The sequence below is a fragment of the Agrobacterium sp. GW821-FHT02D03 genome, assembly GCF_059421725.1.
Map to the genome: position 1 here is coordinate 447,672 of NZ_JBWKVN010000002.1, position 57,671 is coordinate 505,342.

At 58.3% G+C, this 57,671-nt stretch carries 54 protein-coding genes, 2 tRNA genes and 1 pseudogene (2 of these 57 cut by a window edge); 41 read left to right on the forward strand and 16 right to left on the reverse strand.

All coding sequences use genetic code 11. The features are described from left to right. From AC07U5_RS15495 to AC07U5_RS15510, 4 genes are all read left to right on the forward strand, one after another. Positions 1-226, forward strand: partial view of a TIGR02300 family protein gene (locus tag AC07U5_RS15495; protein WP_062427762.1) — the 3' portion only. 161 nt of this gene lie to the left of the window's left edge; the window shows 226 of its 387 coding nt (coding positions 162-387); its start codon lies beyond the left edge, outside the window; it ends in the stop codon at positions 224-226. 152 nt (positions 227-378) lie between these two features. Then, positions 379-454, forward strand: a tRNA-Ala gene (locus AC07U5_RS15500). Positions 455-593: 139 nt separating this feature from the next. Next, entirely contained in the window at positions 594-722 is a 129-nt protein-coding gene (locus tag AC07U5_RS15505) for a hypothetical protein (protein WP_272865816.1), read from the forward strand. A gap of 250 nt (positions 723-972) precedes the next feature. After that, positions 973-2,754 (forward strand): DUF4365 domain-containing protein, encoded by a 1,782-nt coding sequence (locus AC07U5_RS15510; protein ID WP_494723538.1) that lies wholly within the window; start codon positions 973-975, stop codon positions 2,752-2,754. Between the two features lie 56 nt (positions 2,755-2,810). On the opposite strand, the gene AC07U5_RS15515 is transcribed toward AC07U5_RS15510, so the two are convergent. Beyond that, positions 2,811-3,317: a MarR family winged helix-turn-helix transcriptional regulator gene (locus AC07U5_RS15515; protein ID WP_494723539.1), complete on the reverse strand. Its 507-nt coding sequence runs from the start codon at positions 3,315-3,317 to the stop codon at positions 2,811-2,813. Positions 3,318-3,843: 526 nt separating this feature from the next. Between AC07U5_RS15515 and AC07U5_RS15520 the strand changes: the two genes are divergently transcribed. The 4 genes from AC07U5_RS15520 (at position 3,844) to AC07U5_RS15535 (ending at position 7,448) form a co-directional block, all read left to right on the forward strand. Continuing rightward, positions 3,844-4,629: a cyclase family protein gene (locus AC07U5_RS15520; RefSeq protein WP_494723540.1), complete on the forward strand. Its 786-nt coding sequence runs from the start codon at positions 3,844-3,846 to the stop codon at positions 4,627-4,629. Positions 4,630-4,723: 94 nt separating this feature from the next. Next, the gene (locus AC07U5_RS15525; RefSeq protein WP_494723541.1) at positions 4,724-6,313 is read left to right on the forward strand and encodes a phytoene desaturase family protein; all 1,590 of its coding nucleotides are present in this window, start codon (positions 4,724-4,726) and stop codon (positions 6,311-6,313) included. A 17-nt stretch (positions 6,314-6,330) separates the two neighbouring features. Further along, positions 6,331-6,837 (forward strand): MarR family winged helix-turn-helix transcriptional regulator, encoded by a 507-nt coding sequence (locus tag AC07U5_RS15530; RefSeq protein ID WP_062445126.1) that lies wholly within the window; start codon positions 6,331-6,333, stop codon positions 6,835-6,837. 122 nt (positions 6,838-6,959) lie between these two features. Then, positions 6,960-7,448 (forward strand): cupin, encoded by a 489-nt coding sequence (locus AC07U5_RS15535; protein ID WP_494723542.1) that lies wholly within the window; start codon positions 6,960-6,962, stop codon positions 7,446-7,448. A gap of 67 nt (positions 7,449-7,515) precedes the next feature. Here the strand turns inward: AC07U5_RS15535 and AC07U5_RS15540 are convergent, their stop codons facing one another. The 6 genes from AC07U5_RS15540 to AC07U5_RS15565 all read right to left on the reverse strand — a co-directional run bounded on the left by AC07U5_RS15540 (position 7,516) and on the right by AC07U5_RS15565 (position 17,204). Then, positions 7,516-8,949, reverse strand: coding sequence for an NAD(P)(+) transhydrogenase (Re/Si-specific) subunit beta (locus AC07U5_RS15540; protein ID WP_494723543.1), 1,434 nt, complete (start codon positions 8,947-8,949; stop codon positions 7,516-7,518). 19 nt (positions 8,950-8,968) lie between these two features. Continuing rightward, positions 8,969-10,540: a Re/Si-specific NAD(P)(+) transhydrogenase subunit alpha gene (locus AC07U5_RS15545; RefSeq protein ID WP_111850819.1), complete on the reverse strand. Its 1,572-nt coding sequence runs from the start codon at positions 10,538-10,540 to the stop codon at positions 8,969-8,971. A 142-nt stretch (positions 10,541-10,682) separates the two neighbouring features. Next, a complete protein-coding gene (locus tag AC07U5_RS15550; protein ID WP_111850818.1) occupies positions 10,683-11,996 on the reverse strand; it encodes an MFS transporter in 1,314 nt (437 codons plus the stop codon). Between the two features lie 127 nt (positions 11,997-12,123). Continuing rightward, positions 12,124-13,674, reverse strand: coding sequence for an indolepyruvate oxidoreductase subunit beta family protein (locus AC07U5_RS15555; protein WP_113225938.1), 1,551 nt, complete (start codon positions 13,672-13,674; stop codon positions 12,124-12,126). Positions 13,675-13,689: 15 nt separating this feature from the next. Further along, on the reverse strand, positions 13,690-15,843 hold the full coding sequence (locus AC07U5_RS15560; RefSeq protein ID WP_494723544.1) for a thiamine pyrophosphate-dependent enzyme: 2,154 nt from the start codon (positions 15,841-15,843) through the stop codon (positions 13,690-13,692). 368 nt (positions 15,844-16,211) lie between these two features. Then, complete coding sequence (locus AC07U5_RS15565; protein WP_494723545.1) at positions 16,212-17,204, reverse strand: AraC family transcriptional regulator; 993 nt, start codon at positions 17,202-17,204, stop codon at positions 16,212-16,214. Between the two features lie 165 nt (positions 17,205-17,369). Between AC07U5_RS15565 and AC07U5_RS15570 the strand changes: the two genes are divergently transcribed. The 3 genes from AC07U5_RS15570 to AC07U5_RS15580 all read left to right on the forward strand — a co-directional run bounded on the left by AC07U5_RS15570 (position 17,370) and on the right by AC07U5_RS15580 (position 20,002). Beyond that, positions 17,370-17,879, forward strand: a complete 510-nt coding sequence (locus tag AC07U5_RS15570; RefSeq protein WP_494723546.1) for a flavin reductase family protein — start codon at positions 17,370-17,372, stop codon at positions 17,877-17,879. 42 nt (positions 17,880-17,921) lie between these two features. Then, positions 17,922-18,707: an SDR family oxidoreductase gene (locus AC07U5_RS15575; RefSeq protein WP_494723547.1), complete on the forward strand. Its 786-nt coding sequence runs from the start codon at positions 17,922-17,924 to the stop codon at positions 18,705-18,707. 62 nt (positions 18,708-18,769) lie between these two features. After that, on the forward strand, positions 18,770-20,002 hold the full coding sequence (locus tag AC07U5_RS15580) for a styrene monooxygenase/indole monooxygenase family protein (RefSeq protein ID WP_494723548.1): 1,233 nt from the start codon (positions 18,770-18,772) through the stop codon (positions 20,000-20,002). Between the two features lie 39 nt (positions 20,003-20,041). Here AC07U5_RS15580 and AC07U5_RS15585 read toward each other — a convergent pair whose 3' ends face one another. After that, entirely contained in the window at positions 20,042-20,617 is a 576-nt protein-coding gene (locus AC07U5_RS15585) for a winged helix DNA-binding protein (RefSeq protein ID WP_494723549.1), read from the reverse strand. A 222-nt stretch (positions 20,618-20,839) separates the two neighbouring features. Between AC07U5_RS15585 and AC07U5_RS15590 the strand changes: the two genes are divergently transcribed. From AC07U5_RS15590 to AC07U5_RS15650, 13 genes are all read left to right on the forward strand, one after another. Further along, entirely contained in the window at positions 20,840-21,964 is a 1,125-nt protein-coding gene (locus AC07U5_RS15590; protein ID WP_494723550.1) for an LLM class flavin-dependent oxidoreductase, read from the forward strand. Positions 21,965-22,206: 242 nt separating this feature from the next. Further along, entirely contained in the window at positions 22,207-24,519 is a 2,313-nt protein-coding gene (locus tag AC07U5_RS15595) for a bifunctional salicylyl-CoA 5-hydroxylase/oxidoreductase (protein ID WP_494723551.1), read from the forward strand. A 7-nt stretch (positions 24,520-24,526) separates the two neighbouring features. Continuing rightward, positions 24,527-25,315: an SDR family NAD(P)-dependent oxidoreductase gene (locus tag AC07U5_RS15600; RefSeq protein ID WP_494723552.1), complete on the forward strand. Its 789-nt coding sequence runs from the start codon at positions 24,527-24,529 to the stop codon at positions 25,313-25,315. 18 nt (positions 25,316-25,333) lie between these two features. Then, positions 25,334-25,753 carry an acyl-CoA thioesterase gene (locus AC07U5_RS15605; RefSeq protein WP_062597582.1) on the forward strand — a complete coding sequence of 140 codons (420 nt, stop codon included), beginning with the start codon at positions 25,334-25,336 and terminating at the stop codon, positions 25,751-25,753. Continuing rightward, positions 25,746-26,141, forward strand: coding sequence for a RidA family protein (locus AC07U5_RS15610; protein WP_062427683.1), 396 nt, complete (start codon positions 25,746-25,748; stop codon positions 26,139-26,141). The genes AC07U5_RS15605 and AC07U5_RS15610 overlap by 8 nt, the downstream gene beginning before the upstream one ends. Positions 26,142-26,169: 28 nt before the next feature. Beyond that, positions 26,170-26,595: a cupin domain-containing protein gene (locus AC07U5_RS15615; RefSeq protein WP_494723553.1), complete on the forward strand. Its 426-nt coding sequence runs from the start codon at positions 26,170-26,172 to the stop codon at positions 26,593-26,595. Next, positions 26,595-27,443, forward strand: coding sequence for a fumarylacetoacetate hydrolase family protein (locus AC07U5_RS15620; RefSeq protein ID WP_494723554.1), 849 nt, complete (start codon positions 26,595-26,597; stop codon positions 27,441-27,443). The genes AC07U5_RS15615 and AC07U5_RS15620 overlap by 1 nt, the downstream gene beginning before the upstream one ends. Before the next feature lie 3 nt (positions 27,444-27,446). Beyond that, positions 27,447-28,229, forward strand: a complete 783-nt coding sequence (locus AC07U5_RS15625) for an SDR family NAD(P)-dependent oxidoreductase (RefSeq protein WP_494723555.1) — start codon at positions 27,447-27,449, stop codon at positions 28,227-28,229. Between the two features lie 214 nt (positions 28,230-28,443). After that, the gene (locus AC07U5_RS15630) at positions 28,444-29,085 is read left to right on the forward strand and encodes an HAD-IA family hydrolase (RefSeq protein WP_494723556.1); all 642 of its coding nucleotides are present in this window, start codon (positions 28,444-28,446) and stop codon (positions 29,083-29,085) included. Positions 29,086-29,104: 19 nt separating this feature from the next. Further along, positions 29,105-30,175 (forward strand): ABC transporter ATP-binding protein, encoded by a 1,071-nt coding sequence (locus tag AC07U5_RS15635; protein ID WP_494723557.1) that lies wholly within the window; start codon positions 29,105-29,107, stop codon positions 30,173-30,175. A gap of 41 nt (positions 30,176-30,216) precedes the next feature. Beyond that, positions 30,217-31,455: an extracellular solute-binding protein gene (locus AC07U5_RS15640; RefSeq protein ID WP_062427677.1), complete on the forward strand. Its 1,239-nt coding sequence runs from the start codon at positions 30,217-30,219 to the stop codon at positions 31,453-31,455. A gap of 159 nt (positions 31,456-31,614) precedes the next feature. Next, entirely contained in the window at positions 31,615-32,532 is a 918-nt protein-coding gene (locus tag AC07U5_RS15645; protein WP_494723558.1) for a carbohydrate ABC transporter permease, read from the forward strand. Beyond that, on the forward strand, positions 32,529-33,377 hold the full coding sequence (locus AC07U5_RS15650) for a carbohydrate ABC transporter permease (RefSeq protein WP_062445176.1): 849 nt from the start codon (positions 32,529-32,531) through the stop codon (positions 33,375-33,377). Before AC07U5_RS15645 ends, AC07U5_RS15650 begins: the two co-directional genes overlap by 4 nt. A gap of 6 nt (positions 33,378-33,383) precedes the next feature. Here AC07U5_RS15650 and AC07U5_RS15655 read toward each other — a convergent pair whose 3' ends face one another. Continuing rightward, positions 33,384-34,232, reverse strand: a complete 849-nt coding sequence (locus tag AC07U5_RS15655) for a MurR/RpiR family transcriptional regulator (RefSeq protein ID WP_062597573.1) — start codon at positions 34,230-34,232, stop codon at positions 33,384-33,386. 119 nt (positions 34,233-34,351) lie between these two features. Here AC07U5_RS15655 and murA point away from each other — a divergent pair, with 119 nt between their 5' ends. From murA to AC07U5_RS15700, 9 genes are all read left to right on the forward strand, one after another. Beyond that, positions 34,352-35,608, forward strand: coding sequence for a UDP-N-acetylglucosamine 1-carboxyvinyltransferase (murA, locus tag AC07U5_RS15660; protein ID WP_494723559.1), 1,257 nt, complete (start codon positions 34,352-34,354; stop codon positions 35,606-35,608). Next, on the forward strand, positions 35,605-36,489 hold the full coding sequence (locus AC07U5_RS15665; RefSeq protein ID WP_494723560.1) for a glucosamine kinase nucleotide-binding domain-containing protein: 885 nt from the start codon (positions 35,605-35,607) through the stop codon (positions 36,487-36,489). Before murA ends, AC07U5_RS15665 begins: the two co-directional genes overlap by 4 nt. A gap of 109 nt (positions 36,490-36,598) precedes the next feature. Continuing rightward, positions 36,599-37,522, forward strand: a complete 924-nt coding sequence (gene murQ / locus AC07U5_RS15670) for an N-acetylmuramic acid 6-phosphate etherase (protein ID WP_494723561.1) — start codon at positions 36,599-36,601, stop codon at positions 37,520-37,522. 69 nt (positions 37,523-37,591) lie between these two features. After that, positions 37,592-39,106: an ABC transporter substrate-binding protein gene (locus AC07U5_RS15675; RefSeq protein ID WP_494723562.1), complete on the forward strand. Its 1,515-nt coding sequence runs from the start codon at positions 37,592-37,594 to the stop codon at positions 39,104-39,106. 24 nt (positions 39,107-39,130) lie between these two features. Next, entirely contained in the window at positions 39,131-40,093 is a 963-nt protein-coding gene (locus tag AC07U5_RS15680) for an ABC transporter permease (RefSeq protein WP_062427670.1), read from the forward strand. After that, positions 40,090-40,932 carry an ABC transporter permease gene (locus AC07U5_RS15685; protein ID WP_062427669.1) on the forward strand — a complete coding sequence of 281 codons (843 nt, stop codon included), beginning with the start codon at positions 40,090-40,092 and terminating at the stop codon, positions 40,930-40,932. The genes AC07U5_RS15680 and AC07U5_RS15685 overlap by 4 nt, the downstream gene beginning before the upstream one ends. Continuing rightward, entirely contained in the window at positions 40,929-42,680 is a 1,752-nt protein-coding gene (locus AC07U5_RS15690; protein WP_494723563.1) for an ABC transporter ATP-binding protein, read from the forward strand. Before AC07U5_RS15685 ends, AC07U5_RS15690 begins: the two co-directional genes overlap by 4 nt. A 13-nt stretch (positions 42,681-42,693) precedes the next feature. After that, the gene (locus tag AC07U5_RS15695) at positions 42,694-43,710 is read left to right on the forward strand and encodes a serine hydrolase domain-containing protein (protein ID WP_494723564.1); all 1,017 of its coding nucleotides are present in this window, start codon (positions 42,694-42,696) and stop codon (positions 43,708-43,710) included. A gap of 11 nt (positions 43,711-43,721) precedes the next feature. Further along, a complete protein-coding gene (locus AC07U5_RS15700; RefSeq protein WP_494723565.1) occupies positions 43,722-44,837 on the forward strand; it encodes an anhydro-N-acetylmuramic acid kinase in 1,116 nt (371 codons plus the stop codon). A 20-nt stretch (positions 44,838-44,857) separates the two neighbouring features. On the opposite strand, the gene AC07U5_RS15705 is transcribed toward AC07U5_RS15700, so the two are convergent. The 3 genes from AC07U5_RS15705 to xseA form a co-directional block, all read right to left on the reverse strand. Then, positions 44,858-45,292, reverse strand: coding sequence for a GNAT family N-acetyltransferase (locus AC07U5_RS15705; protein ID WP_494723566.1), 435 nt, complete (start codon positions 45,290-45,292; stop codon positions 44,858-44,860). Beyond that, positions 45,292-45,924 (reverse strand): class I SAM-dependent methyltransferase, encoded by a 633-nt coding sequence (locus AC07U5_RS15710; protein ID WP_494723567.1) that lies wholly within the window; start codon positions 45,922-45,924, stop codon positions 45,292-45,294. The genes AC07U5_RS15705 and AC07U5_RS15710 overlap by 1 nt, the downstream gene beginning before the upstream one ends. A gap of 126 nt (positions 45,925-46,050) precedes the next feature. Next, positions 46,051-47,652 (reverse strand): exodeoxyribonuclease VII large subunit, encoded by a 1,602-nt coding sequence (gene xseA / locus AC07U5_RS15715; RefSeq protein ID WP_494723568.1) that lies wholly within the window; start codon positions 47,650-47,652, stop codon positions 46,051-46,053. 184 nt (positions 47,653-47,836) lie between these two features. On the opposite strand from xseA, the gene AC07U5_RS15720 reads away from it, so the two are divergent. The 6 genes from AC07U5_RS15720 to AC07U5_RS15745 all read left to right on the forward strand — a co-directional run bounded on the left by AC07U5_RS15720 (position 47,837) and on the right by AC07U5_RS15745 (position 51,718). Continuing rightward, on the forward strand, positions 47,837-48,052 hold the full coding sequence (locus tag AC07U5_RS15720; RefSeq protein WP_112956966.1) for a hypothetical protein: 216 nt from the start codon (positions 47,837-47,839) through the stop codon (positions 48,050-48,052). Positions 48,053-48,116: 64 nt separating this feature from the next. Continuing rightward, positions 48,117-48,482, forward strand: coding sequence for a hypothetical protein (locus AC07U5_RS15725; RefSeq protein ID WP_494723569.1), 366 nt, complete (start codon positions 48,117-48,119; stop codon positions 48,480-48,482). Between the two features lie 180 nt (positions 48,483-48,662). Continuing rightward, entirely contained in the window at positions 48,663-49,220 is a 558-nt protein-coding gene (locus AC07U5_RS15730; protein WP_494723570.1) for an isochorismatase family protein, read from the forward strand. Beyond that, the gene (locus AC07U5_RS15735) at positions 49,220-50,212 is read left to right on the forward strand and encodes a GlxA family transcriptional regulator (protein WP_494723571.1); all 993 of its coding nucleotides are present in this window, start codon (positions 49,220-49,222) and stop codon (positions 50,210-50,212) included. Before AC07U5_RS15730 ends, AC07U5_RS15735 begins: the two co-directional genes overlap by 1 nt. 103 nt (positions 50,213-50,315) lie before the next feature. Continuing rightward, entirely contained in the window at positions 50,316-51,266 is a 951-nt protein-coding gene (locus AC07U5_RS15740) for an aldo/keto reductase (protein WP_494723572.1), read from the forward strand. 8 nt (positions 51,267-51,274) lie between these two features. Beyond that, positions 51,275-51,718: a GNAT family N-acetyltransferase gene (locus AC07U5_RS15745; RefSeq protein WP_494723573.1), complete on the forward strand. Its 444-nt coding sequence runs from the start codon at positions 51,275-51,277 to the stop codon at positions 51,716-51,718. Positions 51,719-51,858: 140 nt separating this feature from the next. Here the strand turns inward: AC07U5_RS15745 and AC07U5_RS15750 are convergent, their stop codons facing one another. Then, positions 51,859-53,322, reverse strand: coding sequence for a PAS domain-containing HWE histidine kinase family protein (locus AC07U5_RS15750; RefSeq protein WP_494723574.1), 1,464 nt, complete (start codon positions 53,320-53,322; stop codon positions 51,859-51,861). A 500-nt stretch (positions 53,323-53,822) separates the two neighbouring features. On the opposite strand from AC07U5_RS15750, the gene AC07U5_RS15755 reads away from it, so the two are divergent. Beyond that, positions 53,823-53,912: transfer RNA gene (locus AC07U5_RS15755), tRNA-Ser, on the forward strand. A 44-nt stretch (positions 53,913-53,956) separates the two neighbouring features. On the opposite strand, the pseudogene AC07U5_RS15760 reads toward AC07U5_RS15755, so the two are convergent. Then, a pseudogene (locus tag AC07U5_RS15760) lies at positions 53,957-55,126 on the reverse strand (helix-turn-helix domain-containing protein). Between the two features lie 157 nt (positions 55,127-55,283). Between AC07U5_RS15760 and AC07U5_RS15765 the strand changes: the two are divergent. Beyond that, positions 55,284-55,859, forward strand: coding sequence for a DUF6538 domain-containing protein (locus AC07U5_RS15765; RefSeq protein WP_494723575.1), 576 nt, complete (start codon positions 55,284-55,286; stop codon positions 55,857-55,859). A 94-nt stretch (positions 55,860-55,953) separates the two neighbouring features. Here the strand turns inward: AC07U5_RS15765 and AC07U5_RS15770 are convergent. Beyond that, positions 55,954-57,056, reverse strand: a protein-coding gene (locus AC07U5_RS15770) for an IS3 family transposase (protein WP_113181014.1) whose coding sequence is annotated in 2 segments (ribosomal slippage) — positions 55,954-56,795 and positions 56,795-57,056 — 1,104 coding nt in all. Because the reading frame shifts where the segments join, the coding sequence is not laid out codon by codon here. Positions 57,057-57,243: 187 nt separating this feature from the next. Beyond that, a protein-coding gene (locus AC07U5_RS15775) for an aminotransferase class I/II-fold pyridoxal phosphate-dependent enzyme (protein WP_494723576.1) crosses the window boundary here: on the reverse strand, positions 57,244-57,671 show its final stretch. It continues 1,039 nt past the right edge of the window; only the last 428 of its 1,467 coding nucleotides appear in the window; the start codon falls outside the window, past its right edge; its stop codon occupies positions 57,244-57,246.

A 57,671-nucleotide genomic window follows, 5' to 3' on the forward strand; every position in this document is an offset into this window, starting at 1 on the left:
GGAAGAGGACGTACAGGAAGTCGATACCGAAAGCACGGACGTCGAACTCGTTTCGCTGGAAGACGCCGATGGCGACAATACCAACGACGAAGTTCCTGATGATATCGGCGATGACGATGTCGAACTGGACGATGACGACGACACCTTCCTCGAAGCCGATGAAGATGACGACGATGACGACGTCTCCGGCATCATCGGTGTCGGCGGCGACGACGAAGAGTCCTGATTTTCCAAAGTTTTTTCGCCCGGCCACAAAAAAATGTTGCCGGGCGAACTTTTCGGCTTGCCATCTTCATTCATGAGAAGTATCAAGCCGCCACCGAACGGAAACAACCGCTTCGGTTCCCGGAACCGGATCAAAGATACCGGAACCCTTATGGGGCTATAGCTCAGCTGGGAGAGCGCTTGCATGGCATGCAAGAGGTCAGCGGTTCGATCCCGCTTAGCTCCACCAAATTTTCCAGCGACTGATCAAAATCTCACCAATCGCAAGTTTCGGATTGATCGCTGCTTCCATCGGAAACGTGTGGTCGATTTTCCTTGCTATTCCGCTGCAAAGAGCGGCTATCTCTTCTTTTAAAGAGGAGAATCGAATGGCCAAGGGTCAAGTTAGAGGCAACAAGGAAATCCGCAAACCTAAGAAGGACAAGGCACCACCGCCTGCTGCTCCTACTCTGGGTGCGAAAACTGTCGAGGCCAGCAAGCAGAAGAAGCCCCAGTAGCGATGCACCTTACCCACGGGCTAAGGGTGTCTTCAAGCTTTTGCGACGTTCGTTGGTTAATGCTACCACCGAGTAGAGGTAAATGCTTCGATGTCCTGAATGTCCATAGCTTGCCAGCTATACAGGTTATTTTAAGGAGTAAATCTTTCTAGAGCGATCGATGCGTCGGACTCTCACTGGTCTTGAGTGATTGAAGGCCTGTTGAAACACGATCGTCTCATAATCCGGGCTCACCTGAGGAATATCACCGGTGCCGCAACGCTCTCGCACCCATGAATTAGAAGATGAATCGATCGATAAATTTAAGGCCAGGATCCCGAAAAGATGGGTGTGCCGAGAAAAAGACCGTGATTACGGCATAGATCTGGAAGTCGAGATATTCGACGAAGATCGAAATGCCACAGGGCTTCTATTCTATGTTCAACTTAAAGCAACTGACGACAAAAGTAAGGAGCGAAAAGTTGCAATCCAAGTGGATCGGCTGCGCTATCTAGCATCGTTTGATATCCCGTCGATAGTTGCGCGGTACTGCTCATACACAGAGAATATTTTTTGGATATGGAATTTCAGGGCCCTAGATCAAGCAAACCTCAATAGTAAAACAGTAAATATTATTTTTTCAGATGAGTGGTCGGAATCTACGGTCGTCGAAATAGAAAATGTACTACGCAAGTTTCGCCGTCTTAAAAACATCGACAGGAATGAAAAATTTCCAATTTCTTTGGACTACGAAGTTCCCTTTCATCAGAGGATAGTCGTGGAGACGGCATTAGTTCCTATCCTCTCGTCTATATCATTTCTTAAGACAACAACCTCTAAAACTACTGAATTAGAACTAACTATTTCGTTCAGTGGGCGAGAGATAAAAATTTCGCTCGATCCGATTGGTTTCTTGGTCATACCGATTCAGAAATATCAAATCCCTGAGGTTTCTGGACTGCTCATGTTAGGCTTAACCGCCGTCATGATGAGAATGGGTTTCGACGGGCGCGCTGCTGTGATTGCCAAGTTGTGCCTGTCGGCGGACGATCTTTCACACGCCCCTAAAGAACTGTCTCTCGTTGCGGCGACAGCGCTAAGTTCTTCTCCCGCTGAGGCAGTCGAACTCGCTATCAAGGCAGGGCTCCATAAGCAACAAGACGGTTTCTACGGAACGTTTGTAGCTCAGATAACAACGGCCGGCGGAAATAAGCGCTCATCTCTGCAAGCAATGGAGCGCTTCTACGAAGTCTCTGCTAGCTTTCAAGAAGGAGAATGCCGCGGCACCACGCTCTACTCACTCGCTAACAATGCCGTTAATCTTGACAAATACGCCAAGGCAGTTGCTGCTTTCAACTCCGCGAAAAAGTTTCGCCCGCAATATAACTCAAGTGCATACTTCTTTCGAGAACTGGGAGGAGCACTTTTTCTTGGAAGAAAGTTTCGATGCGCGGCCTCCGCCTATTCCTCATCTTTAGAACTGGAATATGAAGACGCTACAGCATTTTGCTACGCAGACTCGCTTCTATTCGCAAATGCGTTTAACGCCTCTGCAGAAGTCATGCAGACGCTTTGCACTAGTGACAGTTCACCGTTTGCAAGTGAAGCGCGCCTAAAAACTATGCTTGCGAATTGGTTGGCTAGTAGCGTAGGCATCCGATCGGCAGTGGATGTAGCAGCACTAAGCAAGTTTGCAAGGGATATGCACGATAACAACGACAATTTAAGTTGTTATAGAGCTTTACTAATGGCCGCGTTTGCTGAGAGAAACGCCGCGGACTTATGGTCTTATGCAATTCAATTCAGTATTTTTTCCCACTCGAAGGCTGAAACTCTAGACGTTATGATTTGCGCAGACTTGAGGTGTGGAATTGAGGCTTATTCTTTACTCAGGGATAGGGTATCTTCAATTGGATTTTCTGACGATGAACTAATTGAGATTGACGATATTGCAGCGGAAGCAAGAGCATATAATGCCTCTATGAGGCCTAAACCTTTCAAAGTGAGATTGATTGATGGCGACAAAATTATAGTCTTATCCGAACCTGGTTAAACCGTCGCCTAGGTCAGAAAACCACCGCGAGTAACCTGATACCGTGTGGATAAATTTCACTCCTCGTCCCCATCATCCCCCGAAAGATGATTGCGCGTTGACTGCTTCACTTGCCCGACATGTGTAATCAGTCCGGAAATCACGATAGGATCCACGTCAGCCATCATATCCTTCAGCCAGCCGTCATGCGCCTTTGCCATGGCGTCGAAGGTTGTGCGGCCCTTGTCGGTGAGGTGGGCGACGATGACGCGGCGGTCGTCGGGGAGGCGTTCTCGGATGACGAGGCCGTCTGATTCCAGCCGCTCCACCAGACCGGTGATATTGCCGTTGGTGACCATTGTGCGCTTGGAGAGTTCGCCGAGCCGCAGGCCGTCGTTTTCGCGGTAGAGCTGCGAGAGAAGATCGAACTGCGGCAGCGTGGCGCCGAATTCGCGGCGCAGGCGGCGGCGGATTTCCTGGGAAATGAGTTTTGTCGTAGACAGCAGGCGCAGCCACAGGCGCAGTTCCTGTTTCTTGCCATCCTGCGTATCGCTGATGATCGCTTCCAGATCGATAGCCGACATAACCCATCCCTTGTCCTGAAGTGTGCCGCGGTCTCTCATACAGAAACCAGGCCCTTCAAGTTTCTTGTTCTAACGCATGTCCTGACGGCAAAACCTTTGCCTGCTTTTTACGAGACATGCTCTTATCGGTAGTCTAGAACACCATTCGTGCTGCGGGGTCAACATTCTCAAAGCTTCAAGCAATGTTTCGGCAGCGGCGGACGGGCGATTGCGAGACCTGGGGTTCTCAAGCTGGCATGCCTCCGTGGTGCGGTCCGCGTCCGATATATGCATGTACAGATTTGGCAAAATCTTGAGAGCAGTGCGGTTCGGCTGGGAGTCATCTCAGGCGGTGGCTATGTCCTTCACCTCGCTGATTTTAGGGTGCCATCACGGCCCTTCAAACCTCTCCCGAAAAACAATTTAAGCTTAAACAAAATTCTTGCATATCCATATTTTTGGTCATAGGTTTTTCCCATTATCGCATCTGCTTCTTTCAGCAGCGCTGACGAAGCAGGAACAGACGGTTCAAAAAAGGGGAACTTGAATGACCGATGCTTCGATGATTGCAAGGCTTGCCAGCGGGTTGCTTTCCGGCAAGGTGAAGGTGGTGGATCTGACCGCGCCGCTTGGGCCGGACACGCCGGTTCTTTACCTGCCGCCGCAGTTCGGCAAGAACACCCCCAATGTCAAAGTCCACACCATTTCCGCCTATGATCAGGACGGCCCGTTCTGGGCGTGGAACTGGCTGGAGCTTGGGGAACATACCGGCACCCATTTCGATGCGCCGTGCCATTGGATTACCGGCAAGGACAATGCCGAAAACACGACCGACACCATTCCCCCGCAGAACTTCGTCGCGCCGGTCAATGTCATCGACCGCTCAAAGGAAGCGGCTGAAAACCCGGATTACCTGCTGACTGTCGAGAGCATTCAGGAATGGGAAGCCGAGCACGGCGCGATCGAACCCGGCACCTGGGTGTTGCTGCGCACCGACTGGTACAAGCGCAACAGCTCGACGGAGACCTTCCTCAATGCCGATGAGAACGGTCCGCATTCCCCCGGCCCAACAGCGGAAGCCATCGAATATCTTCTCTCCAAGGGCATCATCGGCTGGGGCCAGGAAACCATCGGCACGGATGCAGGCTCCGCAGGCGGCATGAACCCGCCCTTCCCTGCCCACAACCTCATGCACAAGGCAAACAAATACGGTCTTGCCAGCCTCTGCCATCTCGATCAGTTGCCGCCAAAGGGCGCGATCCTGATTGCGGCTCCGCTGAAGCTGGTCAAGGGAACGGGCTCGCCCGTGCGTGCGCTGGCGCTCGTTGCCTAAGCCAGCCTGTCACAGTCTTATCTATCGATCGGAGACGTGGTTCACGCCTCCGCATCACCATGAAGATGCTGCCTTCGCCCCTCTGGAGTTTCCCATGGCTGATCCTGATTACATCATCGTCGGAAGCGGCATCAATGCGCTGGTGGCTGCGGCTCTCTTGGGCAAGAAGGGCAAGCGCGTCCTGCTGCTTGAGAGAAACGAACGCATCGGCGGCTGCCTGCGCACCGAAGAGATAACCCTTCCAGGCTTTCGCCACGATGTCATGGCAACGACCATAGTTCTGTTTTTGACCTCACCTGCCTTTGCCGCTCTCGGCAAGGATCTGGAGGCGAGAGGGCTGGAATTCTGCCACACATCGACGCCAACCGGCGTTCTACGGCCGGATGGCACGCATGCCATTCTCTCCATGGATCGTGCCCGCAACATTGCCCATTTCGATGGCATCTCCGAGGGGGACGGCAAGGCCTTCGACCGGGAGATGGGTCGTTTCGCAGGCAATGCCGGCTTCGTCTTCGGCCTGCTTGGCGGCAATCTCTGGTCCACGGCGACAGCCAAGCTACTGGGTCGCGAGGTCTGGAAACGGGGTTTGAAGGGACTCACCGCATTCTTCGGGGAAGCCTTGGCGCCCGCGCGTGGCTATCTGGAAACAACCTATCGCTCCGAAGAACTGCGCGGGCTTTTTGCGCCCTGGGCGCTGCATTGCGGCCTCGGGCCGGAGAGCGCCTATTCTGCAGAAATGATCCGCGTCATCGGCTTTGCCATCGAGGCGGCGGGTTGCCCAATCGTCAAAGGTGGGGCCGACAATCTGCTCGCAGCTTTCGAGCGGCTGATCACCGATCAGGGCGGCAGCATCATGCGCAACGCCGATGTTGAGCGGGTCGACGTCGATGGGTCCGGCAAGGCCGTCGGCGTCACGCTCGCCGATGGAAAGCAATTGCGCGCAGCCCAAGGCGTCATCGCATCGGTCACGCCACACCAGCTTTACGAGCGCCTGCTCAGCGCCTCATCAGCCACCCTTCCCCAGCCCGTTCAGGAAGGACTTGCCAGCTATCGATACGGCAAGGGCAACATGCAGATCCATTATGCACTGAAGGCAGCCCCGCGTTGGCGCGCCGGGGAAGAGCTGAGCAAGGTGGCGCTACTACACCTGACCCCTGGTCTCGATGGCGTTTCCCGATCCGCCAATGAAGCCGAACGCGGTCTTCTTCCGGCAGAACCGACGGTCTGCGTCGGCCAGCCGACCGCCCTCGATCCCAGCCGCTCGCCGGATGGCGCCGCCATTCTCTGGCTGCAGGTGCCGGATACGCCGCGTCATATCAAGGGCGATGCGGCTAATGAGCTTGCCTGCCCGTCGGACGGACGCTGGACGGAAGCACTGCGGGAAGCCTTTGCCGATCGCATAGAGGCGATGCTGCGCGCACAGATCGAGAATTTCGACGAGATCGTTCTGAAGCGTCGAGCCTACGCGCCGACGGACCTGGAGGCGATGAACATGAACCTCGTCGGCGGCGATCCTTACGGCGGTTTCTGCGGGCTCGACCAATTCTTTCTCTGGCGTCCGTTCAAAAGCTCGGTTAACCACAAGACCCATGTTGCGGGGCTCTACCATATCGGGGCGTCCACGCATCCAGGCCCGGGTCTTGCAGGCGGCTCCGGTTTCCTGCTTGCCTCGTCTTTGCGCTGATAAAGGGATGAAAGCACATGGATAACGGCTTTTCCGTCGAATTCCTCGGAAATCCCGACGACCAGACCAAACGCATTCCCAGCCTCGGCGAGATCGGGCTCAACAATTTTGCGCCCTACATCATGAACCGCATCATGGCGCGGTGGAATGCAAACCTTGCCGAAGACATGAAGGCGCGCGACGTCACCACCGTGAAGATGCGCGCCCTTGCCGTTCTCAACGTCTCCTCGTCGCTCACCATCAACGAGCTTTCCGTCTTCGCCGTCACCGAGCAATCGACCATGAGCCGAACGCTGGATTCGCTTGAGGAACAGGGCCTCGTGCGCCGCGTGCCGCGCGCGGACGACATGCGGGTGCGCGATGTGACAATCACCGATGAGGGCCGCGCTGTATTCGAAGATGTCTGGCCGATCATGTACAATGACATGTGCCGGATGTTCAAAGACATCGACGACGAGGAATATCGCGCTTTCGTGACGACCTTGCACAAGATCCTGCGCAATATCCGTCGTCACGATATATGAAGCTTTCTCCGAAGAATTTTGGGTCGGGATTGATCACGCTTTCACCCTCTGGCTTTCTGGACTGAACCCTCAGCCGCGCCCGGTGTTTAATCGACACCGCAAACATGGTTGAGGATGAGCAGATGAAGATAGAACACTTTACCCTGACACCTGGCGACTGGGTTCCCAATCATCCCACTTTGCCAGTTCTGGTCTATAGCCAGATCCGGGCCGATATGGACTCATCGGCCTTCGAGGACATGTTCCACGACAATGGCTGGACCGGCATCTGGCGAAACGGTGTCTTCGCCTACCATCACTATCACAGCGGTGCGCACGAGGTCCTCGGCGTTGGACGCGGTGAGGCGAAGCTGCAGATCGGTGGACCGGATGGAAAGATACTGGATGTGAGGCAAGGCGACTGCCTGCTTCTGCCTGCGGGAACGGGGCATAAGCGCCTGGAAAGCTCGAACGATTTTCAGGTGGTCGGTGCTTACCCTCCGGGGCAGGAGGCAGACATTCAGCGCAACGCGCCGAGTGAGAAGATGCTGGCGCGGATAAAATCTCTTCCTATTCCCGAAACCGATCCGGTGCTGAAAACATCCGGCGGCTTGGTCGAACTCTGGCGTTAGGCGATAACAACGAGCACAGGTGGCGAGGCCTCTGTCTCGAATGACGAGGCCTCACCGTTTTTTTACATCATGAAAGCAAAGGCACCAGCGCGCTGACGCTCTGCTTGGCGTCGCCATAGAACATGCGGGTGTTCTCCTTGAAGAACAGCGGGTTCTCGATACCGGAATAGCCGGTTCCCTGGCCGCGCTTGGAGACGAAGACCTGTTTTGCCTTCCACACTTCGAGCACCGGCATGCCTGCGATCGGGGAGTTTGGATCCTCCTGCGCCGCCGGATTGACGATGTCGTTGGAGCCGATGACGATGACGACGTCGGTGTTCGGGAAATCGTCGTTGATCTCGTCCATTTCCAGGACGATATCGTAAGGCACCTTGGCTTCTGCCAGAAGCACGTTCATGTGGCCCGGCAGACGGCCTGCAACGGGATGAATGGCAAAACGCACGGTCTTGCCGGCTGCGCGCAGCTTGCGCGTCAGTTCCGACACCGCGGCCTGCGCCTGCGCCACCGCCATGCCGTAGCCCGGCACGATGACGACGCTGTCGGCTTCGTTGAGAGCTGCAGCAACGCCTTCGGCATCGATCGCCACCTGTTCGCCGCTGATTTCCATTGCCGGACCGCTTGTGCCGCCGAAGCCGCCGAGGATAACGGAAATGAAGGAGCGGTTCATCGCCTTGCACATGATGTAGGACAGGATCGCACCCGAAGAGCCCACCAGCGCGCCGGTGACGATCAGAAGATCGTTGCCAAGCGTAAAGCCGATCGCCGCCGCCGCCCAGCCGGAATAGCTGTTGAGCATCGAGACCACGACCGGCATATCGGCGCCGCCGATTCCCATGATCAAATGATAACCGATGAAGAAGGCCAGCAGTGTCATCAGCACCAGCGTCCATGCACCCGCGCCGTTGCAATACAGGATGAGCAGAAGAATGGAGAGCGCCGCAGCCCCCGCATTGAGGAGGTGCCCGCCCGGGAGCTTCTTTGCCTTGCCATCGACCTTGCCGGCCAGCTTGCCGAAGGCAACCACCGAGCCGGTGAAGGTGACGGCACCGATGAAGACGCCGAGGAACACCTCGACCTTCATGATCGCCAGTTCCACCGGTGTCTTGTGCGCCAGAAGTGCGGCAAACCCGGTCAGCGCCGAGCGCGACGCCTCATCGAGAGAAGCGACATGCGCTTCTTCGATATGGGCGTTGAAGCCGATGAAGACCGCTGCCAGACCGACGAAGGAATGGAGTGCGGCAACGAGCTGCGGCATTTCCGTCATCTGCACGCGGCTTGCCACGAAGTGACCGAGAACCGCCCCGCCTGCCAGCATCACCAGCACGATGAACCAGTTGCCGATATCCGGCCCGAAAACCGTAGCGATGATCGCGAGTGCCATGCCGGTGATGCCGTACCAGACGGCGCGTTTGGCGCTTTCCTGGCCGGAGAGACCGCCGAGCGAAAGGATGAAAAGAACCGCAGCGGCAACGTAGGCCGCCGAAACAATACCAAGTGTCATGATTATCCCCTCACCCGGCTCAAGACTTCTGGAACATGGCAAGCATGCGCCGTGTCACGAGGAAGCCACCCACGATATTGATCGTCGCAATCAGCACCGAGAGCGCCGCCAGAATGACGACGAGCCAGTTGCTCGAACCGACCTGCAGCAACGCCCCCAGGATGACGATGCCCGATACGGCATTCGTCACCGCCATCAACGGCGTATGAAGAGAATGGCTGACATTCCAGATGACCTGGAAGCCGATGAAGCATGCCAGAACGAAGACGATGAAGTGGCTCATGAAGCTTGCAGGCGCATAAACGCCGACGAGAAGAAGCAGTGCCGTGCCCACAGCCAGAAGAGCGACCTGATTTCTGGTCTGGGTCTTGAACAGCGTGATTTCCTGAGCCCGCTTTTCCGCAGGCGTCAGCTCCTTGGCTTTCTCCTTCGGCTTCTGCGCGGCAATGGCCTTGATCTTCGGCGGCGGCGGCGGATAGGTAATCTCACCCTCATAGGCAACCGTTGCACCACGGATGACATCGTCTTCCATGTTGTGCACGACCTGCCCATCCTTGCCCGGCGTCAAATCGGCCATCATGTGGCGGATATTGGTGGCATAGAGCGTGGAGGCCTGGGCCGCCATGCGGCTTGGAAAATCCGTATAGCCGATGACGATCACACCGTTGTCCGAAACGATGCGTTGATCGGGAACGGTCAGATCGCAGTTCCCGCCGCGTTCCGCAGCAAGATCAACGATGACGGAGCCGGGCTTCATTGCCGCGACCATATCGGCGAGCCAAAGCTTTGGCGCATCGCGACCCGGGATCAGCGCCGTGGTGATGACGATGTCGATCTGCGGCGCAAGCTCGCGGAATTTGGCCAGTTGCTTCTCGCGGAATTCAGGCGATGACGGAGCGGCATAACCGCCGGTCGCAGCACCATCCTGCTGCTCGGCGAAATCGAGATAGACGAATTCAGCGCCCATGGACTCGATCTGCTCCGCCACTTCCGGGCGGACGTCGAAGGCATAGGTAATCGCGCCAAGCGACGTGGCGGTGCCGATCGCAGCAAGACCCGCAACACCTGCGCCGATGATCAGAACTTTGGCTGGCGGCACCTTGCCCGCCGCCGTCACCTGACCGGTGAAAAAGCGGCCGAAATTGTTGCCCGCCTCGATGACAGCACGGTAGCCGGCGATGTTTGCCATGGAAGACAGGGCATCCATCTTCTGGGCGCGCGAAATGCGCGGCACCATGTCCATGGCGATGACGGCGGCACCCTTGTCCTTTGCCTGTTGCAGAAGCGTCTGGTTCTGTGCCGGGTAAAAGAAGGAAATCAACGTCTTGTCCGGCGAAAGCCGATCGATCTCGGAGGCTTCCGGCGGGCGAACCTTGGCGATGATATCGGAACCCGAGTAAAGCGCATCGGCGCTCTCCACCACTGTCACGCCCGCTGCTCGATAAGCCTCGTCGGAGAAACCGGCAGATTTGCCAGCTCCGGTTTCGATGAGGCATTCGTAGCCCAGTTTCTGCAAGGCCTGAGCGCTATCCGGCGTCATCGCGACGCGCGCTTCGCTCTCATATATTTCTCTCGGTGCACCTAGTCTCAAAAGTCCCTCCCTTAAACCCGAAACACTGCAATGACGTCGTCTCATATCGACCCGGGCATCGGCCCGAAAATCGACGTCGATTTTTGGACAGCCCAATGCACAGGCTCAAAATGGAGAGCGGCCTTTGTGCGTCCTAACGGACTTAAGACGCTCTCGTCGATGACGGTATTAACACAGTCGCGAGTGCCGCCAAGGCCGCTACAGCCGCAAATATGTAAAAGTTCCATTCAGGCGCAAGATTTGTGCTGGCGATGAAGCCACCTAGCAACGGGCCTGTCAGCGCGCCGATACGGGAGAAGCTCAGCGCAAAACCCGTGCCCGCCGAACGGATTGTGGGATCAAGCCGCTGCGCCAAAAATCCGGTAAGAATGAGGGACGCAGACACCGTGCCGAAACCGGCTATGGCGACGAAGACGTAGTTCAGGAGAATAGAACTCTTGAAGGTGAGTGCGGCGATGCCGATGGCACCGACCAGATAGGAGAGCGCGACTGTGCGCTTGATCCCGAACCTGTCGGCCCATGTGCCGAGCACGATACCACCAATGGCCGAGGACAGGCTGAAGACCGCGAGGAAAAGCAGGCTATCGCCCAAATCGTAGCCGTTCTTGCGCATGATCTGCGGCAGCCACTGCGCCAGGCCATAGACGAGAAGAAGCCCGAGAAACAGACCGACCCAGAAGCATATCGTCTCAAAGGCCTTGTCGCGGGCAAAGATGGTTTTCAAAACAGCCGACCAGCCCGGGCCTTTCGGGTTTTTTTGAACGGTCTTCGGAACGGCGATACCCATGCGCCTTGCCGTTTCAGCAGCCTCTTTTTGCTTGCCGCGCAAGACGAGACTTTCAACGGATTCAGGCAGCAGGAAATAGAAGACCGGCACCACGAGAAGCGGTGCTGCACCGAAGAGAACGATCACCCGCCATCCATAGTCTGCGAGAAAACCCCGGCTGAAAAGCGCCGCCGCCAGAATGCCGAGCGAGTAACCGGAATACATCAGGCCATAATTGAAGCTCTTGCGGCTTTTGGGCGAGTACTCCACCGTGAGCGCCGCAGCAACGGGAATGATGCCGCCAAGGCCGAGACCGGCGACGAAGCGACTGACCGCAAACCAGAATGGTGTCGGCGCCAGTGAGGTCGCGATCATGCAGGCGGCAAACAGGCTGAGGCAGCCCATGAAGAGCGGCTTGCGGCCATAAAGTTCGCTCAGCGTGCCAACGACGATGCCGCCGATCAGCATGCCGATCACGGTATAGCTTCCCATAGCGCCCAGTTCGAGCGGCGTCAGTTTCCAGACTGGATCGGTCGCAAGGGCAGGAAGAATGGCGCCGAGAACGCCAACGTCGTAGCCTTCCGCGAAGATAGCGAACCAGCAAAGCGCCACCACTAGCAGGCTCTTACGCGATGAGATTTCTGCAGGCGTCGCTGCAGCGTGAGACGGTCGTCCGATGGACTGTGTCATGACAAAGTTCCCCCTTGTGCACGAGACCAGGCCCCGCGCATTCGACACGAATTGAAATGGTGAAATGGGGACGGTCGCCCTTCCCAGGGCGCCGCCGTTCTTATGGTTATAGCTTCGCCGCCAAGGCTCAGAGCGTCGCGACGGTCTTCAGGGCGCCATCGAGCGCAATCCCCTGCTCATCCAGAAGTGCTGCCTGCCGCAGACGTCGCATCCAGGCAGCCCCATCCTCACGATCGCGCAGCAAGGGCAGCGCCGACATAACGCGATCGAATTTGGACAGGCCACGCGAATGCGTATCCGAATAACCCTTCACCAGACGGCGGTTACCAAGGACCTCCACAGCGAGATCGTAATTGGCGGCCAAGACCTCTTCCGCTTTTTGAATCCAGGCATCGCGGTGAGCAACTTCGATATGGTGGCGCAAGCTGCCCCGGCGGAAGCGTCGCAAAGCGGACGTGGAGTAAAGCCCGAGAAACCAGAACAGAGTGCCGGTCTTCACGCGCCTGCCCTTGTCGATACGGCGATTGAGGAAAGCGAAGAGTTTCGGGCTGTTTTCGATCCACTGGCCAAGCCTGCGTGGAAGCGTGCCGCACACTTCTTCCATGCGCGGATGCATGTATTCCGTCGTGTAGAGCAGCTGATCGCCCTTGACGCCGACTTCCTTGCGCACGCGCTCGAAGCGGGCGGAACGTGTTTTCAGATCTGCGACACGGATGACGTCATCATAGGCCATGGCGACAGCCAGATACTTCGCCGCCTGCGTTGTGAAAGCATAATCCCTGTCTGCGCCACCTTCGGCGGCATCTACCTTATGAAGCGAGGCCACCCTTGTCAGGTACTCGTCTGCGTAAGCCGGATCCTGAAACTCCGTCAGCTTCTTCACACCGGCATAGAGCATGGAATGCGCGTTTGGCGGAAACTCCGTGCGAATGCGACCAATGAGTTTATCCAGCGCGGGATGTCCGGCGGAAGCGGGCAGCTCTTCCAGCTTCTTGATGGGGGTGGCGGAAAGCTTGTCATTCTCGCCCTTGGTCGCCCGCTCGTGAGCAGCGTTGAAGGCGCGAAGGCTGGCCTCGATCCCCTTGCCGCCAGATTTGATCGTCTCTTCGAAGACATCCTTGGAAAAGGGCAGCGCCTTGGAGGCCGCCAACGCACCGAAAAGCGCAGACGACACGACGCTGCCATTCTTCACCGCCAGGGTATCCATGTCGAAAGCGATCGTCTTCTTGGCGGCAAAGTCCGTCGCATCGACAACGACTGTGGGATCACCGATACCATCGCCCGGCTTTTCCTTTTCCCCAACCGCGTAAGAGCGATGAGTTGAAGCGATCAGCAATGTCTTGTCGGGCGTGACAAGGCCGCGAATGACCGAGCGGCCAGCCTCCATCAATTCGGCGGCAATGACGATATCGACGTCGCCGGGTGTCGGCATCAAAGACAGGATCGGCTTTTCGCCCTCACGGGCCTTGAGCAATTCGAGATAGTAGATGGTTGCGCCCGTGCGCTGGGCAACACCTGGGACCGAGGTCGTCTGAGCAACCCATCCCTGGCCCTCGGCAAGCGATATGATCCAGTCCGCCAGGACACCGCCGCCCTGGCCACCCATGGCGAGGATGGCGATCGAAAGCGGCTTGTCGGCGGAAAGGACGGACGAAAAATCTGTTTGCAGGCTATCCATGATGATCTTCCCTCCTTACGCCGGAAACACAACGCGCGACGCGTTTCTGCGCTTTTGCAGCCACTGGATGACCGCCGACCGCAGGCGATAGAGAAACCTGTCGGTCTTTGTCGGATTGTGGATGACATCGGCCCGGTAGAAGGATGGGCAGAGCACCGCGGCTTCCGAGACTTCCCCGCAGTTCCCGCAACCGACGCAGGAGTTATCGATCGCCGCGACCGGATCGTCCTTCAGCGGATCGTCGGTATGCTTGACGGAAAGCGACGGACAGCCGGACAGCCGGATGCAGGCGTGATCGCCGGTGCAGACATCCTCATCCACGCCGAAGCGTTCCTTCACCATGCGCTTGCCGTCCTTCACCGCCTTGGCGAATTGCGGCTTTACGCGGCGCTGCTTGTTCAGCATGCATTCGGAGGAAGCGACGATGATCTTCGGACCCTTCTCGTCCGTCGTCAGCGCCTCTTTCAACGTGTCGCGCATCTTCGCCACGTCATAGGTGCGGTCGATCTGCTTGACCCAGGTGGCGCCGATGCCCTTCACCGCCTTGACGATCGAATTGTTGGTCTTGCGGTTGGGATTGTCGGCGCGTGACGACAGGACGTCCTGCCCGCCCGTTGCGGACGCATAGTAATTGTCTACGATGATGGTGACACCGTCCTGTTTGTTGAAGACGGCATTGCCGACGGAGGTGGCAAGACCATTGTGCCAAAAACCACCATCGCCCATGACCGAAATAGAGCGCTTGTCGGCCTCAACATTGAAGGCCGAGGCCGAGGCAGGGCCAAGGCCGTAGCCCATCGTTGTGCCGCCAATATTGAAGGGCGGCAGGATGGAGAAGAGGTGGCAGCCGATATCGGCCGATACATGGTGCGGTCCAAGTTCCTTCTCGACCAGTTTCATCGCAGCGAAGATGGGCCGCTCGGGACAGCCGGTGCAGAAACCAGCCGGACGGGCCGGCACGACGTCCGCCAGAGCCCTCACCTTCGGATCGCTCAACACGGCGGAAGGATCGGGAACTGGTGGGCGATTGCCGAGAAGCTGCGGCGCATTGACCTCAAGAAACCCGGTCAGCCCCTTGATCAGTACCGACGTCGTATACTCGCCGCCCATGGGCAACAGGTCTTTGCCGGAGACCTTGGTCTGGATGTCGCGACGGCGCATCAGCGTGTGGAGCGCCTGTTCGATATATTCAGGCGCGCCCTCCTCCACCATCAGCACCGCTTTCTTACCAGCGGCAAACGCGATGATTTCGTCATCGATCAACGGGTAGGAGACATTCATGACATAGAGCGGGATGCGGCTGTTGCCGTAGACATCGGCAAGGCCCAGATGCTGGAGCGCCCGCATGGTGCTGTTGTAGAGACCGCCCTGAAGGATAAGACCAACCTCGCCTTCGGATGGACCGAAGAACTCGTTCAACCGGTTGGTTTTGACGAACTCGACTGCCGCTGGCCAACGACGCTCCAGCTTGTCCTTCTCGTGCTGGAAGGACGCGGGCGGCAGAACGATGCGGTTGAGATCGCGCACCGGATTTTCCAGCGCCTGCTTCAGCGTGTAGGACGGACGCTTGTTGTCCTTGGCAACGAACTGGCCATGAACGTGACAGCTGCGGATACCAACCTGCAGCATGACCGGCGTGCTGGACGCTTCGGAAAGCTCGAAGCCCTTTTCGACGGCATCGACGATGGAGGTCAAATTCGGACGCGGCGTCAAAAGCCACATCTGCGATTTCATCGCAAAGGCGTGGCTGCGCTCCTGCATGATGGAGGACCCTTCGCCATAATCCTCGCCGATGATGACAAGAGCGCCACCGGTCACTCCACCGGAGGACAGGTTGGAGAGCGCGTCGGAGGCCACATTGGTTCCAGCCGTCGACTTCCAGGTCACCGCACCGCGGACCGGATACATGACAGAGGCAGAGAGCATGGCCGCGGCTGCCGCTTCGGACGCCGAGGATTCAAAATGAACGCCCAGTTCCTCCATCACATCCTTGGCGTCCGCCAAGACATCCATGAGGTGGGAGATCGGCGACCCCTGATAGCCGCCGACATAGGACACGCCGGATTGCAGCAGCGCCTTGGTAATGGCGAGGATCCCCTCGCCGCTGAAGATTTCGCCTTCACCGAGCTTGAGATCTTCGACCTCGCGCGCAAATGACCGTTCGGCCATGGTGGTTCCCCTTATGACTATTACGCCTTTATATGCAAAATCATATTTCTACTTTCGAGCAGATGTCAACAGGGAAAGATTTAAGCCTAAAGTAATTGCAAAAACTCGATATTAAGCCTCGAAACTGCATATTTTTGCACGGCTATACAGGCAGAGCCATATGCATATGCACATTTCTTGCGCAGACCGGCGCCACAGCGCAACTTTTCCATCCCCGCGGCGCGGAGCCGACGCCAGCACAGGTGATTTTCTTTATGCTTGAAACATCATCGATTTGGGTAGGCGGCACAAAGGACGATTCCAAGGCTCGTCCTTACGGCTGTTCACGAGACCTTCAACCCTGTCGCGGTTCACCCGTCACGTGCGCGTCAAGACATGCCTCTGCTCTGTCGCAATGTCTGCGAGGGCGTTTCGCCGTACCTTTCACGATAGGCAAAGGCGGCACGGCCGAGATGGCCGAGACCGGAGGAAAAGACGGCGTCTGCGACACTGATATCGGCAGATGGCGCCAACAGGGTTTTGCGCAAAAGCTCCAGGCGTGCTTCCTGCACCGCCTCCATCAAGGTTTGCCCCCTGGCCTTTCGATAGCTGTCCTGGAGGGTGCGCAGTGGAACGCCCGCCGCCTCGGCAATATCGGCTGCGGTAATGGAACGCTCGGCATTGGCCCTGATATAGTCTTCGGCGCGCTGAACCGGTACGGGACCCGCATCTGGACTTGATCGTTGGAGAAGACCCTTGCGGTTATGCGACAGTCCACTCAACAGAAGGTTGATCAGCCCGTCCCGAAGCATGATCCGATAGGCTTCGGAAAAATGGCCTCTGTCCTTGGCGGCTCCTGACATCAGCAAGCTGTGCTGAAAGATTCCCTGCCCGATCCCGGAGGTCAGATCGATCGCCGGTTCGAACTCGATGCGCTCGGATCGCTCATGCGCCAGATTCTCGAAGTGGCTTTCCACCAGATCGCGCTCCAAAAGCACGATCAGCTTCTCGCATCCCTCCGCCCAACGCATGCGGGTCGAGAGCGTCGGGGACAGAAGTGTTGCCGTGCGGCCCTCTGCAACATGGGTCTCATCATTCCCGCAACGAACGACGGCAGTGCCCTTCACAGGAAGCTGCAGAAGAAAGAAGCGCGAGAGCTCGCCCGGATCGATTTCGACCGCGGAACCATAAGAGACGACATTGATGGAGTGGCCCGGCTCCTCCACCACATCGTGAACCGCGTGAAAGCCGCTTTTCCAACGTCCATCGACGAGCAGAAAATGCGGACAGAATATACGTCCGATCGCTTCGCGCGCCTCGTCCACGTCGTGGGTGTCCACCACCGGACGGGCTTCTGGCTGCTGCTTGCCGATATCGATCATCAGTCACTCGCCGAAATGACAAAAGTGAAGTTTCAGACCGCCTGTTGCCGAAACTGGACAAATCCCTGCGCAATCTGGATTGCCGATTGGACCTGTTCGCCGGAACATCATCGAAAGTTTAAACATAAAACGAATGCGAAATCCATTCGCAAAGGGAACAAAAACATGAGCAGCGAGGAATTCCGCGCCGGCATGCGCAAGCTGACCGGCGGTGTTACTATCATCACCTCCATGGATGCAGAGGGCAACCGCTGCGGACTGACGGCCACGGCCGTCTGTTCGCTGTCGACTGAGCCTCCATCGCTTCTGGCCTGCGTCAACCGGTCGAGTTCGGTGGCCGCCGTGGTGGAAGCAAGCGGCGTCTTTGCCGTCAACGTTCTGTCACTCGATCAGCAGCCAGTGGCGGAAGTCTTTGCCGGGCGTGCTGGCCTCGTGCGTGAAGAACGCTTTGCCGCCGGCGAATGGATCAAGGGCATTATCACCGGCGCGCCGGTTCTGTCGCAGACCTGCGTCTCCTTCGAATGCGAGATCGCCGAGGTCAAGGAATTCGGCACGCATCTGATCCTGATCGGCACCGTCGCCAAGACCCATTGCGCACCGGAAGACGACAATCCGCTGATCTACGGCAACGGCGCGTTTTTGACGGTAGCAGCTCCGCCGCAGGCTGCGGCCTGACATCCACTCACAATTTCTGCTGACATTTGCAAGGAGACGACGATGCGCGGACTTCAAGGGAAAACTGCGATCATTTCCGGCGGCGCGACACTGATTGGCGAGGGCATTGCCAAGGTGCTTGCCGGCTACGGCCTTTCGATGGTGATTGCCGATATCAATGATGAGGCCGGTCATGCAGTGGCTGAGCGGGCGGGAGAGAAGGTCCACTTTATCCGCACCGACATTACCAGCGATGCCGACATCGGCGCGCTCGTTGAGAAGACGGTCGAAGCCACCGGCCGGCTCGACTTTCTCGTCAACGTCGCCTGTACCTATCTCGACAATGGCGTTGAGACGAGCCGGGCCGACTGGCTGAAGGCCTTCGACATCAACGTTGTCGGCTCGATCGTTCTCACGCAGGCAGCCCACAAGCACCTCGCCAAGAACAAGGGCGCCATCGTCAATTTCGGCTCCATCTCGTCGCGCGTCGCACAGACCGGACGGTGGGTGTATCCCGTTTCGAAGGCCGCGATCCTGCAATTGACGCGCAACCAGGCCATGGATCTGGCGCCTGACGGCATTCGTGTGAACGCGGTTTCTCCCGGCTGGACCTGGAGCAATGTGATGGTGGAGCTGACCAAGAACACACGCGAGAAAGCAGACAGCGTCGCCAAGGATTTCCATATGCTGGGACGTACCGGCAGCCCCGAAGAAGTGGCGGAAGCCGTGGCCTTTCTCCTCTCCGACAATGCGAGCTTCATTACCGGCACCGATATTCGCGTCGATGGCGGCTACACCGCCATGGGACCAGAACGCAACGAGCCGGCTATCCCGCGCCTCATGGATTGAGCCGCGCTGAGATCAATAGACGGGAACATCACAGCGGAACTTAAGAAAACAGGGAGAATAAAATGACGAAAAAGCGCAGTTTCACCATTGTCGGCGGCGGCCAGTCCGGACTGCAACTTGCCTGTGGCCTGCTGGATGCGGGGCACGCGGTTCACATCGTACAAAACAGAACGGCAGAAGAGATCGCCGCCGGTCGGGTTCTGTCCAGCCAGTGCATGTTCGATAACGCCTTGCAGAATGAGCGCGAACTCGGTCTGAACTTCTGGGGCGACAGTTGCCCCACCGTCGATTCGATCAACTTCGTTGTTCCGGCACTCGATGGCGGCAAGGCGATCGAGTGGAATGGAAAGCTCGACAGCAAGGCGCAAAGCGTCGATCAACGCGTCAAAATTCCGCGCTGGCTGACGGAATTCGAACATCGCGGTGGGCAGTTGACCATTCATGATGCCGGGATCGAAGACCTCGAAACCTATGCGCGGGAAAGCGATCTGGTGATCGTCGCCGCCGGCAAGGGCGATATCGCCAAGATGTTCGAGCGCGATCCGCAGCGCTCTCCCTATGACAAGCCGCAGCGCGCTTTGGCGCTGACCTACGTGAAGGGAATGGCGCCGCGCCCCAGCCATTCGGCGGTCAATTTCAATCTTATCCCGGGTGTGGGCGAATACTTCACCTTCCCGGCGCTCACCACCACAGGCGCCTGCGACATCATGGTGTTCGAAGGCATTCCTGGCGGCCCGATGGACTGCTGGAGAGATGTGAACTCTCCGGACGCGCATCTCGAAAAATCCAAATGGATTCTCGACACCTTCCTGCCTTGGGAAGGGGAGCGCTGTACCAATGTGTCGCTGACGGATGACAATGGCCGTCTGGCAGGAGCCTTTGCTCCGACGGTACGCAAGCCGGTCGGCAAGCTGCCCTCGGGTGCGACCGTCCTTGGCCTGGCTGACGCCGTCTGCCTCAACGATCCGATCACCGGGCAGGGTTCGAACAACGCATCGAAAGCGGCGAAATATTATATGGACGTCATCCTCGCCCATGGCGACAGGCCGTTCGACGACGCCTTCAAGCAAGCAACCTTCGAGGCCTATTGGAGCTATGCGCAGTATGTGGTCGGCTGGACGAATGCGCTGCTCGCACCACCGCCCCCGCATGTGCTCAACATCATGGGCTCGGCCCAGGCCTATCCCGCACTGGCAAAGCGCATTGCCAACGGCTTCAACGATCCGCGCGATTTCTTCCCCTGGTTCGCCGTCCCGGAAGAAGCAGATGCCTATCTGACGAAGCTTGCCGCTTAAGGCTTTTCACGAGTTGACAGGCCGCGCATCCGCGCGGCCTCAGTCTTCCAGCGGTTCTTTCGGCAGGCGACGATGGGTCGCGGCGCTCAGCGCCGCGTGCTCGTAGATGCCGGTCATCAAATCGAGCGTGGTGGTTGCGTCTTCAAGACGATGGCGTAGCTCCGGCACGGATTGAACCGCCTTCGCCAAAAGCGAGGCGCGCACATCCGCATAGCGATCGGTCACCAGCTTGCCCTTCTCCGTCACGCTATAGACCACGCCCGACCGTCCGCTGCCGCTCTTTTGAACCAGACCGGCTGCGATCAGCTTGCGCAGGCTATACTGCATGTTGGGAATGTCTTCGCGATTGGCCAGTCGCGCCAGATCCTTGATGGATTTAGGCCGCTCGTTCATGCGGATGATATGCAGCATGGCGTTTTCCGGACCACTCACCGCAAGATCAACCACAGAACCCAGACACTCGGCCTGCCATCGGCCAAAAGCCTCAAAGGCGCGCATCAACGCGAATTCGGCCTCCGCCAGATCGACTTCGACGGGCGTGCGGGCCAGATGCCAACGCCGGTCCAGTGCCGGGTCCTGATCCTGCTTTTCGTCGCCGCCCTCCTGCTTGCTCATCGATCTCGCCGCCCTGCTCTTGCTACTGCATCGGCCCGAAAATTGGCCTCGATTTTCGGAAAGCACGATGCGTCGATTCAAAAAGGTAAAGCGTCCTTTGCGCGTCCACTAAGACGCACAGCACTTTAGTGCCTTTGTGATGGCTCGATTGCCCATTGACAAGCCTCAAGTTTAAAATAGACTTTCTATTGTAAATTCTATTAGAAAAATGGGGAACCAACCATGACGGAGAACTCGATGTTCGCCGCCGGGCAGTTTTTGCTTGGCACATTCGCATCCAATTGCTCGGGCGGCATGTCCGTGACCAAAGTGCCGGAGCGCTGGGACAACAGCTGGCACAACAATCTCAAGCTCGCCCGCCTGCTGGACGATGCCGAGATCGACTTCATGCTACCGATCGCCCGCTGGATCGGTTATGGCGGAGAGACGAATTTCCACGGCAACGTGCTGGAAACAATGACTTGGGCTGCCGGATTGCTGGCCAGCACCCGCAACATCAACGTGTTCGCCACCATTCATACCGCCGCCAATCATCCGGCCGTGGTGGCAAAGCAGATCGCCACCATCGATCAGATCAGCAACGGTCGCGTCGGATTGAACATCGTGGCTGGCTGGAACCAGCCGGAATATGAAGCGCTGGGGCTCAATCTTCCCGCCGATCATGAAAGCCGCTACGCCTATGCCGAAGAATGGTTCGATGTCGTCAAGGCCCTCTGGCAAAAGGAGGAGGCGTTCGATTACGACGGTACGTATTTCCACCTGAAGAACGTCCTTGGCGATCCCCGCCCTTCCCGCAAGGTGCCGATCCTCAATGCCGCAGGCTCCGGACAGGGCCGAGACTTTGCGCTGCGCAATGCCGATTTCCTTTTTACCCCGGCAATCGATCTCAGCCGCTCCGCCGCGGAGATTGCGGAGTTGAAGGCAAAGGGTGCGGAAGCCGGCCGTAATACCGGCGTACTGACCTTCTCACATGTCGTCTGCCGTCCGACCGAAAAGGAAGCGACCGACTATCTGCAGCATTTCGGCAAGGACAATGCCGACTGGGGCGCGGTGGATAATCTGGTGAAGCTGCAATTTGCCCACGCCCATTCCTTCCCACACGATCTTCTGGCACTCATCAGAGATCGCATGGCCGCCGGCCATGGTGGTTTCCCGCTGGTCGGAACCCCGCAACAGGTGGCAGAGGGCCTGGTCTCGCTGCACAAGGCTGGCTTTGCCGGGACGACGCTCTCCTTCGTCGATTACGCCGAGGAATTCCCATACTTCCGGGATGCCGTTCTGCCTCTCCTGGAGCAGGCGGGCATTCGTGTGCCTGTCGCAAGGCAGCACGCCGCTCTTGCAAGCTGAATCCGTCATCGCTTGCGACCCCTTGTATTGAAAACAAAGCATTAGCGGGCCTGTGGCGAAAGCTTTGGGCCCACGAACCCCGATTTCCAAAGGTCGTAGGCACCACCCCTGCGACCATTTATTTTAATCCTAAAATAAAATTCGATATATGCATCTGCATACTTGACAGTCTCGATATCGAAAATTAGTTTAATCTTCAAATAAAAGCACGTGACGGTGCACCCAAAGCCACGGAGGGTTACATGCGTATCGTTTGTATCGGTGGAGGTCCTGCGGGGCTTTATTTCAGCCTGCTGATGAAGAAACTGCATCCCGAGCATCATATCCGAGTCGTCGAGCGCAACCGCCCCTATGACACATTCGGTTGGGGCGTCGTCTTCTCCGACCAGACCATGGCGTCCATGCAGACGTGGGACAAGGAAAGCGCTGACGAGATCCAGCAGGCTTTCAACCACTGGGACGATATCGAGGTGCTCTTCAAAGGCACGCGCCAGCGCACCACCGGCCACGGCTTTGTCGGCATCGGTCGCAAGAAGCTTCTCAACATTCTCCAGAGCCGCTGTGAGGCGCTCGGGGTCGAACTCATTTTCGAGACCGATGCGGGCGGCGACCAGGATTTTCCGGACGCCGATCTGATCATCGCCTCCGACGGCTTCAACTCCAAGGTTCGCAACCGCTATCCGGACATTTACGAGCCCGATCTCGTCAAGCGCCCGAACCGCTATATCTGGCTCGGCACCAACAAGCTCTTCGATGCCTTTACCTTCGACTTCCGCAAGACCGATCACGGCTGGTTCCAGGCGCATATCTACAAATTCGATGAGAATACCTCGACCTTCATCGTCGAAACCACCGAGAAGGCTTACGAGGACCATGGCCTTGGCCGGATGACCCAGCAGGAATCGATCGATTTCTGTCAGAACCTCTTTGCTGAGACGCTTGAGGGCGCGGAGCTGATGACCAATGCGCGCCACATGGTCGGTTCCGCCTGGCTGAACTTCAACCGGCTGATCTGCGGCAAGTGGAGCCACTTCAACGGCAACTCCCATGTGGTACTGATGGGCGACGCCGCTCACACCGCGCATTTCGCCATCGGCTCCGGCACGAAGCTTGCCATCGACGACGCGATCGAGCTTGCCAACCAGTTCAACAAGGCTGGCCACGGCAAGGATAGCATCGCCGATGTGCTGAAGACCTATGAAGACATCCGCCGCGTCGACGTGGCCCGCATCCAGAATGCCGCCCGAAACGCCATGGAATGGTTCGAAGTCGTTGGCGATCGCTATGCCGATACGCTGCCACCGGAACAGTTCATGTATTCCATGCTGACCCGCTCGCAGCGCATCAGCCACGAGAACCTGCGTCTGCGCGACAAGGAATGGCTCGAGGGTTACGAGCACTGGTTCGCCCGTCACTCAGGCCTCGCCGTCAAGGAGAACGAGCGCTGCCTGCCGCCGATGTTCACGCCCTATACATCCCGCGGCACGACGCTGCCAAACCGCATCGTTGTCTCTCCCATGGCGATGTATTCGGCGACGGATGGTCTGCTCGACGATTTCCATATGGTGCATCTGGGCGCCCGTGCGCTCGGCGGTGCCGGTCTGGTCTTTGCTGAGATGACCTGCGTCTCTCCCGATGCGCGCATTACCCCCGGTTGTCTTGGGCTGTGGAACGACGAGCAGACGAAGGGCTGGAAGCGCTTTGTTGATTTCGTTCACACCAACAGCGCCGCCAAGGTCGGCATCCAGCTTGGTCATGCAGGACGCAAGGGCGCAACCAAACGGGCATGGGACGGCATCGATCAGCCTCTGGAGGAAGGCGGGTGGCCGCTTCTCTCCGCCTCGGCGATCCCTTACCTGAAACACAGCGTCGTTCCGAAGGCCATGGACCGCGCCGATATGGACCGGGTGAAGGCCGATTTCGTGGCCGCCACCCGTCGCGCAGCGGAAGCCGGCGCCGACTGGCTCGAATTCCACGCAGCCCACGGCTACCTGATCTCTTCCTTCCTGTCGCCGCTGACCAACCGGCGCGAGGATGAGTACGGCGGATCCTACGAAAACCGTGCTCGCTACCCGCTGGAAGTTTTCGCCGCCGTGCGTGAAGCCTGGCCGGAAGACAAGCCGATCTCGGTTCGCCTGTCCTGCCATGACTGGACGGAAGGTGGAAATACGCCGGAAGATGCCGCGATCTTCGCCAGGATGTTCAAAGACGCAGGCGCAGACCTGATCGACTGCTCATCAGGCCAGGTCTGGAAAGAGGAAAAGCCGGTCTATGGACGCCTGTTCCAGACGCCCTTCTCCGACAAGATCCGCAACGAGATCGGCATTCCGACCATTGCCGTCGGCGCCATTTCCGAGGCCGATCACGCCAACTCCATCATCTCCGCAGGCCGTGCGGATCTCTGCGCCGTGGCGCGCCCTCATCTGGCCGATCCCGCCTGGGCTCTGCACGAGGCGGCGAAGATCGGCCTGAAAAACGTGCCTTGGCCAAAACAATATATGTCCGGCAAGTTCCAGTATGAGGCGAACCTCGAACGCGCCAGCGCGGCCAAGTGAGAGCGCCATGCTAGATGTTCTCCCCTTTGAAGGGCGGCACGCGCTTGTCACCGGTGCAGGAAGCGGCATCGGTGCTGCCATCGCCCGAACGCTGGCGAAGGCCGGCGCCAATGTAACGCTCGCCGGTCGCCGCCGCGAACCGCTGGAAGCGGTGGCTGCCGAGATCGGAAGCAAGGCCTTGGTCCTCGACGGTTTCGACGTGACGAAACCGGAGGCGATTGCCGCTGGTCTGGAGAAGGGCCGTAGCGCCTTCGGCCCCGTTTCCATTCTGGTCAACAATGCCGGTGAAGCGCCAAGCGCGCCCTTTGAGAAGACATCGTCTGATATGTGGAGCCATGTTCTTTCGGTTGATCTGACAGGCGTGTTCAACGTGACGCAAGCCGTCTTGCCTGACCTTAAGGCCCATGGCGAGGGAGCGCGCCTCATCAACATCGCCTCGACGGCGGGCCTGACGGGCTATGCCTATGTCTCCGCCTACTGCGCGGCCAAGCATGGCGTGGTCGGTCTCACCAGAGCCTTGGCGCTGGAACTGGCGAAGAAGGGCGTAACGGTCAACGCCGTCTGCCCCGGCTTTACCGATACGCCGATCATCCAGCAGTCGCTCGACACCATCATGCAGAAGACCGGGCGCAGCCGCGAGGAAGCGCTGGCGGAATTCACCAGGTCCAACCCGCAAGGCCGGTTGATCCAGCCGCAGGAAGTCGCGGACGCCACGTTGTGGCTTGCCTCACCTTCGGCGGGTTCCGTCACCGGCCAGGCAATCGCGATTGCCGGCGGTGAGGTCATGGCAGGCTAAACGGAGTTTAAGACAAAAATGCCCTTTACCCATTCCAAACCCATGCGCTTTGGCGACTGCGACCTCACGGGAATTGCCTATCATCCGGCCTATCTCTCCATGCTGGTCGATGTGAACGAGGCGATGTTCGCTTCCTTTGGCGTCACCTGGAAGGAACTGATGTTCGAGCGCAAGCTCGGACTGCCGACGGTGACCATGAACCTCGAGTTCAAGAAGCCCGCCGTCTATGGCGACACGCTCGATTTCGCCGTGCATGTCCGCTCGATCGGCCGGGCCTCGCTCGATCTTGAAACCATCGTCACCGTCCGTGGCGACATCATCTGGTCGGTCAAGCAGAGGATCGTGATGACCTCGCTTGAAGACCACAAATCCCATCCCTGGCCTGACGACGTGCGCGCAGGTCTCACACGTTATCTGGAGCCAAGACATGATGCATGAAATCATCCAGCCGGACGGCTGGGCAAAGCCGATCGGTTACTCGAACGGGATCAGCGCGCGCGGTCGCATTGTACAGGTCGGCGGTCAGATCGGTTGGGACGAGCATTGCCAGTTCCACTCGGACGACTTCGTCGAACAGGTGCGCCAGACGCTTCTCAATATCGTCAGTGTGCTGAAGGCTGCGGATGCAAAGCCTGAGCACCTGATCCAGATGACCTGGTACTTCACCGATCGCGTTTCCTACAAATCACGCATGAAGGAAATCGGCGCGATCTACCGCGAGATCATCGGTCGCCACTTTCCGCCGATGGCGGCAGTCCAGGTGGTGTCGCTGATGGAAGACCGCGCCAAGATCGAAATCCAGGCGCTGGCCGTCGTTCCCGATTGATTGAAATCTGCAGAGGAGGAGAGATTCCATGACCAGCACCATCAGACCCTTCATCACCCGCAAGGGCCAGGAAGACACCGGAACCGGACAATCCGGCGGTTGCGTCCGCATTTCGGGTGTCAGCCCACAGCACACGCCAGCCACCAAGATCTGGTTCGGCAAGGTCTCCAACGAGCCGGGCTATCGCTCCTATCCGCACCATCATGGCGAAGCGGAGACTGGCGGCTATGTGCTGAAAGGCAAGGCGCGCATCTATTTCGGCGAGAACTGGAAAGAGTATCTCGACATGGAAGAAGGCGACTTCATCTTCGTGCCGCCGAAGTGGCCGCACATCGAGGTCAACATGTCGACGACGGAAGAGCTGGTGTGGCTGACCACCCGCACGCCGGACAACATCGTCGTCAACCTGCCGGATGTGGACGATTCCGTGCTCGAAGGTTTCAGGAGAGCCTGATGAAACTATTGCGATACGGCCCCGCAGGCGCCGAAAAGCCAGCCCTTGTGGCGAAGGACGGCTCGATCCGCGATCTTTCCGGCGTCATTGCCGACTTTAACGGCGAGGTGCTCTCCGACGCCGGTCTCGCGCGGCTCGCTGCAATCGACCCGATGACGCTACCAGACGTCTCGGTCGAGCGCATTGGTGCCTGCGTGCCGCGTCCGGGCAAGTTCATCTGCGTCGGTCTCAACTATGCCGACCACGCGAAAGAAACCGGCAAGGCACCGCCGGACGAACCGATCCTGTTCATGAAGGCGGCCTCTGCCGTCGTCGGTCCGAACGACGATGTCGAAATCCCGCGCGGATCGAAGAAGGCCGATTGGGAGGTCGAGCTTGGCGTCGTCATCGGCACACGGGCGAAATATGTGAGCGAAGCGGATGCGCTGAACCACGTCGCCGGCTACTGCGTGGTCAATGATGTGTCCGAGCGCGCCTTCCAGTCCGAGCGCGGCGGCCAGTGGACCAAGGGCAAGAGCCACGACACGTTTGGCCCGACAGGCCCTTGGCTGGTCACGCGCGACGAGGTAGCCGACCCTCAGAGCCTTGCATTGTGGCTGGATGTGGACGGCGTGCGCCGGCAGACCGGCAATACGAATACGATGATCTTCGGCGTCGCGCATCTCGTCAGCTATATCAGTCAGTTTATGACGCTTGAGCCCGGCGACGTGATCGCCACCGGCACGCCGCCGGGTGTGGGCATGGGTATCAAGCCGGAACCTGTTTTCCTGAAGCCCGGCCAAGTCATGACGCTCGGGATCGAAGGTCTGGGTGAGCAGCGGCAGCAAACTGTAGAAGCAAGGGACTGAGCCATGACCGATCTTTCAGGACGTCTTGCCATCATCACCGGTGGCGCGCGCGGACAGGGCGAGGCTGAAGCCCGCCTCTTCGCCTCCAAGGGTGCCGCCGTCATCATCGCCGATGTGCTGGCGGACGAAGGTCGTGCGCTCGCTGAAGCCCTACAGAGGGAAGGCCGCGAGGCCCGCTTCATCTATCTCGACGTGACAGACCCAACCAGCTGGGCAGGCGTTGTTGCGCTTGCAACCGAGTGGAAAGGCCGAATCGACATTCTTGTGAACAATGCCGGCATCATCAACCGCACCATCGTCGAAACCACCAGCCTGGAAGCATGGGAGCGCGTGCTGAAGGTCAACCTCACAGGCGCCTTCCTCGGCATTCAGGCGGTGACGGAATTGATGGCGAAATCCGGCGGCGGATCCATCGTCAACATCTCATCCAATAGTGGCTTTTCCGGCCATTATGATCCCGCCTATACGGCCAGCAAATGGGGCCTGCGCGGGCTTACCCGCAGCGCTGCCATGGAACTGACGCCTAAAGCCATCCGCGTCAATGCGGTCTGCCCCGGCCTCGTCGTTACGGGTCTGAACGCCAACAGCCCTCACCTGAAACCGATGATCGACATGACGCCGATGAAGCGCAGCGGCAAGCCGGAAGAGATCGCCGAGCTCGTCCTCTTCCTGGCGTCTGAGGCCTCCAGCTTCATTACCGGCGAAGACTTTGTCATCGACGGCGGCTTCACGGCGGGTGCGGCCTATCGCAAGGTGGCGTCCCAGACAGGGATATTCGACCAATAGCTCTCAATCCGAGGCACTGATCACCTGCATCGCCGGCATGGGTACTGCTCACTGCCGGCGATGCCGTTTCTAGCGATCAATCTAAAAATATTTTATTCTGATTTTTAACGAAATTAGGAATTGATAATTCCCGCCGCTTTTGCCAATGTGGAGCCCGTAGAAGGGCGTAGCGCGTTTTTCCTTCGCATTATAGGGTTGTTCCTGCGGAGAATATGTGGTGGTCAAGCCGGGTAGACACAGCGACGACAAGCTTATCGTCTTCGATGTCGGCGGAGTCTTCATCGAACTGAATATCGAGAGGCGCCGAGCTGCGCTTGAAGCGGGTGGGCTCTGGTCGTCGACCGCTCAAGCGAATGCGGACCTGCTTCGCCTCAACATGCAGTTTCGCCTGGGACAGATCGGCGAGGATGACTATCTGGCTCGCGCATCCGAGATTTATGGACTAACCGCTGAACAGGTAGCGCAAGCGGAAACCGCACTCCTCGAAGGCGTTTTCACTGGGATGGTGGATTACGCCCGCACCCTGAAATCCAGCCATCGCGTTGTCTGTCTGTCGAACACGCAGGCCATTCATTGGCGCCACATCATCGAAACCATGCTCGGAGCCGATCTCTTCGATGCCTGCTATCTCTCCCATGAGATGGGCATGGAGAAGCCGGGCGAGGAGATTTACCTGGCGGTCCAGCACCGCGAACATGTTTCGCCCGAGCAGATCGTCTTTATCGACGACACGCTGGAAAACATCGAGACATCGCGCAGGCTCGGCTGGCACAGCATTCACCATCTGAATGCGGCCAAGACGATCGCGGCGATAGACGAAGCGATCGCCGATACGCCGCCAAGCGGCACGTCCTGATCGAAATGGAGGTCTGACCTTGGCTCAACTGTCACTGCGCGGCATCAAGAAGCGTTTCAAGTCCGTCGAGGTTCTCCATGGCATCGATCTCGATGTGAAGGACCGCGAACTGATCGTCTTCGTCGGGCCGTCCGGTTGCGGAAAATCGACCCTTCTTCGCCTGATCGCCGGTCTCGATCCGATCACCGATGGCGAATTCCGGCTGAATGACAAGCGCATGAACGAGATCGCGCCATCACGACGCGGGATCGCCATGGTGTTCCAGTCCTATGCGCTTTACCCGCATATGAATGTCTATGAGAACATGGCCTTCGGTGCGCGGCTGATGGGCCTCGGCAAAGCGGAAGTCGAAGCGCGTATCGGCGAAGCCACCCGCATGTTGCGGTTGGAGGCTCTGCTGGAGCGCAAGCCGCGCGAATTGTCAGGCGGACAGCGACAGCGCGTTGCCATCGGCCGTGCGCTGGTGCGCAAACCGCAGCTTCTCCTTCTGGACGAACCGCTCTCCAACCTCGATGCGGCATTGCGTTCGGAAGTGCGGCTCGAGATCGCCCGTCTCCACCGCGAGATCGGCGGCACGACTATCTATGTGACCCATGACCAGGTCGAGGCTATGACGCTTGCCGACCGGATCGTGGTGATGAATGGTGGCCGGATCGAACAGTTCGGTTCGCCGCGGGAGCTTTACGAGACGCCAGCCAACGTCTTTGTTGCCAACTTCATCGGCTCGCCACGGATGGCGATGCTGACTGTCGAACGCGACGGCGACCGGCTCGCTGCACCCGGCATCGGCCAGATCTCCCTGCCCCGTCTGCCATCGTCGCCAGAGCGAGAGCTGTTGATGGGTGTGCGGCCGGACGGCATGTCGATTTCATCGGGCACGCGCCAGGACGGCTTTGCTGCGAAGGTCGTCTACACCGAATATCTCGGCGATAGCGCCTACGTTTATGTGCGGATGGGAGATAGCGCACCTGTCTCGGTACGCTGCGGGCCGGATACGCAATATGCACCTGACACCCCGGTCACCATCAGCGTCGAGCCTGAGAAAGTCCATTACTTCAGCCGTGAAACAGCGCAACGACTTGCGGTGTGATCGAATAAATCGCGTAAACCAAAAAAGAAGGAGAGGAACAGATGAAACGATTTTTACTGGGAGCGGCGATTGCCTGCAGCACCATCCTGTCGGCCAGCGCAACCTTCGCAGCAGACCTGACCTTCTGGACCTGGCGCCAGGAAGACAAGGCCGAATATGAAAAGTTCTTCGCCGATTTCAACAAGGCGAACCCGGACATTACGGTCAAGTTCGAGGCCTTCGAGGCAACCAGCTACAACACCGTCCTTTCCACCGCGCTTGCGGGCGGCAAGGGTCCGGATCTGATGATGACCCGCACCTATGGCGGCATTGAAAGCCTGGCGGGTGCTGGCTATCTCATGCCGCTGGACGATACCAAGATCCCGGCACTGAAAGGCTTCTCGGAACCGGCTCTTGCCTCCGCAACGATGCGCTCGGACAAGACGCTCTATGCCGTTCCCGCCGCAAGCCAGACCATGCTCGTCATCTACAACACCGAGATTTTCGAGAAGAACGGCATCACCGAGCCGAAAAGCTGGGACGAGTTCATTGCGGCTTGCGAGAAGCTGAAGGCAGCGGGCGTAATGCCTTTTGCCAATGGGACGGCAACCGGCTGGCAGAATGAGACCATCGTCTCAGCCCTCACCTCGTCGATCATGGGCAAGGCCTTCTACGCCGACCTGATGGCGGGCAAGACCGATTTCAACGACAAGCGCTATGTCGAAGCTCTGACCAAGCTCAAGGAGATCTCCCAGTACTTTCCCGATGGTTTTGTTGGTCTCGACTACGCCTCCGCGCAGCAATTGTTTACGTCCGGCATGGCTGGCATGTTTGCCGGTGGCTCTTTCGAGCTTGCCAACTTCGCCAAACAAAATCCGGATCTGAAGATGGGTGTCTTCGCCGCCCCCGGCCTGAAGGCGGAGGATGAGAAGCTGGTCGGTCTTTTCTACGACTCCGGCTTCGGCGGCAATGCCAAGCCGAAAGACCCGCAAGCCGTGCTGAAGTTCCTCAACTACGTTTCCAGCAAGGACTTCGGACAGGCCTTCGCCAACGGGCTGAACAACGTATCTGCTGTTCCAGGCGTCACCTTCGATAATCCTCTGCTGGCCGAAGTCGCCGCGCTCAACAAGGACTCGATCCCCTATATGACGCTCGTCAACTTCCGCTACGGCGAACCGACGGGCTCGAACCTGATCCAGGCGGGCGTTTCGAAGATGCTGAACGGACAGGCGACGCCTGCCGAAGTCGGCAAATCGATGACCGATGGTCTCGCCGCCTGGTATGCGCCGTTCAAGAAGTGACCGGACGTCACAGCCAGACTGAGAACCGTTTGGCCTGTGACGTTTCGCACGGATCGAGAGCACGACGGTGAACCGCCTTTACCGCCGATGCTCTCGCCGGCCGCTCCTCAATGGAGCGGCCCACTCCACCGATCGATGGCCGTTGGGATAGGTTCGATGATGTCCAGTAAGTTGACAGGCAGAAGACTTTGGATTGCGGCCCTTGTGGTCCCGCCGATCGCCTTCATGTGCCTGTTCCTCGTCTACCCGATCCTGTCGGCCTTCGCCTATGCCTTCTATGAGTGGCGAGGCCTGGTCCGCGGCGACTTCGTCTGGTTCGACAATTTCCACCGCGTGCTCTTCGAGTACCCCTTCTCCGAACGCACGATCAACGCCTTCAAGCACAATATCTTTGTCTTCTTCGCCCTGATGGTGCTTCAAAACGGCGTTGGCTTTATCCTTGCCTACTGCCTGTGGCGCGAACTTTGGGGCGCGCGCTTCCACCGCATCGCCGTCTTTCTTCCCGTCGTGCTCTCCACCGTTATTGTCGGCCTGCTGTGGAAGCTCTTCTATCATCCGCTCTTTGGCGCAGTGAATGCCAGTCTGAGGGCCGTCGGGCTGGGCAGTCTCGCCCAGCCCTGGCTCGGCCAGGATTCCACGGCATTGACGGCCATCGTCGTAGCCAATGCCTGGCACATGGTCGGCTTTCCGACACTGGTCTTCCTCGCCGGGATGCAGCGCATACCCTCGGAAATCCTCGATGCCGTGCGCATGGAGACCGAAAGCGAATGGGTGAAGATGAGTAAGATCGTCTGGCCGCTGGTTGCCCCTTCGGCGACCGTCGTCTTTACCCTGCTCTTCGTTGGTGCCTTCAACTGGTTTGAGTTGCCCTTCATCATGGCTGGCGTGGACGGCAATCCGCATGAGGCAACGGATGTGCTCGGGCTTTACTTCTACCGCACCGCGTTTGGCAGCATGTCCGCCTCGGCTGAGAACTTCGGGCCCGGCAGCGCGCTTGCCGTGCTAATCTTCCTGTTCATTGCCGTGATCTCCAGCGTCATCACAGTCAGGCTGCGCAGGCGGGAGATCCAGCTATGAGGAAGGGGATCGACCGCGGCAGCTTTCGCACCTATGGCTGGGATGGCCTGATCCAGATCCTGCTCATCGGCAACAGCATCGTCATGCTGACGCCGATCGTCATCATGTTCTTTTCCGCCTTCAAGACCAACGCGCAGATCTTTCAGTCCCCCTTCTCCATTCCCGATTTCACCAATGTCAAAAGCCTTCTTCGCGTGTGGAACGAGACGGACTTCCTGCTCTATATGAGCAATTCGCTCATCGTCACGGCAAGCTCGATTGCGCTTATCCTTATCCTCGGCACGATGGCGGCCTATGCCATCGCCCGTTACGAGTTCCGAGGCTCCGGCTTCATTCTTCTTTTCTTTCTGGCAGGACTGACCTTGCCGCTGAAACTCGCCATCATTCCGCTCTTCATCCAGATGCGGGATTTCGGTCTGATCGACTCGCGGCTGTCGCTGATCTTCATCTATGTCGCCACCGGGCTGCCGACGACCGTCTTCATCCTCACCGGCTTCATCCGCAGCCTGCCGAACGAGTTGGAGGATGCTGCCCGCATGGATGGCGCCAATGAAGCGCGCATCATGTGGTCCATCATGCTGCCATTGGTGCGCCCGGCCATGGTGATTGCCGCGATCCAGAACGTCGTGCCGATCTGGAACGACTTCTTCTTCCCGTTGATCTTCATTCAGAACAACAATCTGAAGACCCTGCCCCAGGGACTGACTGCCTTCATGGGCGAGTTCGGTACGGATTGGGGCGTGCTGTTTTCCGGGCTGACGCTGTCGGCACTGCCGATCATCATTCTCTACATTGCGCTATCGCGGCAGTTCATCAACGGCATGACGGCAGGCGCGATCAAGTAGCCACGGTCAAGACTTGAGAACGGAGACCGCGGCCTCGCTGGCATGAATGGCGTCATTGGCGCCGGGAATTTTAGCGATCAACAGCAGGAAGACCAGATCGCAGATGGCAAGCTGCGCATCGCGCGAGGTGATGGCGGAAGAGCGCACACGCTCCTCATCCGCCACGGTATGAAGCGTGATATCGGCGATCTGGCTCAGACGATTGCCATGAAGACCCGTCAGGGTGACGACCGTGGCGCCGCCCTTTTTCGCCAGTTCCGCCAGCCGGATCGTCTCGTTGGTACTGCCGGAGTGTGAGATGGCGAAGAGCACATCGCGATTGTTGAGCGAAGCGGCATTGGCCATCTGCACATGCGGATCGCGATCCATCAGCGCCACCAATCCGAGCTTCAAGAGCTTGTAGGAAAAGTCGCGGGCAACGAGCGAAGAAGCGCCGATACCGGCGAGATGAATGCGCCTTGCGGACGCCAGCGCTGAGACCGCCGCGGTGACCGCGTCTTCGGCATTCACCTCCATCGTCTGCTGCATGGCGGAAACCTTGCTTGCCACGAGCTTCTGCTGGATGGTGACGAAGTTATCGCCCGCATCGATCGTCCCGTGGATCATGCCGGACGGAACACGCCATTCCTGCGCCTTGGCCTTGGTCACGGCGAGTTTCAGCTGCTGATAGCCGTCATAGCCGATCTTCTGCGAGAATTTCACGACGCTGGATTGGCTGCGGCCGGTTGCTGCGGCAAGTTCGGCAGACGAAAGCTGCACCATGCGATCGGGATCATCGACGATGAACTGGCCGATCTGGCGCTCAGCATCCGTCATGAATTCCAACTTCGCCTGGATGACCTTCAAGACGGACATGGCGTTCCCCCGATCGGAATAAGATATTCGTAAATCAAAAATTCTCTGGAATATTATAGCGCTTATCTTATGATTGGCTATCCAGATTTCAGCATCAGTTTTGACCCGGAAGGTCTTTTATGGATGAGCTGCATATCACCGGCGGAACGAGGCTTGATGGCGCGGTTCCGATCGCGGGCGCCAAGAACGCGGCCCTGCCGCAAATCGCTGCCGCCCTCCTTTCTCCGCATCCGCTCGAGTTGACGAATCTGCCCAAGGTATCGGATGTCGACAACATGCTGCGCATCATCTCGCTTTACAGCGCTGAGGTTCAGCGAAACGCTGGCGGCACCGTCATCAACGCGCAGAATGTGACGCCGGGCGAAGTCGACTACGAGACCGTGCGCAAGATGCGCGCCTCGATTCTGGTGCTGGCGCCGCTCCTTGCCCGCTTTGGCTCGGCGCGGGTGTCGCTGCCCGGCGGCTGCGCGATCGGAGCGCGCCCGGTCGATATGCATCTCAAGGTTCTGTCGGCCCTTGGTGCGGCGATTGCCGTGGAAGGAGGCTATATCGTTGCAAATGCCCCGGACGGATTGAAAGGTGCTCGCGTCGTTCTGCCCGGCCCTTCCGTTGGTGCCAGCGAAACGGCGTTGATGGCGGCGTGCTGTGCAACCGGCGAAACGGAAATCCTCAATGCGGCGCGCGAACCGGAAGTGATCGATCTCGTCGCCTGTCTTTCTTCCATGGGTGCGGAGATTGAAGGCGCTGGCACGCATAGGCTTCTGGTCAAGGGCAGCACGACCTGGCGTGCCGCGAGCCACCACGCCATTGCAGACCGTGTCGAGGCTGGCACCTATGCGGCAGCGGCGATGATCACCGGCGGGCGCATCGAACTCGTCAACGCCCGAATGGAACATCTCTCATCGGTTCTGCAGGTGCTGGAAAGCATGGGCGCCACCGTCTGGCCCGGAGATCGTGGCGTCGTCGTCGAAGGGCATGGGCGGATCAAGCCTGCCGATTTCACCACCGAACCCTACCCAGGCTTCCCGACGGATTTGCAGGCACAATTCATGGCAATGGCCTCGATTGCCGAGGGTGCCAGCGTCATCCGCGAAACCATCTTCGAGAACCGCTTCATGCATGTGCCGGAACTCTCCCGGCTCGGCGCCAATATTGCGCTCAACGGCTCCGTCGCCACAGTCCGGGGGCAGCCATCCCTCAAGGGCGCTCCGGTGATGGCGACCGATCTGCGCGCCTCCGTGTGCCTCGTGCTGGCGGCGCTTGCAGCGCAAGGTGAAACCATTATCAAGCGCGTCTATCATCTTGATCGCGGTTACGAGCAACTGGACCGCAAGCTGGCCCAATGCGGCGCCAACATTCGTCGCGTGTCGCTATGACGAAGCCACGTATCGACCAGACACTTTATCTCGGCGTCGATGGCGGCGGCACGGGCTGCCGGGCGAGGATCGTCGATGAGGATGGTCACGTCATCGGGCAAGGACTGTCCGGCCCGGCCACGACGCGCCTCGGGGTACCCAATGCCTGGGCATCGGTGCTGCGGGCCTGGACGGGTGCAGCCGAAGAGGCCGGCCTTGATCCTTCCAACGCCCCGAATGTCGTGGCAGGCATCGGCATTGCCGGGCTAACGCGTGCGGGCTCGCGCGAACAATTGGAAGCCCTGCCTCATCCTTTCGGCAATATCTGCTTCACCTCTGACGGTGCCGCCGCCTGCCTTGGCGCGCATTCCGGTCACGATGGCGGCATCGTGATCGCCGGCACCGGCTCGATCGGGCTGGCACTGGTCGGTGGCGAGGAAAAACGCGCTGGCGGCTACGGCTTCCCGATCTCCGATGAAGGGAGCGGTGCCGATATGGGATTGAAGGCGATCCAATCCGCCCTTCTCGCCTTTGACGGACGCCGGGAGAGGACCGCTTTGCTCTCCGAGGTTCTCAACCGCTTCGATCACCTGCCCGCCAACATCGTCGGCTGGATGGACAAGGCAACCGCGACGGATTACGCGACGCTCGCTCCACTGGTCCTGCGTCATGCCGATCAGGGAGACCCTGCCGCCCGCCAGATCGTTCAGTCCGGCGCGGGCCATATCGATGGACTAGTACGACGCCTGATAGAGTATGGTGCACCGGCTGTCACCCTGCTCGGCGGCCTCTCCGGACCGCTGGAGCCCTGGCTTGCGCCCGACGTGCGAAAACGTTTGAAACCCGCGGATGGCGACGCCGTCGCTGGTGCGATAACCCTGGCAAAACGCCTGTCGTCCTGAACGCAATCCGAGCGGATACTGAGCCGCGACAAACGGAATAATATATTCCAATATTAATTGACACGCGGAATATACGATCGTAGTCTGTTAAAAAATCGAGTGAGGATCCATGTCGCACCTGCACCTGATGGCGGAACTTGAGCAGCTGGTTTCTGAAGCTCGAAACCCAAATTCCATGTCGATCGACCTGCTGCCAACAGAAGAGATCCTGCGGGTCATGAATCGGGACGATTCGCTCGTGCCAGAGGCGGTCGCCAAAGTCATTCCGCAGATTGCAGAGGCCGTGGAGGAGATCGTTCGCGCCTTCCGTAGCGGTGGACGCTTGATTTACATCGGCGCGGGCACCAGCGCGCGCCTTGGTGTCCTCGATGCATCCGAATGCCCTCCCACCTTTTCCGTACCGGAAGGCATGGTTGTCGGTCTCATTGCCGGTGGTCCACGCGCCATTCTACATGCGGTGGAAGGCGCCGAAGATGATGTGGAGGAAGGCAAGCGCAATCTTGCGGAGATCAATCTCTCCGCCAACGATGTTGTGGTCGGCATCGCGGTGAGTGGCCGCACACCTTATGTTGTCGGCGCGCTGACCTATGCGCAATCCATTGGCGCAAAGACCGTGTCTTTGACCTGCAACCCGCATTCGACGCTGGCCGACATCGCCGATATCGCCATATCGCCGGTCGTCGGGCCGGAAGTTGTCACAGGCTCGACGCGGCTGAAATCCGGCACGGCCCAGAAGCTCGTCTTGAACATGCTGACGACCGCCAGCATGATCCGCATCGGCAAGACCTACGAAAACCTGATGGTCGATCTGACCATCAGCAATCAGAAGCTTCGCGCTCGCGCCATCCGCATCATCATGGAAGCAACCGGGTGCTCGGCGGAAATTGCAGAAGATCAACTGACGGTGAGCGGCAACAATGTGAAGCTCGCCATCCTGATGATCCTGAGCGGGCTGAACCGGGACGAAGCCGAGGCGGCACTGGTTCGTCATGACGGCTTTTTACGCAAGGCACTGACTGAAAAAACCGATTGAACGCGAGACGTGCTGCATACCCGGCGTTCGAAAAAGAGACGGGATCAGCCAACCAGAGGGAGAATAAGCATGACGATGATCGCTCGAAAATGGCTGGCTTGTGCGGCAATCGCCGGAAGCCTGCTGACGGCTACCGCCGCACCCGGTTTCGCGGCCACCTTGAAGATGGCATGGGCGCAGGATGCCACCGGCCTCGACCCGCATAAGCAGACGGCCTTTTCTTCCATCCGCCTGCTTGAACTGATCTATGAACCTCTGGTCCGCCTGGATGGCGATCTCAAGGTCGTGCCGGCGCTTGCGAAAGAATGGACCTTCTCGCCCGACGCCAAGACACTGACCTTCAAGCTGGACCCAGCCGCCAAGTTTCACAATGGTGCTGCCGTCACCTCCGCCGACGTGAAGGCTTCCTTCGAGCGCATTCTCGACCAGGCGACGGGTGCCGCGGCACGCGCGAACTATCTTTCGATTGCCAGCATCGATACGCCGGACGCCGCGACGGTGGTCTTCAACCTGTCGCAGCCCGATGTTCCGCTGCTGACCGCCATGGGCAGCATCAATGCCGCGATCGTTCCTGCTTCCGAAATCACCTCGGGCAAGATTGGGACGGCTGCCGTTGGCAGCGGCCCGTTCAAGCTGGAAAGCTGGGAGCCGAACCAGAAGGAAGTGCTGAAAGCCAATGCCGCGTGGGCCGGCGGCAAGGTGGGTGTCGATGGCATCGACATCAGCGTGTTGCCGGATGAGAACGCCATTCTTGCAGCACTACGTGCCAAGAAGGTCGATTTCGCCCTGTTGAACGACCCTCTGGTCGCAACGCTTGTGCCGAAGGTTGCGGGACTGACGCTGAACCGTAAGCCGGTTCTCTCCTATCACGCGCTGCAGCTGAACGCGTCGCGCAAGCCGATGACGGAGCTTGCGGTGCGGCAGGCAATCTCCTGCGCTATCGACCGTCAGGATGTTCTCGATACGGCTTTGCTCGGCGAAGGCGAAGTCACCGGACCGCTGACCATGCCGCTCTATCGCTCGGACCCGAACAGCCTCTTCTGCTACAAGAAAGATCTGGGAAAAGCCAAGAAGCTGATGGCCGATGCCGGGCTGACGGATGGTTTCTCCGCAACCGTGATTGCCGCAACCGGCGAACCGCCGACGGCGGCTGCCGAAGCTCAGGTTATTCAGTCGCAGTTGAAGGAAATCGGCATCAATCTCGATATCAAGATGATGGAACTCAATGTCTATGTCGACACTTGGCTCAAGGGCGATTTCGACATGGCCATTGCGCTGAATGGTGGCCGGGCTGATCCTTACACCATGTATAACCGCTACTGGACGAAAGCCGGCAACCTGCAAAAGGTCGCCCACTATATCGACGACACGCTGGACGACCTGATGCAGAAGGGTCGTGTCGAAACCGATGTCGCCAAGCGCAAGGAAATCTTCGCCGCTTTCGACAAGCATCTCGCCGAGGTCTCGCCATGGATCTGGCTCTACACCGGCTATTCCTACACGGCGCAGCAGCAGAATGTCGAAAACTTCGTGGCAACCCCGGATGGCTCTCTCTTCGGCCTTTCCAAGGTCACCGTTAAGTAATGCGTGCATGAGGCGGATGACAACATGACCTATCTGCTACGACGTCTTGTGACATTCCCGCTGGTGATGCTGGGTGTCTCCGTTCTGGTGTTCGTCGCCATCCGCCTCGTTCCCGGTGACTCCATCACCGCCATGCTCGGCACCGAGGCCGGGTTGTTGACGCCGGAGCAGAAGCAGGCGCTATCGGCCTATTTCGGTATCGATCAGGGTTGGCTCGTCCAGTATGGCCGCTGGCTTTCCGGCGTCATCACAGGAAATCTTGGTCTCTCGGTCACCTATGGCAAGCCGGTTCTCGAGGTCATTCTCCAGCGTTTCCCTCTGACGCTGGAGCTCGCCTGCTTCTCCGTGGTGATCGCTCTTCTTCTCGGCCTGCCGCTCGGCGTCTTCGCGGCAACGCGCGCTGGCCGCGGCTCTGATCTCAGCGTCCGGATCTTCGCCATGATCGGGCAATCCACGCCAAGCTTCGTCTTCGGCCTCGGCATCATCTACATCCTCTCGGCAGGCTTCGGCATTCTGCCAGCCATGGGCGATTACGTGCCCTTCACGCAGGATCCGATCGCGAATATCTCGCAGCTGTTTTTCCCGGCGCTGACGCTTGGACTGTCCTTCACCGCCTCCGTCACGCGCATTTCCCGTTCGGCGATGCTGGATGTCTTGAGCGATGACTATGTGCGGACCGCGCGCAGCAAGGGTGTCGCGCGCCGCAACGTCATCTGGCGGCATGCCCTGCCCAACGCTCTCATACCGGTCATCACGCTCTGCGGTGTCGAGTTCGGCTATCTGCTTGGCGGCGCGGTGCTGGTCGAGCAAATCTTTGCACTTCCCGGCCTTGGGCGCATGACGCTGGAAGCCATCCTGCAACGCGACTACGCGCTGGTGCAGGGTGCGGTGTTGTTCGTCGCGTTGAACTTCATGATCGTCAACCTCATCGTCGATCTCGCCTATGTCGCGCTCGATCCGCGCATTCGCTTGGGGAGCCGGTCATGACCTCCCTGCTTTCCCGGCTTTTGCGCCATCCGAGTGGTTGTGTCGGCGCAGCCATCGTCCTCACCTACCTGATGCTGGCGCTTGCCGCCTGGCTTGGCCTGACGCCCTACGATCCGCTGCAACAATTCCGCATCGACCGCCTGCAGGGACCAACTGCCGCTCACTGGATGGGCACCGACATGTTCGGGCGCGATGTCCTCAGCCGGTTGATGATCGGCATCGGTCAGTCCTTCCTCGTCGCCTTTTCCTCTGTCGGCATTGCCGCCGTGATCGGCACGATTCTGGGGCTCACCGCCGCATGGGTCGGCCGTCTGTGGGATGGTGTGGTCATGCGGCTTATGGATATTCTGCTCGCCTTCCCGGCCATCCTGCTTGCCCTGCTGTTCATCACCGTCGTCGGCCCCGGCACCTTCACCAGCATTCTCGCCATCGCCTTCGTCTACACGCCAATCTTCACGCGCGTCGTGCGTGGACCGGCACTGTCGATCAAGGCGCGTGATTTCGTCGATGCGGCCCGCACCTTCGGCAGTTCTACCTCCTACATCCTCACCCGGCACCTGATGCTCAATCTTGTGGCGCCACTGACCGTGCAGGTAACACTGGCATTGGCATGGTCGCTTCTCACCGAATCGGGCTTGAGTTTCCTCGGCCTTGGTACACAGCCGCCGAACTCCTCGCTCGGCCTGATGCTGGCAGATAGCATCAACCTGATGGAAATGGCGCCGTGGCTGCTGATCTTCCCGGGTCTCGCCGTCATGCTCGGCATTCTCGGCTTCAACCTTCTGGGCGATGCGTTGCGCGATCTGCTCGATCCGCGCATGCGACGGGTGGCATCATGACTGAGCTTCTTTCGGTTCAAAATCTGAGTGTCGGCTTTGGTCGCGGCAAAGCCATCAAGCCGATCGTGGACGGCGTGACCTTCACGCTCGATGCGGGCGAAACGCTTTCGATCGTCGGCGAAAGCGGATCGGGAAAATCCGTCACCGCGCTCTCCATCAACCGCCTCATCGACTACAGCGGCGGCAAGATCACCAGTGGTCGGATCGATCTGTCGCTTGCAGATGGAAAGACGCTGGATCTCGCCACTCTGGACACTGGGCGCATGGAGCGGATTCGAGGGTCGGAGATCGGCATGATCTTTCAGGAGCCGATGACCTCGCTCAATCCGGTTCTCACCATCGGCAAGCAGATCGAAGAAGTCTTTCGCCTGCAAGGCAAGGGCGGGACAGAAGCGCGTGCCGAGACACTCCGCGCGCTCGACCGGATGCGTATTCCCGATGCGGCGAGACGCCTCGGCTACTATCCGCACCAGCTTTCGGGCGGAATGCTGCAGCGGGTGATGATCGCGATGGCGCTCGCAGCCTCCCCGCGCCTTCTCATTGCCGATGAGCCGACCACCGCACTGGATGTCTCTGTCCAGGCGCAGATCATGGCGCTTCTCGCCGAGCTTCAACGCGAGACCGGCACCGGCCTGATTTTTATCACCCATGATCTCGGGCTGGTTGCCGGCATCGCCGATCGCGTGCTCGTCATGCAGTCTGGAAAGGTGGTGGAACAGGGAAAAGCTGACGATATTCTCGACCGTCCGCAGCACAGCTACACACAACACCTGCTGAACGCCGTGCCGCATTTTGCCAACGGTCAGCATGTCCGCGACGACGCGCCGCGACTGAAATACGCGTATGAGCCCGCCGTCCTTTCGGTCAAGGAGTTGACCGTACGCTTCCCCACGACGACGGGGCTCTTACGCAGACCCGCCGGCGCAATCCATGCGGTGGAAGCTGTGGCTTTCGAGATATGCCGGGGCGAGACTCTGGCGGTTGTTGGAGAAAGCGGATCGGGCAAATCGACCACTGCCCGAGCTCTTCTCGGTCTGGTCAAGACCACACGAGGCTCTTTTACCACGCAATCGTCCGAGTCGACAAAGGCGCAGAAGCCGATGCAGATGGTGTTCCAAAACCCCTATGCATCGCTCAATCCGCGTCTCGATGTGCAAAGCCTTTTGGCCGAGCCCGTCATTGCAGCGGGCATCCGGATCGACGGACAGATCACCTCGCGCATGACAGCGCTTCTCGATCGCGTTGGCCTTCCATCCGATAGCCTCACCCGCTATCCGCATGAGTTTTCCGGCGGCCAGCGCCAGCGTCTTTGCATCGCCCGCGCGCTTATGCTCGATCCCTCCATTCTCGTGCTGGACGAGGCAGTGTCGGCGCTCGATGTGTCCGTCCAGGCTCGCGTTCTCGATCTTCTGATCGACCTGCAAAAGGAGCGCGATCTTGCCTATCTCTTCGTCTCGCACGACATGGCTGTGGTCGAACGCATCGCCCACCGCGTGGCCGTGCTCTATGCAGGCCAAATCGTCGAAATCGGCGACGCCCGCTCCGTCTTGTCGAATCCCCAACACAGCTATACCAAGAAGCTGATTGCAGCAGTGCCGACCATGGAACGGCGGCGCGAGCGGTATGAGCTGAACACTGAGGCGATGCCGACATTGCTACGTCCCGAGGGCTTCGAGCCGCAGCCTTCACGCTGGGACCATTTTGGCGCCGACCACCGCGTGAAGCTTGAAATGGCGGCAACCAACTGAGGGGGAAAGATCCATGGCCGAAGTACAGTCGCCTCTCCTTACGCCTTTCGACAGTGGGTTTGGTCTCCTGAAAAACGCCGTGGAGGACGGTCGCATTCCAGGCGGCGTCTTCGGCATGGTCGACCGTGAGGGCAAGCGACTGACAAGAGCAATCGGCCACGCGCAGAAGGTGGGTGGCGAGCGCCCGACGATGCTCGACACATGGTTTGATCTCGCTTCGCTGACCAAGGTCATCTTCACCACGCGCAAGATTCTCGAATTGGCAGTTTCAGGCGCGATCGATCTCGATAGTTCCATTACGACGCTCATTCCCGATTTCCGGCAATACGCCCCAGATTGCTGGGAACGGAAAGTGACTTTCCGCCAGTGCCTCGGCCACCAGACCCCGTTTCCGGCGGTAGAGCCGATCTACACCTACGGCGATGACCCCGACCGTCTGCGCGCCTTTGTCCTTCAGCGCGAATGGCGACATGGCGAGCCTGCCTATTCGGATATCAATTATATCCTGCTTGGCATCGCTCTTGAGAGGTTGGAAGCCAAGCGCATCCGCGAGATGGATGCCGGCGCGGGCTTTGCCTTTGAGAGCACGCCTGAAGAAACCGCGGCCACCGAATTTTGCACCTGGCGCAACCGGATAATCTGCGGCGAGGTGCACGACGAGAATTGTTACGCGCTCCAAGGCTCCGGCCATGCGGGACTGTTCGGCACTGTCGATGCCGTTCTCGACTATGCCCAGTCGCTGTTGACAGGGAACGAGAACAGCGATCCCGTGGTCAGACTGATGCGCCAACCGCTTTCCGACAAACGCACCCACGGCTGGGAGCGCCCCTATGACGGTTGGTCGGGTGGCGCACTCTGCAATGATAGCGTTATCGGCCATACCGGCTTCACCGGCACCGGTCTCTGGGTCGATTTCGACAAGGGCCGCGCCTGGACCTTGCTGACCAACCGCGTGCATCCGAGCCGCCACGTCGATAGCGGCATTTTCGCACTGCGCGCTGCCATCGGCGATATGATCAACACGCATTGAGGAGAGACGACATGGAACCGATCTGGGCCGTGGGTTTGATGACGGGAACCGTGCTGGATGGCAACATCGACGTTGCGCTTCTTCACACCGATGGAGAACGCGTCGAGCGCTTCGGTGCCTACACGCTCGCACCCTATGATCAGGCGGTTCGCGATCTTCTGGAGGAGACGCTGGCTGAGGCCCGCAAATGGAATTTCGAAGGACCGGAGCCGGAGATTTTTGGCCGAGCCGAAGACGCGCTGACCCGCGCTCAGTCCGCTGCCGTGGCAGAGCTTGTGAAGGATGCCGGGCTTTCGTTCTCCGATATCGGCGTCGTCGGCTTCCATGGGCAGACGGTTCTGCACCGCGCGCCGCAACCGGGTCGCCTTGGCGCCACGCGGCAACTGGGCGATGGCGAATTGATGGCGAAGCTGCTCGGCACCAAGGTCGCCTTTGATTTTCGCAGCGCCGATGTTCGCGCTGGTGGACAAGGTGCCCCGCTTGCTGCCGCCTACCACTCGGCGCTGCTGAAAGGCGTTGCGCAGGATGGGAGTGCTGCCATCCTCAATCTCGGCGGCGTCGGCAATGTCACCTGGAGCGATGGCAAGGGCCATGTCGTTGCCTTCGATACCGGCCCGGCCAATGCCCCGATCAACGACTGGATCAAGCAGCATGGACTGGGCGATATGGACCGTGACGGCTTGATCGCCGCATCGGGTCACGTCAACGAAGAGCGACTGGCAAAGCTGCTGCAGCATCCCTATCTCACCGCCCGCTTCCCGAAATCGCTGGACCGCTTCGATTTCGGTGCCAGCATGGCGGACGGCCTTTCGCTGGAAGACGGCGCAGCCACGCTGACGGCCTTCACCGCCTCCGCCGTCGGCAGGGCACTGGACCTTCTTCCACAGCGCCCGGAGAGACTGTTCGTTAGTGGCGGCGGGCGCCATAATCCGACGTTGATGAGAATGCTGGCAAAGCTGGCGCGAGTGGACGCGCAGCCTGCTGAAACACTCGGCTGGCGAGGCGACGCCGTAGAAGCCGAATGCTTTGCTTTTCTGGCTGTCCGCGTGCTGCGCAATATGCCGATCAGCTTCCCCACCACGACCGGTGCACCCGAACCGATGACCGGAGGTCGACTGGCGGCCTGAAATTTTTCGGGTAGGACCGTCTAGAGTCGCTTCTTCAGAAACTTCCGGGTACGGCCGATCGGAAAGTCTGGCAGCTCCCCGAACACCTCATAACCCTGGCGGCGATAAGCCTTTTCCGCCGCCGGGTTGAAGGTGTCGATCCAAGCGGAGTGACAACCACGCGCCCGTGCTTCCTCTTCCGCCGCCGTCAACATGCGGCCTGCCATCTGCTGGCCGCGGAGACGTTCGTGAACCCAGAGCCACTGCACGTAGAGCCAGCCCCAGGCCGTGTATCCATTGATGCCGGCAAGTAGCGCGCCGTCATCGCCACGAATGATCACCGCGAGCGGCACCCTGTCAGCGGAGCCCACATCAGCATCGTTGAATGCAGAAAGGTTAGCGCCGATTTCCGCAACATCGTCAGCGGCTGGGCTATCGGTGACTGTCAGATCGGATAGACCGCCGGAGCGCGTCATCAATGTGCGCGTCTCGGTTTCCAAAAGAGGAACAGTTTGTTTGCTGTTCGCCCACCATGGCTGTCGATGATTTTGAACTCGCTTACGAGCTCAAGGCCGTTCTCACGAAGAGTAGCTAAATAATAGTCCATGCTTCTGTACATGGCGACGTAACCGCTCGGATCATCCAGCAATAAATTTTGCGAATGAGACAGCGTGTCTCCCATGATGACAAAGGCATTATCCTGGGCAAAATTGGCAATTTGCCCAATAAGCGCGCGATACTTGTTGTCGTCGATAAGGCAGCTCGTCACGCCCATACACAAGATCACGTCGAAGCTTTGCGGGTTTTCTGGGATGGCGTCGACGTCTGCGAGATGAAAGTTCATTCGCGGCTCATGCGCAAAATCGGCTTTCGCTTTTTCCAGGAGACCTGGCGAAATATCATAGCCGCAAAGCTTTTCCACCTTGGGCAACATCATGGCAGTGTATTCGCCATTGCCACAACCGATATCAAGGCCGGATTTCATTGCCGGCAAGTGCTCGACGATCGCAGAGAGATAGTGGCGTTTCTTTTGATATAACTCAGGCAAAGCAAGGTGGGAATCGACGGACTTCTTCCAAAAAACCTCAGACTTTTCCTGATATTCCATCGCGCCCGCCCCCAAACCGAAGAATCACTTATATTTTAAGTGTATTCATAAAAACTGCTGCAAACAATTGTCGACATTGGCGCAAGAGTTCCCGCAGTGCGGACATGAAGACCCAGCCGCCCCTGATTAAAACAGACTGCCCTGGTTGCCGGGATCACTTGCTACAGGCTTGCTGAGCTTCTTTCGAACTTGGCCCGCTGATGTCTCAACCTGCCCTGGAGAGTCCCCGCCTGCAACAGCCGAGATCTGCCCATCGGCAAATTCCACCGAGATCATCGCGCCCGGAGCGATCGCCGCTGCGCGCGTCAAGGGCCGGTTCTCCTCATCGCGAATGACCGCGTAGCCGCGCTTCAAGACGTTTTTGTAGGAAAGCGATTGCAAGATGCGCTCATGTGCAGCGAGGCCGGATCTATTCTGCGCCATGCGATGAAGAACGGCTGTATCGGCACGTCGCACGCAAGCCAATAGTCGTTCTTTCTGCCGATCCAACTGGCCAGACAGGCGCATCGGCAGAGCGCGCAAGGATGAATCCGATGACGATACTCTGGACTTGGCCTGCAGCAGGCGTCTCTCGATCAATGCTTCTGCCCGCAGCATGCGTTCATTCACACGCTGGCGATGCTGGCGCAGGCCGTGGCCGAGAACATCCGGCCGCAATCCGGACGCGGTGCGCTCGAAGCTGCGGCGCTTGTTCATGGTGTTGAGCTCAAGCCCTCTGCCAAGCCCGACGGATACCTCATCGAACCGGCGGCGGGGAAGCGCCAGCAACTGGTCGAGCGAGGGGAGCGCGCGCACCAGCGCACGAAGTCCCTGGGCGCGATTATCCATATGCCGGCGCGTCGAACCAGATAGACGTGCCGCCAGACCGGCAAGCTGCGCTTCAAGATCGGCTCGAACCGGCACCGCCATTTCCGCAGCCCCTGTCGGCGTTGGCGCACGAACATCCGCGGCGTAATCGATCAAGGTCGTATCGGTTTCGTGGCCGACAGCCGAAATCAGCGGAATTGCGCTTTCCGCCGCCGCCCGCACGACGATCTCGTCATTGAAGCTCCACAGGTCCTCGAGGCTACCACCGCCACGCGCAACGATCAGCACATTTGGACGCGGAATATCGCCGCCCTGAGGCAGAGCGTTGAAGCCCCGTATGGCGTTCGCCACCTCTTCACCCGAACCCTCGCCCTGAACCTTGACGGGCCAAACCAGAACATGAACCGGAAAACGATCGGAAATCCGGTGAAGGATATCGCGGATGACGGCACCTGTCGGGGAGGTCACCACACCGATCACGTGCGGCATGTAGGGCAGCCGGCGCTTGCGCGCCTGATCGAACAGACCTTCCGCAGCAAGTTTTCGGCGACGCTCCTCCAGCAAGGCCATCAATGCGCCAGCGCCCGCGGGTTCCAGGCTTTCGATGACGATCTGATACTTCGATGATCCCGGGAAGGTCGTGATCTTTCCCGTTGCGATCACTTCCATGCCCTCTTCCGGGCGGAACTTCAGCTTGGAAAAGCTTCCCTTCCATATGACGGCATCGATGCGTGCGCGATCGTCCTTCAGCGAAAAATAGGCGTGACCGGATGTGTGCTGTCCGCGGTAGCCGGAAATCTCACCACGTACGCGCACCTGATCGAACGCAGTCTCCACCGTCCGCTTGATGGAACCGGACAGCTCGGAAACGGAAAATTCGGTGAGATTGCTCAGCGCTGGCTGACTGAAAATATCGCTCATACCCAATGGTAACCGATGCACCACGATTCGGGAACCGTAAGGACTTTGTGACAGTTTGAATAAAAACTGGCAGAATCGTTATACTGTGTTACATTCGATATCGTGAAGTGCATGCCATCGAGGAGACATCGCAGCTTTTGAGGAGAAGATGCCTTGTCTTGATTGCTTTGGGAGGAGCGGCATCATGGAATTTGTTCTGGGAATAGCCCTTGGCTTGAGTGCTGCGGCAACACGTTCGACCTTCGCTGTCGCGACGGTCGGCATCCTTGTGGTGGCAGTCTTTGCAGCTGCCGCGCTTATGGCGGCAAGCGGCGTTTCGATTCTGACGCTTTTGGCGACGTTGGTAGGGCTGAACATCGGTGTCGCCATGGCCTTCGTCGGAGCGTTCGCGCTTCGGTAAGCAAGCTGCTGACAACGCCCAATTGAGCACTTATGATCACGCCTGCTCATGATCGAGGTTTGGCGTGACATTTGCTCGTTTTATTTCTGTTCAGATCACGTGCATGGCACTTGATGCTTTCGTTACGTGGATGCTCCTGTCACAGATTGGCGTTCCGGTTCTGCTTGGAAAAACACTCAGCTCTCTCTTAGCCGCAGCTTTTGCCGTTCTCTACCTGCGGCGACCAAGAGTTATTGCGAGCACCAGCCGCTTCATCCTAACCAGCATCACTCTGATCTCGTTGCTCGTCAGCTACGGCATCTTCACCCTGCTATTGTTACGCAATCCTATGCTCCAGTGGCCGTTGGCCTTAATTGCCGCCTCCGTTGCAGCCCTGCTTCTATCCCTCATCGGCTACTGGCGCGCGCCTCGCTCAAGTCCCGAACGATGAAGCGACGTCCAAAGATGACGTGTAGCGCATCGAGAGTCTAACGTTCGCTTCTTCCTTCCGACGAGATTCCGGGGACCCGAGCAAGATGGCCCGATATGTCCTCTTTTCGTCCGATGAGCGCATTTCGGCTTTCTATCGCGGGCGTAAAACAGTATCCAGATGAACACTGGAGTTACAAAAATGTCCCACAACACTGCGCTTCTCGTTATCGACGTCCAGGAATCCTTCCGACACACACCCTACTTCGAAGAAAGCGGCCTGACGAAATTCATCGCAGCCCAACAGGCGTTGATCGATGGGGCAGAATCGGCAGGCATTCCCGTCGTGCAGATTTTCCACGTCGATGGAGACCGGGCCTTTTCGACCGAAAGCGGCTTTATTCGCACTTTCGAAGGAATCAGCATCAACCCAAACGTCACCTTCCAGAAGAACCGTCATTCGGCCTTCGTCGGAACCGGGCTTGACGTCTGGCTGACGCAGCGGGGGATCAACCGTCTGATCGTCTCCGGCATCCGCACCGAGCAATGCTGCGAGACCACAACGCGCCATGCCGCCGATCTCGGCTATGAGGTTGACTACGTGACCGAAGCCACGCTGACCTTCCCAATGACGCATGCCTCTGGCGAGGTCTTCTCGCCCGCCGACATTGCCAAGCGCACCGAACTCGTGCTTTCGGGACGGTTTGCGCGCATCGCAACCGTCGAAGATGCAATCGATGACATGAGGAAGGCTGACTGATGAGCCAAGAACCTGGCGACACGCCGCACGTCATTCCTGTTTTTGTAGTGCTGCCCCCGCAGACACTGCTGCTGGATGTTGCCGGGCCTCTGGAAGTGCTGCGCTATGCCAATGAACAACAGAGAAAAATCCGCTTCGATTGCCGCTACATCGCAGCGCAGCCAAACCAGACGACGACGATAGGACTTGGCCTTTGCGGGCTGGAGCCTCTGCCAGATGTGCTGCCCGCACATGCGATGATCCTGATCTCCGGAAGCTCATCTGTGGCCCCGCAGCAGCCGGAGGCCTCCAAGGAACGGCGCGCTCTCTCCGGCTGGCTGCGGAGAACAGTGAGGCCGGACACGACAATCGTCAGCATCTGCTCCGGCGCGTTGATTGCCGCAGAGGCCGGGCTGTTCGATGGCCACTCTTGCACCACGCACGCCCATTGCATCGCCGATCTCAAGCGTATTGCGCCACTTGCCCTGGTTCAGGAAAACAGGCTGTTCGTCGAGGATGGCAAACGCTTTTCAAGCGCTGGCATTTCCACGGGCATAGACCTCATTCTGCATCTCGTCTCGACCCTCGTCAGTCCAGAGGTCGCCGCCCGCATCGCGCAGATCATGGTGGTCTATCTGCGTCGCGCGACCCACGATCCACAAATTTCACCCTGGCTTTCGGGCCGAAACCACATTCACCCCTCCATTCATCGGGCCCAGGATGCCATCGTTGCAAATCCGGCAGAGGACTGGACGCTGGCGCGCCTCTCAGACATTGCCAATCTCAGCCAGCGACATCTGTCCCGGTTGTTTCGAGAGCAGACGGGGTTAAGCGTCGTGGACTATGTCAATCTGATCAGGGTGACCCTGGCGCGCGATATCATCTCCCAATCCAGGCTCGATATGGAGGCCGTGGCAGAACGCTCAGGCTTCGCCTCCGCGCGTCATCTGCGTCGCATCTGGCAGCAGCATCATGAAAAGCCACCGACGGCATTTCGAAACCTCTCCTCGTGACAGGCGTTTACCCTTTCGGCGAGATGATTGGATCACGGAAATTCAATAGTCATCGCCTGGCAGCACCGCTAAACCATTCGAGAGACAATTGAGGAGAAACTCCATGCAGAACCGAACGCTTGGCCGCATCGGCCTTTCCGTCGCGCCTATCGTCTTCGGTGGCAACGTCTTTGGCTGGACCGCAGACGAGAAGACCTCCTTTCAACTGCTGGACGCCTTCTTCGATGCCGGCTTCAATGCCATCGACACAGCGGATGTCTATTCGGCATGGGTACCCGGCCATCAGGGTGGAGAATCCGAAGCGATTATCGGCAAGTGGCTGAAGAGCGGCTCCGTGAAGCGTGACGACGCCGTCATCATCACCAAGGTCGGCTTTGACAATAATGAGCGCAAGACGGGGCTGAGCGCTGACTGGATTGCCAAGGCGGTCGACGACTCGCTGCGTCGACTGCAGACCGATTATATCGATCTCTATCTCGCCCATAAGCCGGATGATGCCGTGCCTCTTGAAGAAACGCTCGGCGCTTTTGCCCGGCTGAAAGAGGCTGGCAAGGTCAGAGCCATCGGCTGCTCGAACTACAATGCGCAGCAGCTTCAGGCCTCACTCGATGTCGCGGAAGCGACCGGGCTCGGACGTTTCGACGTTCTTCAGCCGGAATACAATCTCTATACCCGCGACAAGTTTGAAGGCCCGCTCGCGGACCTTTGCGCCCGCGAAGAAATAGGCGTCATCAATTACTACAGCCTCGCTGCCGGTTTCCTGACCGGCAAATACCGAACCAAGGCCGACACCGAGGGTGTTGCGCGCTCCTATCGCGTCGCCAATTATCTCGATCCGCGTGGGCTTGCCATCCTAGGCGCCATGGACGCGATCGCGGCTGAGACCGGTGCACGGCACGCCGATATTGCGCTGGCCTGGCTGTTGGCAAAACCATCTGTAACGGCCCCGATCGCCAGCGCCACCAGCCTTTCGCAGTTGGAGAGCTTCAAACGCGCGGTCAGTCTTCGCTTGAGCGACGAGATGATCCGGCTATTGGACGAAGCAGGAGCCTGACAGAGACAATGACACTGACGATCCGCGATGCCACCAGCAGTGACCGGGATGATTGGCTCCGTTTGTGGAAGGCGTACCTGGCCTTCTACAAGGTCGATCTAGCAGACGACGTGACCGACCATACCTGGGAACGATTGCTGGACCCGGTATCGCGGCTATCAGTGCGACTTGCCGTTCTGGACGGCGCGGTCGCCGGCTTCGCCATCCACCATTTTCATGAATCCACCTGGGCCAAGACGCCGGACTGTTATCTTGAAGATCTCTTCGTCGATGGCACCATCCGCGGCAAAGGCATCGGCCGCGCCCTCATCGAGGATCTCATCCGCATCTGCCACGAAAACGGATGGTCGCGCCTCTATTGGCATACGGATGAAGGCAATCATCCCGCCCAGGCGCTCTATGACAGCTACGTCAAGAGCGACGGTCATATCCGCTATCGGCTGAAGTTCTGAAGCATGTCGCGCAAAAGTGTGCAGCGGTTTTGCGATAACGACATGCGGCAAAACAAGGACCTAGAGCGAAGGAGCGAATCTGAAAGATCGCGACGGGCTTTAGAGCGCTCCCGCAGAGGCTTGCCGGCCTCTGGCGGCGCTCAGTGATCTTGCTGGAATGCGCGCAGATCAGCCACGACGTTGCACTGCAGACCGCTCGGCTCATAACGAACCGTGACCTTGCTGTTCGAGACCCCGGACACCCCGGCCTTGATCAATCGTGAGCCAGCGCCCTCGCGGTCCGGTTGGCAGACAGGCGGACCGCTCTTTTCCTGCCACGTAAATTCGAAGGTCTCCCGGTTCTCGCCAACAACCTGCCAGGAAATCTCGATCTTGCCAGTCGGCGTCGAGAGCGCTCCATACTTCACGGCATTTGTGGCAAGCTCATGGAGAATAAGGGAAAGCGACAGCGCCGGGCGAGAGCCGACATGGATTTCCGGCCCGTCCACAACGAAGCGGGGCTCGCTCGGGTCATCATGCACCGCCAGCATCTGCCCGACGAGATTGCGGACCGTGGAGGAACCTAGCCCTCCCTGGATCACCGTATCGTGGGCGCGGCTCAAGATATTGATGCGCTCGGCGAGCGTCTGCCGCGCCACATTCATATCCGGTGCAGATCGCAATGTTTGCGATGCGATGGCCTGAACCATGGCCAACTGGTTCTTCAGGCGATGCCCAAGTTCATGCGCCACCAGTTCCTTGTGCCGCTCTTCGGCCAGGCGCTCGGTCACATCCTGCGCCTGAACCAGGATGCCGAAGATCTCGCCCACGGCATCACGCATCGGCTGATAGACCAGATCGATCGACCGGTCCTGCTTTTCACCGCCCGGCCCGCGGTTCAGCTCGATCGACTGGCCTTTTGCAACAAAGGGTTTACCCGTCCTGTAGACCTCATCGATCTTCTCGATATGCCCCTGCTGCGCCACTTCCGAAAGCGCCTCGGCGATTGGCTTGCCTATGATCTCGCGCCCGGCACCGATGATGGAATAGCATTCCTCATTGGCGAACTCGAAGATGTGGTCGGGACCAATCAATGTGGCGATGCCACCAGGGGAGAGTTCGAAGACCTGCCGCAGGCGCTCCTGCTGCAGCTTCTGCTCACGGCGCATCAGCACCTCGCCGGTGATTTCCGAGCACGCGCAGAACATGCCGAGCACCGTCCCCGAGTGATCGCGAACCGGCGTATAGGAAAAGGCAAAATGCGTTTCCTCCGGATAGCCCTTGCGGTGCATGGTAAACTCGATGTCGTCCATCGAGGTGCCTTGGCCAGCATAGGCGGCACTGATGATCGGCTCGACCTTGTCCCAGATGTCAAACCAGAGATCCTGAAAAGGCTTGCCAAAGGCGTCCGGATGACGGTTGCCGCACATGAGCGAATAGCCGTCATTATAAAGGGTGATCTGCTGCGGCCCCCAAACCATCAGCATCGGCTGAAGCGAGCCAAGCATGACGTTGACAAGAACTTTCAGCTCGACGGGCCATGCATCCTTTGGCCCAAGGGGATTGTTGTCCCAATCAAACTCCCGAAAGATCCGCCCGCATTCACCACCGCTGACATAGTGCAAAGACATCCCCTTGGAGCAAGCGTATCAAGGCAGCATCGTTCCCGAACACGCCAACCGCAACTATAAAATCCGAGTACCAAAATTCTAGGTGGTCCCGACGAAAGTCAGCGTTGCCTCTGGCGGCAGCGACCACTCCATGCCGTGACCTCATTCAAATCAGAGGCACAATAGCCGAATACAAATGAACGTGCCAGAGAGCCCGTAGATAGGCAAAGCGTCGCAGGCTGCGTGAATTTCCGACACTGTGTTTGAGCGCCCTTGGAGGCGCTTATTAAAACTGTCTTGAAGAGACATGGCCACGCGCGAACGTTCTTTTGCTCGCGGTCAAAACTTTGGAATAAAGAGACTTGCCGAACTCCAGGAATCCTTAGCCGGCGCGATATCGAAACCCTGCCTATTCCCAGGATCGCAATTCGCGTGGTTTTCAAGACAAAACAGAATTTTACGCTTGCATGGCGCCATGGCTGTGGCTATGAACGGCCCGCTTACCACAGCGCGCCGGAGAGGTGGCAGAGTGGTCGAATGCACCGCACTCGAAATGCGGCATACCTGCAAGGGTATCGTGGGTTCGAATCCCACCCTCTCCGCCATAAATAACGTTGTCCGAACCGAAGACATAGGTAACAGTTTGTACCTAAGACATAGGTGACAATCTCGTGCCGAACGGATTGTCGATGGTTTGCAGCGTTCTCTGTTCCAGGTCGATGTATCCTAGATCATAATGCATGAAGCTGACGAGCCAAATGCCATTTCCACTTACTTTAATTCCAGTTTCTATCCGGCCAGCACGGTCGATATGTTGATCTTCTTGCGATAGAGGCAGGTGCGTCCACAATTCGTGAAGATGACGTCGCGATCATGGAAGGGATAACTCAATCTCGGCAGGCCCAGATAGGGCCGCAAGGAGACGTTGTAGAGATCGACAGACACTTTCATGTTGGCAGCCTCATACAGTCTCTCGCCATTGAATTCGCTGACGAATGCATCGAAGCACCTGTTGCTGAAGAAGGTTACGTTCGGGCGGTCTCGTTGCCTCCTTCTTCAATGTCAGATGCATACGCTCATGCCGCCCGTCCTGCTGAGTCGTTCGATCGCAATCCCAAGCCTGAGCCAGAAGACCGACAGCTTCGACAGATTGTAAAGCCCGTTTGGTGAAGCAAACGGCAGCCCATTGTCCGAGCGTATCGCCTGAGGCAGGCCATGCTCGGCAAACAGGCGGCGGAAGGCTTCGATCACGGCCTGCTGCGGGTCGATTCGAAGGCTTCGCAGGCCAATAGATAGCGAAATGCCAGATCGGTTACGGTCAAAGGGGAACAATGACGACCGTTTCCAAGCTTGAACGCGACCTTGAAGTCGGCGCACCACAGATCGTTTGCATTGACGCTTGCGACAGCGCGATGCCCATGGCCTTGTTTGCCCGGTTCCTCTTGCGGGCCTGGCGCACAAGGCCATGGCGGTCAAGCACCGCGTGCACGGCGCTGCTCGCCGGAATGCGGACGTCGCCGGCGAGCTTCTTCACCAGCAACTCGCGGATTTTGCGCGCACCCCAATGCGGCTTCTCCTTTTTGAGGCGCACGATCATGGCCTCGACGGGATCGGGAAGTTGGTTGGCGTAACGAACCGGACGCCGCGATCTGTCCGTCAGAGCTTCAAGCCCGTCGTCCTTGTAGCGATTGAATATCTTTTAGCCGGTCTTGCGTGATATGCCGAAGTCCCGACACACCTCGCTCATTCCTTTGCCCTCCAACAATCGGGCGACAAAGCGCAGACGTTCCTCCATAACCGAAGTCTCTCTCCACGGCATCAACACCTCCCGCAAAACGAAAAGTGTTACCCATGTCTCCGGTACAAAACGTCACCTATCTCTCAGGTCGGACATTTTAAAAATCCCGGATAATTAGGGTTTCGGCCCATTACCATTTGTTTTGTCGCCAACTGCTACACAACGCAGTATAGACGATATGGCAAAACCTCGTGGACTGGTCCTTCGCGGATGCATTTATTACTATCGGAAGCGCATTCCGAAAGACCTCGTGCTGCGTTATGGGAAGAAAGAGTTCCCAATTTCGCTTGAAACTGATGACTACCAAACAGCGGTAGGCCGGTGCCACGAGGAAGCAGCGAAGCTTGAAGCTGAGTTTTCGGCTATCCGAGTGCGGCGTGCTCTGTTCACATCACGGGTCCCTAGCAACGTGTCCGCCAGTGCGCTTGAAGTGAGCGAGAGAGAAGCGATTGCTATAGCAAGGGCAATCGTTACCCATCGGTTGGCTGGCCACGATGCCGCGATCGCTAGCGAGGCAAAACTTCCGACGAACGATGATCTGTCAGATCTGCGCAGAGAACTAAGCGGGGACATCGGGTGGCTGTTGGATATTAAAAATGAGGAAAGCAATCAGCAAGTACAGCTTTCCGCTAAGAGAGCTCTGGAGCAGTCTGGTCGCGCCATTGATGGGGGCGTCCAGTTAGACAAGCATTTCCTTCATTTCACACGACGTGCGCTGATCGCGGCTAGCCGTATTGAACTCTCTCGTCTCTAGAATGACTTCCGCGATGATCCAAAGGACGCACTGTTTGCCAACTGAACTGCTCCCAGACATTGGACCAGCGGAGGCTTGAGTTTTCCGGCTTCAGTCAGGGAGGCGGGCTGGTTACGCTTCCCGGATTCATCAGTGCGATCGGGACCTTGTTGCCGATCGCACCATGTGGCCGAACCTCATTGTAGTCTCTACGCCAATCCTCCATCTTTTCGCGGGCATCCGCAAGGGTCAGGAACCAATGTTGGTTCAGGCATTCTGCCCGGAAGCGGCCGTTGAATGCCTCGATGAATGCGTTATCGGTCGGTTTACCAGGGCGTGAGAAGTCCAGTGTGACGCCTTTCGCATAGGCCCAGAGATCGAGATCGCGGGATACGAACTCGGTGCCCTGATCGACTCGGATCGTCTTGGGATAGCCGACCTGACGGCATACCCGCTCGAGCGTTTGCACAACATCTTCACCGCGATAGCTGTGCCTTGGATCAAGCACCGGGACGTAGCGTGAGAAGGTATCCACCACGGTCAGAACGCGTAGCTTCTTGCCGGTGGCGAGCTGGTCGTGAACAAAGTCCATCGCCCAGATATCATTCGGCCCGACGGCCATTTGTCGATCCGCCCGCAGCTTGGCTTTCACCCGGCGTTTCGGTGTTTTGTTACGCAATTGCAGGCCCAAGTCCCTGTAAATGCGGTAGGTACGCTTGATATTGGTACCCCAACCCTCGCGCTCCAGCAGCACATGCACACGACGATACCCATAGCGGACACGGGTCTCGCAGATCTCACGGATACGACGCTCAAGACCGGCCTGATCGGCACGGCGGGAGATGTAGTGGTGGGTCGACCGATCGAAGTCCAGCGCCCCACAGGCACGCCGGATCGAGATCGCCCAGTCCTGGCACATGCCTTTCACCATCTCCCGCTTGCGAGCAGGCCTTAGAGCTTTCGGCGAATGACGTCCTGCAACATCTCGCGGTCCAACGTCAGATCCGCGACAATCTTCTTCAGCCGTGCATTCTCGTCCTCGAGCTGCTTCAGCTTCTTCATCTCCGGCGGCAACATGCCCGCGTATTTTTTCTTCCAGTTGAAATAGGTCGCCTGGCTGATCCCTGCCTTCCGGCAGATTTCCGCAACCGTAACGCCTTCATCACCCTGCTTTAAAATGAACGCCTTCTGTGCGTCCGAAAACTGCGATGCCTTCATCGTCTTCCGTTCCTTTCACAGCCAGGAAAAATGCACCGGAAAACTCTAGCCAAAAATGGTCCAGTTTGAAGGGTTCAGATCAGTTCAGATCAGGTTCAGATCACCTTGGCACCCCGCCAAACATCATGAAACGCACCCCTGTTTCGAATGGATCAGTATCGACGCACATAAAAAAATATTAACTTATTTAGACATTGAAGTGCCGCAACCGGTCAACAACTCGTCCAATTTGGTCTGGTGTCATATTTGAGCCAGAAGGAAGGCAGATGCCATGCTCGAATAAATCATCGGATGTTGACCGGTCCTCGTGACGAAAATACTCGCAGCTCGTGAACACAGGTTGTAAATGCATCGGCTTCCACACGGGCCGCGCCTCAATCAAATCTCCCGCAAGCGCAGCCATAACTTCAGATGTCTTCACGTGGGCGACACCGGAGGAAACTCGACAAACAGAAAGCCAGTGTGTGGAGTAACTCCAATCGGGTTCGGGCATCCAATGGAGCCATTCTATATCAGAGAGTTCGCTTCTGTAAATTTCAAATACCGCGCGACGAGCTGCGACACGGTCATGCAACACCGAAAGTTGGCCACGGCCTACACCAGCTAGAATGTTGC

Coding starts and splice junctions, on each gene's coding strand:
- AC07U5_RS15505 (WP_272865816.1), top strand. CDS start 594: ATGGCCAAGGGTCAAGTTAGAGGCAACAAGGAAATCCGCAAACCTAAG.
- AC07U5_RS15515 (WP_494723539.1), bottom strand. CDS start 3,317: ATGTCGGCTATCGATCTGGAAGCGATCATCAGCGATACGCAGGATGGC.
- AC07U5_RS15520 (WP_494723540.1), top strand. CDS start 3,844: ATGACCGATGCTTCGATGATTGCAAGGCTTGCCAGCGGGTTGCTTTCC.
- AC07U5_RS15525 (WP_494723541.1), top strand. CDS start 4,724: ATGGCTGATCCTGATTACATCATCGTCGGAAGCGGCATCAATGCGCTG.
- AC07U5_RS15530 (WP_062445126.1), top strand. CDS start 6,331: ATGGATAACGGCTTTTCCGTCGAATTCCTCGGAAATCCCGACGACCAG.
- AC07U5_RS15535 (WP_494723542.1), top strand. CDS start 6,960: ATGAAGATAGAACACTTTACCCTGACACCTGGCGACTGGGTTCCCAAT.
- AC07U5_RS15540 (WP_494723543.1), bottom strand. CDS start 8,949: ATGACACTTGGTATTGTTTCGGCGGCCTACGTTGCCGCTGCGGTTCTT.
- AC07U5_RS15550 (WP_111850818.1), bottom strand. CDS start 11,996: ATGACACAGTCCATCGGACGACCGTCTCACGCTGCAGCGACGCCTGCA.
- AC07U5_RS15555 (WP_113225938.1), bottom strand. CDS start 13,674: ATGGATAGCCTGCAAACAGATTTTTCGTCCGTCCTTTCCGCCGACAAG.
- AC07U5_RS15560 (WP_494723544.1), bottom strand. CDS start 15,843: ATGGCCGAACGGTCATTTGCGCGCGAGGTCGAAGATCTCAAGCTCGGT.
- AC07U5_RS15565 (WP_494723545.1), bottom strand. CDS start 17,204: ATGATCGATATCGGCAAGCAGCAGCCAGAAGCCCGTCCGGTGGTGGAC.
- AC07U5_RS15570 (WP_494723546.1), top strand. CDS start 17,370: ATGAGCAGCGAGGAATTCCGCGCCGGCATGCGCAAGCTGACCGGCGGT.
- AC07U5_RS15575 (WP_494723547.1), top strand. CDS start 17,922: ATGCGCGGACTTCAAGGGAAAACTGCGATCATTTCCGGCGGCGCGACA.
- AC07U5_RS15580 (WP_494723548.1), top strand. CDS start 18,770: ATGACGAAAAAGCGCAGTTTCACCATTGTCGGCGGCGGCCAGTCCGGA.
- AC07U5_RS15585 (WP_494723549.1), bottom strand. CDS start 20,617: ATGAGCAAGCAGGAGGGCGGCGACGAAAAGCAGGATCAGGACCCGGCA.
- AC07U5_RS15590 (WP_494723550.1), top strand. CDS start 20,840: ATGACGGAGAACTCGATGTTCGCCGCCGGGCAGTTTTTGCTTGGCACA.
- AC07U5_RS15595 (WP_494723551.1), top strand. CDS start 22,207: ATGCGTATCGTTTGTATCGGTGGAGGTCCTGCGGGGCTTTATTTCAGC.
- AC07U5_RS15600 (WP_494723552.1), top strand. CDS start 24,527: ATGCTAGATGTTCTCCCCTTTGAAGGGCGGCACGCGCTTGTCACCGGT.
- AC07U5_RS15605 (WP_062597582.1), top strand. CDS start 25,334: ATGCCCTTTACCCATTCCAAACCCATGCGCTTTGGCGACTGCGACCTC.
- AC07U5_RS15610 (WP_062427683.1), top strand. CDS start 25,746: ATGCATGAAATCATCCAGCCGGACGGCTGGGCAAAGCCGATCGGTTAC.
- AC07U5_RS15615 (WP_494723553.1), top strand. CDS start 26,170: ATGACCAGCACCATCAGACCCTTCATCACCCGCAAGGGCCAGGAAGAC.
- AC07U5_RS15620 (WP_494723554.1), top strand. CDS start 26,595: ATGAAACTATTGCGATACGGCCCCGCAGGCGCCGAAAAGCCAGCCCTT.
- AC07U5_RS15625 (WP_494723555.1), top strand. CDS start 27,447: ATGACCGATCTTTCAGGACGTCTTGCCATCATCACCGGTGGCGCGCGC.
- AC07U5_RS15640 (WP_062427677.1), top strand. CDS start 30,217: ATGAAACGATTTTTACTGGGAGCGGCGATTGCCTGCAGCACCATCCTG.
- AC07U5_RS15645 (WP_494723558.1), top strand. CDS start 31,615: ATGTCCAGTAAGTTGACAGGCAGAAGACTTTGGATTGCGGCCCTTGTG.
- AC07U5_RS15650 (WP_062445176.1), top strand. CDS start 32,529: ATGAGGAAGGGGATCGACCGCGGCAGCTTTCGCACCTATGGCTGGGAT.
- AC07U5_RS15655 (WP_062597573.1), bottom strand. CDS start 34,232: ATGTCCGTCTTGAAGGTCATCCAGGCGAAGTTGGAATTCATGACGGAT.
- murA (WP_494723559.1), top strand. CDS start 34,352: ATGGATGAGCTGCATATCACCGGCGGAACGAGGCTTGATGGCGCGGTT.
- AC07U5_RS15665 (WP_494723560.1), top strand. CDS start 35,605: ATGACGAAGCCACGTATCGACCAGACACTTTATCTCGGCGTCGATGGC.
- murQ (WP_494723561.1), top strand. CDS start 36,599: ATGTCGCACCTGCACCTGATGGCGGAACTTGAGCAGCTGGTTTCTGAA.
- AC07U5_RS15675 (WP_494723562.1), top strand. CDS start 37,592: ATGACGATGATCGCTCGAAAATGGCTGGCTTGTGCGGCAATCGCCGGA.
- AC07U5_RS15680 (WP_062427670.1), top strand. CDS start 39,131: ATGACCTATCTGCTACGACGTCTTGTGACATTCCCGCTGGTGATGCTG.
- AC07U5_RS15685 (WP_062427669.1), top strand. CDS start 40,090: ATGACCTCCCTGCTTTCCCGGCTTTTGCGCCATCCGAGTGGTTGTGTC.
- AC07U5_RS15690 (WP_494723563.1), top strand. CDS start 40,929: ATGACTGAGCTTCTTTCGGTTCAAAATCTGAGTGTCGGCTTTGGTCGC.
- AC07U5_RS15695 (WP_494723564.1), top strand. CDS start 42,694: ATGGCCGAAGTACAGTCGCCTCTCCTTACGCCTTTCGACAGTGGGTTT.
- AC07U5_RS15700 (WP_494723565.1), top strand. CDS start 43,722: ATGGAACCGATCTGGGCCGTGGGTTTGATGACGGGAACCGTGCTGGAT.
- AC07U5_RS15705 (WP_494723566.1), bottom strand. CDS start 45,292: ATGACGCGCTCCGGCGGTCTATCCGATCTGACAGTCACCGATAGCCCA.
- AC07U5_RS15710 (WP_494723567.1), bottom strand. CDS start 45,924: ATGGAATATCAGGAAAAGTCTGAGGTTTTTTGGAAGAAGTCCGTCGAT.
- xseA (WP_494723568.1), bottom strand. CDS start 47,652: ATGAGCGATATTTTCAGTCAGCCAGCGCTGAGCAATCTCACCGAATTT.
- AC07U5_RS15720 (WP_112956966.1), top strand. CDS start 47,837: ATGGAATTTGTTCTGGGAATAGCCCTTGGCTTGAGTGCTGCGGCAACA.
- AC07U5_RS15730 (WP_494723570.1), top strand. CDS start 48,663: ATGTCCCACAACACTGCGCTTCTCGTTATCGACGTCCAGGAATCCTTC.
- AC07U5_RS15735 (WP_494723571.1), top strand. CDS start 49,220: ATGAGCCAAGAACCTGGCGACACGCCGCACGTCATTCCTGTTTTTGTA.
- AC07U5_RS15740 (WP_494723572.1), top strand. CDS start 50,316: ATGCAGAACCGAACGCTTGGCCGCATCGGCCTTTCCGTCGCGCCTATC.
- AC07U5_RS15745 (WP_494723573.1), top strand. CDS start 51,275: ATGACACTGACGATCCGCGATGCCACCAGCAGTGACCGGGATGATTGG.
- AC07U5_RS15765 (WP_494723575.1), top strand. CDS start 55,284: ATGGCAAAACCTCGTGGACTGGTCCTTCGCGGATGCATTTATTACTAT.